Source organism: Aliarcobacter vitoriensis, from assembly GCF_003316695.1.
Taxonomy (GTDB): Bacteria; Campylobacterota; Campylobacteria; order Campylobacterales; family Arcobacteraceae; genus Aliarcobacter; species Aliarcobacter vitoriensis.
On record NZ_PDKB01000005.1, the window covers coordinates 1 to 57,671 of the forward strand.

Consider the following 57,671-nt stretch of genomic DNA (forward strand, 5'->3'; position numbering starts at 1 on the left):
TAACTTTTAAAGATTCACACGATAGATTTTTAATACTTGATAAAAAAGAGATATATCATTTGGGAGCTAGTTTGAAAGATTTGGGTAAAAAATGGTTCGCTTTTTCTAAAATGAGTTTAGATATAGAGGATATTTTGAGTAAATTAAAATAGATATTTTGTTACATATTGAAACACAAGAAAAGAATTTCAAAATTCTTTTCTTATTTGTGTCCGTTTTTTGTAATCTCAAACGTTTAATATATAGAAGAAACTTTTTAAAAAATCTCTATCTCACAAACAACTTGTGCATGGTCACTTTGTTTTAAACTTCCATTTTGATTTTTTTGTAAGTGTTCATCAAAAACTTTATAAGAAATTATTTTTTTTAGTTCTTTTGATACAAAAATATAATCTAAAACATTTCCTTTCCCAGCAAAATAGCTTGTAGAAGTTCTTTTTAAACCTTTAAATTCTGGATGAGGATTGTAGATTTTTGGTTTAAAAAGATTGTAAGCATCAAAAAGTAAATAGCTATTTTCTTTCAAATTTTTATTATAAAACTTGAAGTTTGTAAGGGCATCAATCGTTATAGAAAACTCTTTATCATTCAAATCGCAAACCAAAATAGTAGAAATTTTTGAAGATTTTATATCAAAAAATAGATTTTTAGCTTCATTTATTCTTTGTTTCAAAGAAAGAGAGTAGTTATTTTTGAGTGCTATTTCTACTTTTTTTAGTTTATCTTCTAGGGAATCATTTTGTGTAAAAATATATTCAAATTCATTTAATCTATTTGATTTTAGGTGTGTGACATAAAAATAAATCTCTTTTTTATCTTGTAGTTGTATTTTTGCTTTTATTGGTTCTCGTGCAAAATGAAAGCCATCTTTTCTTTGCACTTTTTCGATTGATATAATTGGAAACTTTGAAGCTATTGCTACAGTTGTACTTATAAAAACAGTTGGATTTTTACTATTATATTTAGGAGAATCAACAACTTTAAAATATGAAAAACCACACTCTTTAAGTAAATTTTTTAAATCTTCACTTGAGAAAACTTCTTGAAAACCTATGATATCACAGTTCATTTTAGAAATTTGTTGTTTTATCCAAAGCTTTTTTTCTTCCCAATCATTTGGGTTAAATTTGTCTTTTTTAGTATAAAAATAGAAGTTTGGATTACAAAATTGGAAAAGGTTAAATGTAGCAACTTTTAAAATCATCTTGAAATATTAACTAAAAGAGATTAAGAAATCATTAAGATTTAGATTAAAAATCATTAAAAATATATTGTAATAATTTCAAACATTAAAAATAAGGAGTATTATATGATTTCAGGTAAAAAAATAGTTTCAAGTATGATATTAGCTACACTTTTAGGTGGAGCATTATATGCAAATTGTGATGTAAATAAAGGTCATAATAAAGGTGATAAAACACATTTCTCAAAAGATAAATTTCATAAAAAATCTGAAAATGGTCATTTCTTTGGAATTTTTAAAGAGTTAAATTTAACTTCTGAACAAAATGAAAAAATCAAAAAAATTATTGAAGATAGTAGAAAAGATAATAAATCTATAAATGAAGCATTTACAAAAGATAGTTTTGATAAAGATAAATATAGTAAAATAGTAAGTGAGAAAAGAGATAATATGCTAAAATCACAAGCAGAAGTTCTTGAAAAATCTTACGCAATATTAACGCCAAAACAAAAAGAGCAGTTAAAAGTTTTACTAGATTTAAAAGCAGAAAAGAAATAAGGATAAGTTTTGATAAAAATTGCAATGATAGAAGATGATTTAGAGTTAGCAGAAGTTCTATGTCAATATTTAAAGCAATTTCATATCGAAGTTACAAATTTTGAAGAGCCATTTTTGGCTCTTTGTGATTTGAAAATACACAAATATGATTTGATAATCTTAGATTTAACTTTACCAGGTATGGATGGATTAGATGTTTGTAAAAAAATAGTTGATGATTTTGATATTCCTATTATTATTTCTAGTGCAAGAAGTGATATTACAGATAAAGTAACAGCTTTAAAATTAGGAGCTGATGATTATTTGCCAAAACCTTATGACCCTAGAGAATTAGAAGTAAGAATAAAGACTATTTTACGAAGATTTAATCACTCGAAAATAGAAGATGAAGATAAAACTAGTAAAAATTTCCTTTTAGATGAAGAAAAAAGAGAGATAACAAAAAATAAAAACTATCTAAAATTAACCGCTGCTGAATATGAGATATTGTCATTACTTATCAAAAGAGAGAGTTTTATTGTAAGTAGAGAAGATATTTTTGAAAATTCAGATATTTTAAACCAAGATTATGAAAATTCTGGCTCACTAGCAGTTATTATAAATAGAATTAGAAATAAAATAGAAGATAATCCAAAAGAGCCAAAATATCTTCAAACTATTCGTGGAATGGGATATAAATTTTTACAATGAACAGGCAATCAATATTTTTTACAATAGTTGTAAGTTTTATAATATCTATTTTTTTGGTAATTATAAGTTTTATAGTCCTTTTGACAAATAACTATCAAGAACATGAAAAACAGATATTTGATAAATATTTTTCACTTTCAAAAATGATAAATAGAGCAGAATTTAATTTCAATGAGAAATTTATAAAAAATCTTGAAGAGATGAATTATAAAGTTTATATAAAAAATAGTGAAATTGAAGATGTTAAAGATAACACAAATTTGATAGTTTTTTATGAAAGAGTTCATCCAAAGCATGGAGATATTTTTCGAATTTTAAAAGATGATGAAAACTTTTATGTTTATTCAAAAGTAAAAGATGGTGAATTTTTGATAAAAGATGAAAATAGTCCAAGCAATGATGGACAAATATATATTATTTTAGTATTTTCTATTTTGCTTGTTACTATTGTAATTTTATATTTGATGACTTTAAGAAAGCTTGTTCCTTTACGAATTTTACAAGATAAGGTAAAAAATTTAGGAGATGAAAATTTTGATTTTGAGTTTAATCAAACTTCTTCGAAAGATGAAGTTTCACAACTTTCAATGGAATTTAAAAAATCAGCTTTAAAGCTTAAAAATTTAAAAGAAGCTAGAAATGTTTTTATAAGAAACATTATGCACGAACTTAAAACTCCTATTACAAAAGGAAAATTTTTAACTCAATTAGAACAAAATGAGCAAAATAATGAAAAATTGAAATCTGTTTTTGATAGGTTAGAATCTTTGATAAATGAGTTTGCAACTATTGAAGAACTTATTTCTTCAGCTGATAATATAGAAAAGAGAAATTACTTTTTAGATGATATTATTGATAATGCAAAAGATATTTTGATGCTTGAAGATGATAGTGTAGTTTGTGAGTATGAAAATAGAAAATTAAATGTAAATTTCAAACTTTTTAGTATTGCATTGAAAAATCTAATTGATAATGGTATAAAATACTCTATTGATAGAAAAGTAATTGTGAAAAATGAAGATGAAAATATCATAGTAGAAAACTATGCAGAAGAGTTGAAAGAACCATTTTCTCAATATTTAGAGCCATTTTATGCAAATCAAGGGAAAAAGGACTCTTTTGGTTTGGGACTTTACATAGTAAATAATATTTTAAAAGCAAATGGATATATTTTAAAATATGAATATAAAAATGGCTTAAATAGATTTATTTGTGTAAAAGGATAGAAAATCTACGATATAGCGATAATTGGAGCAGGTGCAAGTGGTTTGATGTTTGCTTCGAATTTAGATAAAAATAAATATAAAAATATTTGTTTAATAGAAGCAAATACTAAAATAGGGCAAAAGATTAAAGTTTCTGGTGGAGCAAAGTGTAATATTACAAATGAGTTTGTAACAAAAGATAACTATTTGGGTGATAAAAGTTTTATAGAGAATATATTAGATATTTTTTCAAAAGATGACTTACTAAAATTTTTAAATAAAAACCAAGTTTTTCCAAAAATAAATCCAAAAATTGTCAAAGGAACATATTTTTGCAACTCTAGTCAAGATGTTATAGATATGTTTTCTTTGATTACAACAAATATAAAAAAATATTTGGATACAAAAGTTTTAGATGTAGATTTTGATAAATGTTTTAAGATAAAAACATCAAGAGGATTAATCGAAGCTAAAAAAGTTGTAGTTGCAAGTGGTGGATTATCTTTTCCTAGTTTAAATGCTAGTTCTATTGCTTTTGATATTGCACAAAAATTTTCTCATACAATCATAAAACCAGAACCAGCATTAGTTGGTTTTACAGTTCAAAAAGATCAGTTTTGGTTCAAAAACTTAAGTGGAATTTCATTGGATGTAAAAATATATATTGATAAAAAAGAGATTGAAGGAAGTATGCTTTTTGCTCATAAAGGTTGTTCTGGTCCAGCAATTTTAAGTAGTTCTTTATATTGGAAAAAAGGAAAAATGACAATAGACTTTTTACCAAATCAAAAGTTAGATAAATTTTTCAAGGGTAATAAAAATATTTCATCAGCATTTCCTTTACCTAAAAGGTTTATGCAAGAGTTTTTAATATCTCAAAATTTAGAAGATAAATCTATATCAAAATTAAGTATTGAAGAGATAGAAAAATTAAAATTACTAAAAAATTATGATTTTAGTCCAGCAGGAAATTTTGGCTTTTCAAAAGCAGAAGTTACTAAAGGTGGAATTTGTACAAATGAAATAAATAATATTACTTTTGAGAGTTTAAAACAACAAGGATTATATTTTATTGGTGAATGTTTAGATATTACAGGAGAACTTGGTGGATTTAATTTTCAAATGGTTTTTGCTCAAGGTTTTATTTGTGCAACGCAATTAAATAATATCAAGTATTAAGTTATTTTTAGGTAATCTATTGCCAATTTTAACAAATATAGGGTGGTTTTTATGTTTTTTGGAAATAAAGATAATGAGAAAAAGATATCATTGTTACAACAAGAGATAGAAAATTTAAAAAGAGATTTGGACAATAAGACTCAAGAGATTGAAAATATTAAAGATAATTCAAAAGAGTTACAAAAGGTTGCATCTTCAAAAGATGATATGATAGATTTATTTAAGCATATAGCTTCTATATCTCAAGAAGAGGGTTTAGTTGTTTTTGATGAAACTGATAAAGTATTTTTTGTCAATGAAAATACAAAACAAAATTTAAGTGATTTTTCTCCAATATTAAATGCTTTAAGAAACAGTGAAGACAGTGTTGTTTTAGAAGAGTGTGAAGTAAATATTATGGTAAAGAAATATGGTAATTATAATATTGTATCTTTACGAAAAACATCTATTCATGACAATAAAGAAGATGGACTTCTTTCAAGACACAATAAAAATATGACAAAATCTTTAAGTGATACACAAAATACTTATTTAGGACTTCTTGAAGAACTTCAAGAAATGCAAAAAGAATCAAATGAAACTGCAAGTGGTTCTACTGATGGTTTACATTTAATCAAAGAGATAGTTTTAGATACAGATAATTTACATCATGAAATTGCTAGTGAAAATGAGGTTGTAAACTCTCTTGTTTCAAAAAGTAAAGATATCGCACAAGTTATAAATATAATTCAAGAAATAGCTTTCCAAACAAATATATTGTCTTTAAATGCAGCCGTAGAAGCAGCAACAGCAGGTGAAGCTGGAAAAGGATTTGCAGTTGTTGCACAAGAGGTTAGAAATCTAGCAAGTAGAAGTGCTGATGCTGCAAAACAGATAAAAGATGTTGTTACTACTATTCAAATTGAAACAGAAAAGATAAAAGGTAGTTCAGATGTTGTTACAAGTGTTGTAAATGAGACAAAAAATAGAATAAATTCACTAAGTAAATTGATGTATACTTTCCAGAAAAACTCAAATAGAGGAGTTTATGAGGTAGAGAGTATTTCAAATAAAATATTTATCAACCTTGCAAAACTTGACCACGTAATTTATAAAAATAATTTATACCAATTAATTTTTGGAAATGAGAATAACTTTAATCCAGTAGATCACCATAATTGTAGATTAGGAAAATGGTATGATACAGGTTTAGGAAAAGAACAATTTAGTTTTGTTCCTTCATATAAAGGTTTAGAAAAATATCACCATACAGTTCACCATGAAGCAAATATTTTAGCAAAAGAGTGTTCAGGAAATAGTGTGTCGTGCTCAAAACAATTGATTGAAGATAAGATAGATTTAGTTGAAAAAGCAAGTCAGCAAGTATTTATATATTTAGAAAAAATTCTTGAAGAAAAGAATGAAGCAGTTATGAAAGAAGCTACAAAAAAACTATTTGAAGGAGAAAAATAATATGAATAAAAAATATTCAATAGCATTAGTAGATGATGAAATAGAAATTTTGGATATGTTAAATAGATATTTATCTCGAAATCCAAATTTTACTATTTCATCTTTTTCAAATCCAGTATCTTTTTTAAGTAATATGGATAGTAGTAAATATGATGTTGTTTTACTTGATATTATGATGCCACAGATGAATGGTATAGAAGCTTTAGAAAAAATAAAAGATAAAGATGAAGACCAAAAGGTGATTATGATGACAGCATATTCTACTTTAGATAAAGTTCTTAAATCACATAAAATTGGGGCAACAAATTATGTTATGAAGCCTTTTAGTTCTCTTGATGCTTTAGAAAAAAAGATAATTGAAGTTTTAAAAGACTAATTATGAACAATAAAAACCTAATTTTTAGGTGTTTTATATATTTTATTATAATATTTGTCATTATATTTTTTGTATTAGATTATTTGAAAAAAGATGATTTAAATAGAGTTACAAAAAATTATGAAGAAACTACTTTAAAAAATTATAATATATATTTAGATGAGTTAAAAAAAACTGCTGAATTTATATATTTTAATGAATTTACAAAAGATAAAAAGCTAATACGTGTTTTTCAAAATGAAAACATAGAAGAACTATCTATAAAATTATATGATGAGTTTGAACCAAATTTTGCTTATTATAAAACTCTAGGTGTTTTTGATATAAGTTTCTATTCTAATCAAAAAAAGCATATTTTAAATTTTAAAGATATAAATTTTCAAGACAATTTTCTTTCATCTTTAGTTGGAGATGTAATATCAACAAAAAAAGATATTATGGAGTTTAAAAATAGACAAAATGACACTTTTATAGTGTTTTTAAAACCAATAATAGATGATAAGCTAAATTTAGTTGGAGTTGTAAATATAGAGTTTGATTTTAATACTATTTTAGAAAAATTAAATGACAGTTTAAACTTAGAATATAAAAAAGCTATTTTGGATAAAACAGTAGTTAAAAGTGATGAGTTTTTAGAAATTTTTAAATCATCTTATTATGATAATAGTATATTTTTACAAATGAACAATATAAAAGATAGTGAAAGTATAAAAAAAATATATGATTTTTATGATTTATTACTTATATCTTTGATTGCTATTTTGGTTTTATTTATTTATATTTTTTATAAAATGAAGCTATTGCAATTTCAAAAAGATTTAATACAACATAATTATGATGAACTTTTTACTCAAATTGACAATTATGTTTTGAAGTTAGATACTAATTTAAAAGGTGAAATTACATATGCAACAAACTATTTTTGTAAATCTTCTGGTTTTTCACAGGATGAAATTATTGGAAATAATGTAAATATTTTAAGACATCCTGATATTTCTTCTAGTTTTTATAGAAATATGTGGAGTGATTTAAAAGCTACTAAAAATTGGCAGGGTGAAGTTAAAAATAGAGATAAATTTGGAAATACTTATTGGGTTAAAGCAGTTCTTTTCCCAAGATACAACTTTAAAAATGAGCATATAGGTTTTAGTTCTATTCGAACAGATATAACATCAACAAAACAGTTAGAAAAAACAAATAGATTATTAAAAGAAGATTTATCTAGCAAATTAAACGATTTAAGAATAAAAGATGAAAAAGTTTTAAATTCAACAAAAGTTGCTTTGATGTCAAAAATTTTAGATTCATTTTCTCATCAATGGCAACTTCCTATATCTAAAATATCATTTGAGCTACAAAAATTAAATAAAGATATTTTAGAAAAAAGTAGTTTAAATGATATAAAAGATAGTATAGAAGTAGAATTAAAAGAGCTTTCAGATATGTTAAATGAAACAAAGATAATATTTACTTCAAGGGATAGTACAAATTCAAACCTTTTTGAAGTGATAAAAGAGACCATAGAATCTTTAAAATATGATAATATTGAAATTAAGTACGATATAGATGAATTTATAAATATAAATGTTGCAAATAGTGAGTTGAAAAAAATTATTAGTAATATATTAGGAACTATAATAGAACAAGCTAAAACATATTCAATTTCAAAAGCTACAATAAAACTAAATATGGAAAATGATAGCAATGACACAGTTTTAAAAATAGAGGATAATATTAAAGATATTAGAAAAAAAGCCTATTTAGACAATATTTTAAAATTTGAAGATGAGAAATATTTTGATACAAAATTATATTTAGCAAAACTTTTAATAGATAAAAATCAAGCAATTTTTTGGTGTAATAATAGTTTAGAAAAAACTTCATACTATATAAAATTTAAAAAGAATAAAAAATGAAAGCATCTTTTTATATAAAACTTTTTGGAGCTTTTTTAGCTCTTATTGTGATTTTATTATTTTTAATTACTCTTAGTTTGAATAATTTTTATTTATCATATAGTGAAAAAAAAGAGTCTGTAAAAATAGATACTATCTTAGAAACCAAAATAGATAAATTTTCATCTTATATTAAATTTTATGACAATAAATTGGTTTTCATAGAATCTATATTGTCAAAACAAAATAATTTAGAAGAGATAAAACATCTTATAGAAAAAACTATATTTGAAGATACAAATATTTTGGATTTTAAAATAGTTGGTTTTGATTCAAAAGAATTTTTAAAAATTGAAAATTTGCAAAATAATGAAAATACAAATAAAAATGTAAGATTAGAGTCACTTTTTTTTGAAGAATATTTTAAAACTTTACAATCTTTGAATAGATATCAGATTTATCATTATTGTGATACTAAAACAAATCAAGTATTAAATTTTGCAATTAGAGGTACAAATAATTTTTATATTTTTAAAGTTGATATGAAAAATATTTTAGAAGATGTTACAAACTCTTTTTCTAAAAAAATATTTATAAAAGATACAAAAGGCAATTTTATAGATAATTTTGATTTAGAAATATTAAATGATAGTGAATATATATCAAAAAAAGTTTATTTGGAAGACAATATATATTTTACATTTTTTATAAAAAAATCAGTAATTGAAGATGATTTTATAAAAGAGTATTATAAATATATTCTTATTGCTACATTTATCTTGGCATCAATTTTAGCACTTATTTTTACTTCAATTATTACTAAAGAGAGCAATAAAATAGAATTAGAAAATCAAAAATTAAATTTTGATATAAATAAAACAGATATCACTTTAAGTGAAAATCAAAAGATTATGGATAGCTATATTATGTTTATCCAAATTGACAATGATGGAATAATCTTAAAAGTTAGTCAAGCATTTTGTGTTTTTCTAGGATTTTCAAAGAGTGAATTAATAGGTAATAGTTATAAAATCTTTTTCTATAAAGATATACAAAAATCTTTTAGAAAAGCTATAAACAATCAAGATATTAAAGAAAATTATAAAATTACAAATTTAAAAGGTAAAACAAAAGCAAGTGAAGATTTTTGGGTTGATTTGTTTATTGAAGAGTATATTTTAGATGATGAATCAAGAGTTTACAATATAGTTTGTCAAGATGTAACTGATAAAAAAAGAACATATCTTTTATATAAAAATCTAAATATGAAAATTGAAGAGTATGATGCAATCTTTGAAAATGTACATAGCGGAGTAGCACTTTTAACATTAGATTTAAAATTTGTTAAAGTAAATAATCAGATGAGTGAACTTTTAGGTTTTAGCAAAAAAGAGTTGCTGGATATTACACCTTTGGATATAGTAAATAAAAGTTCAAGGAATATTTTGAAAAATATTTTAGATGATATAAAAGAGTTTACAAATATATCAAAATTAGAACATATTTTTATAAGAAAAGATGGAACAGCAATACATTTAGAACTTTCTCTAATTTTGATGCTAAAAAAACAAAGAATAATATTTATTATAAATTCCTTAGAAGATAAAAGAGAATTACAAGAAGTAAATGCAAATTTAGAAAGTACAATTAAAAGTGAGATTGAAAAAAGTAAAGTAAAAGATGAAATACATCATAAAGAGCAATTAAAGAGTGCAAAACTAAGCTATATTGGTATATTGTCAGCTGGAATCACACATGAAATAAATACACCTTTGACATATATAAAAGGTAATTTAGAACTTATGCAATATGATATTGAAGATTTGCCAAATTGTCCAGAAAAACAAAGAATGTTAAATGATAGTAAAAAGATAAAAGATGGTATAAATAGAATAGCCAATATTGTTGAATCTATGAGAGAAATTTCTCATTCAAATGAAGAAACAAGAGGTGATTTTAATATATATGCTACTTTAAATACAGCTTTAACAATGGCTCACAATAGAGCAAAGCATATTAGTAAAATTTATTTAAATGGAGATTTATTTAGTATTGATAATATAAATAATGATAAATTCTCTTTTTATAGTTTTATTCAAAAACAAAGAGTTGAGCAAATTTGGATTATAATTATAAACAATGCTCTTGATGAGTTGATTAAGATTGAAGATTATGAAAAAAGAGAACTTAAAATAGATATCTTTGAAGAAGAAAATTTTATAGTTGTCAAATTTAAAGATAATGCAAAAGGTTTAAGTCAAGAGATTATGAAAAAACTTTTTGAACCATTTACTAGTTCTAAAGAATCTGGTGGAATGGGAATAGGTTTATCTATTGCTAAGAAAATTGTAGAAGAGCATAAAGGAAGTATAAATGCATATAATGAAAATGGTGCAGTTTTTGAAGTAAGATTAAAAAAATATAAAGAAGAAGAAAATATATGAGAATAGGATTTATAGGCGATATAGTAGGACGTCCAGGAAGAAAAATAATAAAAGAAAATTTACAAAGTATAAAAGATGAGTTTAAAATAGATTTTATAATTGCAAATGGTGAAAATGCAAGTCATGGTTTTGGCTTAACACTAGATAGTTCAAAAGAGTTGTTTAGAAGTGGTATTGATGTGATAACTGGTGGAAATCATAGTTTTGATAAGAAAAAAGATATGAAAGTCTTACTAGAAGAAGGAAATGTTTTACGACCTGCAAACTATCCAGATGGTGTTATTGGAACAGGTTTAAAAATTTGTGATGTAAAAGTTGGGCAAAATATAGAAAAACTAGCAGTTATAAATCTAATGGGGCAATATTCAATGCCTATAGTTGATAATCCATTTAATTTAGCAACAAAGCTAATTAAAGATTTAGAAGAACAAAATATAAAAAATATTTTTATAGATTTTCATGGTGAAGCAACAAGTGAAAAAAGAGTTATGCTTATGATGTTTAAAGGTAAAGTAAGTGCTATTTGTGGAACTCATACTCATATTGGAACAGATGATTTGCAAATCTTTGAAAATACTGCATATTTAACAGATATTGGACTTACTGGTTGTTATGATAATGTGATAGGAATGGATAGTTTTGCCCCAATTCAAAGAGCAACTTTAGGTATTGGAGGACATTTTGAAGTTCCAAACTCTTGTAAATCTATTTTACAAATTATGGTTGTTGATATACAAGATGGTCTTGCTTCAAAAAGTTTTAAAATAAAAAAATATTGCAATAGCAGCGAACTTCATATTAGCAATGCAATTATTGTTTAATCATAGTTTAGATAAAATCTAAGAATATTTGCTTAAAAAAGGTTGAATTAATGATTATAATTCCTCAAACAAAAGGTGGTGTTGGTAAATCTACTGTCGCTATGCAAGTGATTGCACCATATTTGTATAAAAAGCATGGTAAAAAAATTACCTATATTGAAATTGACGATGAAAATAACGATTCAAGATCATTTACAAGAACTGAAATTGTAGATAAAAGAATGCTTGGAACAAATAGAATAAATGAATTAGATGAATTGATTTTAATGGATGATAATCATGAAGTTATCGTTGATGTTGGTGGAAATAAAACATCTTCTTTAGTTTTAGATGAGATAAAAAAAGTTGGTTCATTTGGAAATGTTAAATGGATTATTCCATTAGGTGATGGTGAACTTGATGGAAAAAATGCTATCGCAACTATGAAAAAAATTAAAAAAATAGAGAAAAATCCTGAAGAGAATTTAATTTTTGCTCTCACTAGATCTATATCAATGGAAGAAGATTATTATAGTGAACAATTCATAAACTTTTTTGGTCATAAATATCTTGATTCAAACTCTGTAATTTGTGATTTTGTAAAAGAACCAAAATATTTTCCAGTTCAAAATGATAAAATAATTACTATGAGTAGATATTTAGGAAGTACTGTTTGGGAAATGGCTTATAATAATACAGATTTTGCTAAAAAAGCTATTGAAGCAAAAGAGTTAGGAGATGTTGAGTCTGCTAGAAAGTATCTATTTTTTAGGAGAATACAAACAGAAGCAAAAGATTATGTAATAAATACTTTAAACAAAATATTTTGTGATTTGGATAAATGGATAGAGATTAAAAAATGAGCGAAATGAGTTTCAAACAAGCAAAAGAGCTTGTTGAAAGAATGGAGTTTAGTGAAATAGCTATTAGAAAATCTATTGATAATTTAGAAAAAGCATCTAATAGTTTTGAAGAAAGTCTAAAACTTCAAGATGATATTGTAAATAAACTTCCTTATGCTGATAAAAAACTTTCAATTATGAAAATTGCAGTTTCTTTGAATCTAGGTTTAATCTTAGGTATTCTAATAGGAAAATATCTTTTATAAAAATAAAATAGGAAAAATATATTAATGGAAAAACAAGAAAAAATAGTATCGATGTTCAATAACATTGCACCAACTTATGACACTGCAAATAGAGTTTTATCAATGGGAATAGATAAATCTTGGAGAGATAAAGCTTGTAAAAAAGCTTTTGAACTTTATGGAAAAAATAGTATTGATAAAATAGTTGATGTTGCTTGTGGAACTGGAGATATGATACTTTTTTGGAAAGAAGTTGCAAAGAAAAAAAACATTGATTTAAAAAATATTGTTGGAGTTGATCCAAGTGTTGGTATGATGGAAGTTGGTAAGAAAAAACTTCCAGAAGTAGATTTTATAGAAGCTTTTGCAACTTCTATGCCAATTGATATCCAAAGTGCAGATATTATTTCTATTTCTTATGGAATTAGAAATGTTGTACAAAGGCAAGAAGCGTTTATAGAATTCGCAAGAGTTTTAAAAAAAGATGGATTAGTAGTAATTAGTGAATTTACAAAAAATAAAAAAGAGAACTTACTTGACCATATAACAGCTTTTTATATGGATAAAGTTTTACCAACAGTTGGTGGAATAATATCAAAAAACAAAGAAGCTTATAGATATTTACCAGATTCAATTGATGAGTTTTTAACAACAGAAAATCTTTGCAAAGAGCTAAAAAATGCTGGTTTAGAACCAGTTTATGTAAAAGCATTTTCTATGAATATTTCAACACTTATAATTGCAAAAAAAGTTTAATGAATCCAATTAGCGTATCAACTTTAAATACTCAAATAAAATCTCTTCTTGAAACAACATTTATGCAAATTTGTGTTGAAGGGGAGATTTCCAATCTTACAATTCATAGTTCAGGACATATTTATTTTTCTATAAAAGATGAAAACTCTACAATATCTTGTGTTATGTTCAAAGGAAATACAAAATATCTAAAGTTTGAACTTGAAAATGGACAAAAAGTTCAAGTAACAGCAAGTATAACTGTATATGTCCCAAGAGGAAATTATCAGTTACTTTGTACAAAAATAGAGCCATCTGGAGTTGGAAATTTGGCTTTTGCTTTTGAACAACTAAAAATAAAACTTCAAGCAAAAGGATATTTTGAACAAAGTATCAAAAAAACTCTTCCAAAATATCCTAAAAAAATAGCAATTGTTACAAGTGCCACAGGTGCTGCAATAGAAGATATGAAAAAAGTTGCTAGTAAGAGATGGGCTTTGTGTGAACTCATATTAGTTCCAACTTTGGTACAAGGAAATGGCAGTATTGAAGATATAGCTAGTTCAATAAAATATGCTGATAAATTAAACTGCGATATTGTGATTGTAGGTCGTGGTGGTGGAAGTATTGAAGATTTATGGGCTTTTAATAGTGAAATTGTTGCAGATGCTATTTTTCAAGCAAAAACACCAATTATTTCAGCCGTTGGACATGAGATTGACTATTTGATAAGTGATTTTGTAGCTGATATTCGAGCTGCAACTCCATCAAATGCTATGGAAATAGCACTACCTGATATTAATGAACATATTTTATATCTTGACAGTTTTGTTATCGAATTTCAAAATAGATTAAAAATGATTTTTTCAAATAAAGAACAAGAGTTAATAAATACAAGAAAACTTTTAGAGCAAAACTCTATTGAGTCAAAGTTTAGTTTTATCTCTTCTCAAATTAAACTTGTCAAATCATCTTTTAATAGTAGTTTTTCTCAAAAGATTCATATTTTTCAAAATAGTTTAGATAATCTAAAATCAAATTATGTATTGAATCATCCAGAAAAAAAAGAAAAAAATGGTTTTGTACAAATTTCAAAAGATAATAAAATTGTATCATTAGAAGATTTGAAGATTGGGGATAGTTTAGAACTGCAAACTGTAAATATAATAGCAGATTGTAAGATTACTAATTTAAGTAAACAAAAGGTAAAATAGTTCAATTTTATTAATTGTGCTTTAAAGAGGGGATAATATGGAAAATAGTTCAAATAAAAACATTAGTCCAAATGTAACAGAATTTATGACATTTGAATTAGGTAAGATGAAGTATGCAATTGAGTTGCCAAAGATAAAAGAAATTTTAACATATCCAGATAATATTACGATTTTGCCAAACACTTCTGAATGGGTAAAAGGTCTTATAAATTCAAGAGGTGAGGTTGTTCCTATTTTAGATATTAGGATTAAATTTAAAACAGGTCCTGCTATATATGATGAAAATACTTCTATTATAACAGTTATCACTGAAGATAAAAGAATGATAGGAATAGTTGTAGATCTAGTTGATGATGTTCAAAAAATAGATACAAATATGTTAGCACCTGTTGCAGAAATGGGTACAGGTATTCCAGCAAAATATCTAAAAGGTTATGTAAGATTGAACGATAGCAAAATGCTAGTTCTTATGGATATCGAAAAAGTTGTTTGTAAAGAAGAGTTAGAGGATTAATTTAATCCTCTATTTTTATAGATATAATTTTTACATCTTCTATTGGTTTATCACCACCATATTTCCCACTTGTTTTTACATTTTCAATTTCTTTTACAACATCAAATCCATCAATAACATATCCAAAAATAGTATGATAACCATTTAACCAATATGTTGCTGCAGTTGTAATAAAAAATTGGCTGTTGTTTGTATTTTTACCTTTATTTGCCATTGCTAAAATGTATGGTTTATCAAAAAGAGCATTTTTAGAAAATTCATCTTCAAAATCTTTATTCCAAATAGACTCTCCTCCAATTCCAGTTCCTGTTGGATCACCACCTTGAAGCATAAACCCTTTTATTACTCTATGAAAAATTTGACCATCATAATAACCATTTTTTGAATGTGTTATAAAATTTTCAACAGCCTTTGGAGCGATCTTTGGTCTAAGTTCAACTTTTATAATACCTTTTGATGTTTCAAAAATAGCAACAGGGTTCTTTTCTAAATTATTTGCAAATACAAATAGCGAAAAAGAGAAAATAAATAGCAATATTTTTCTCATAATCTTTTATCCTTTTAATATGATTTTATATGAAATTAGTATAGTATATTAGCTTTAAAAAAAAATAAAAAGTTAAGGATTTTTTATATGACATTTGAGATGTTATACAGCAAAATTCATAGAGCAACAGTTACAGATGCAAATTTGAACTATGTTGGTTCTATTACGATTGATGAAGATTTAATGAATGCTGCAAAGTTGAAAGTTGGGCAAAAAGTTGATATTGTAAATATTAACAATGGTGAGAGATTTCAAACTTATATCATAAAAGGAAAAGCAGGTTCAAAAGATATGTGTTTAAATGGAGCAGCTGCTAGAAAAGTTGAAATTGGCGATAAAATAATCGTTATTGCTTATGCAACATATAATGAAGCAGAACTTGAAAACTATAGTCCAACAGTTGTTTTAGTAGATGATAAAAATAATATTGATTTAATTACAAATAAACTTGAAGGTGGAAAATATGTTTGATGGAATTGATTTAAAAAACTTAAATCTTGGTGATATGATAAATAAATTTCAAGATATGGCACAAAATGCACAAAGTGAAAATGCTTCTAAAATTTTTACATCAAAAGCTGGTGGAGGAATGGTTGAAATTTCTGTAAATGGAAATTCAGAAGTTGTTGATTTAAAAATTGATGATTCATTACTAGAAGATAAAGACTCTTTACAAATATTGTTAATTTCATGTATGAATGATATTATCAAACAAAGTGAAGAGAATAAAAAAATGATGGCTATGAACTTGATGGGAAATCTCGGTTCTTTTGGACAGAAATAAAATGCAAGAACTTTTAGAAACTTTTGAAGAGTATTTATTAGCAAATCTTCCAAAATCAAAAACTATTCATCCACATTTTGAATTAGCTTTGGGTGATATGCTAAAAGCTGGAGGTAAAAGATTTAGACCTATGTTGTTACTTAGTGTTGTAAAATCTAAAAAATCACTTTTAGTAAAAAATAGTCTAAGTGTTGCTTTAGGAGTTGAATTTCTACATACATATTCTTTGATTCACGATGATTTACCAGCTATGGATAATTCTGATTTAAGAAGAGGATTTCAAACTTTACACAAAAAATATGATGAAGTAACAGCTATTTTGGTTGGCGATGCTTTGAATACGGAAGCTTTTAAATTAATTGCAAATGCTTCTCTTCACAATGATATAAAAATAGAACTTATCAAATCTTTGTCACAAAATGGTGGAATAGATGGAATGATAATTGGACAAGCAATAGATTGTTATTTTGAAAAGCAAAAACTATCTTTAGAAGATTTGGAGTTCTTGCATATTCATAAAACAGCAAGGCTTATAGCAGCTAGTCTTAAAATGGGAGCAATCATTTGTGAATATGAGAAAGAAATACAAGATAAACTTTATGATTTTGGTTTAGATTTAGGTCTTTTATTTCAAATTCAAGACGACATTATAGATGAAACTTGTAGTTCTGAAGAAGCTGGAAAAACTACTCAAAATGATAGTTTTAAAAACTCGTTTGTAAATCTTTTAGGACTTGATGAAGCTAAAAAAAGTGCTGATAAATTGGCTTTAAAATGTATAGAAACTTTGGATAGTTTTGAAGATAATTTGAAAGAATCTTTAGAAGAACTACTTTTAAAATATATAAATAGACATAAACTTTAGTTAAAATGACTCAAAGATATTGACAAAATTTAAAAAATTTTATAAAATTTGGCACTTGGAATTTACAAGTGCTAAATTCTAAGCTAAATAAAAAAATAAATATAATAAAAAAGGAAGACAGTATGAATTTTAAACCACTAGGTGAAAGAGTTCTTGTTGAAAGAACAGAAGTAGAAAATAAAACAGCAAGTGGAATTATAATTCCAGATAATGCTAAAGAAAAACCACAAACTGCAAAAGTTGTAGCTATTGGTAATAAAGTAGAAGATGTTAAAGTTGGTGATGTTATTGTTTTTGAACAATATAGAGGAACTGAACTTAAACTTGAAGAAAAAGAGTATCTTATTTTAAATATTGAAAATGTTATAGGAGTTATGTAATAACATACGTTGCATAGCAACTTATCCATTTACATAAAATTGTTTAAAATAGAAAATAAAATTGAAATAAAAAAGGAAGATTAATATGGCAAAAGAGATTTTTTTTAGTGATAATGCAAGAAATAAATTATATGCAGGTGTTGAAAAACTAGCAGATGCTGTAAAAGTTACAATGGGACCAAGAGGAAGAAATGTTTTAATACAAAAATCTTTTGGTGCACCATCAATTACAAAAGATGGTGTAAGTGTTGCTAGAGAAATAGAGTTAAAAGATACTTTAGAAAATATGGGTGCACAACTTGTAAAAGAAGTTGCTTCTAAAACAGCAGATGAAGCTGGAGATGGAACAACAACAGCAACAGTTTTAGCTCACTCTATTTTTAAAGAAGGTCTTAGAAATGTAACAGCAGGTGCTAATCCAATTTCTTTAAAAAGAGGAATGGATAAAGCTTGTGAAGCTATTTTAACTGAACTAAAAATTGCTTCAAAAGTTGTAGCAAATAAAACTGAAATTGAACAAGTTGCTACAATCTCAGCAAATTCAGATAGTGCTATTGGAAAAATGATAGCAGAAGCTATGGAAAAAGTTGGAAAAGATGGTGTTATAACTGTTGAAGAAGCAAAAGGAATTTCTGACGAACTAGATGTTGTTGAAGGAATGCAATTTGATAGAGGATATTTATCTCCATATTTTATTACAAACCCTGAAAAAATGATAACAGAGTTTAGTAATCCATTTATACTATTATATGACAAAAAAATATCTTCATTAAAAGAGATGTTACCAATACTTGAAGCTGTAAATAAAACTGGAAGACCACTTTTAATTATTGCTGAAGATGTAGATGGTGAAGCATTGGCTACACTTGTAGTTAATAGATTAAGAGGAGCATTACAAATTGCTGCTGTTAAAGCCCCAGGATTTGGTGATAGAAGAAAAGCTATGCTTGAAGATATAGCAGTATTAACTAGTGGAACAGTTGTTTCTGAAGAATTAGGAATGAAGCTTGAAACTAGCGATTTGAGTGTTTTAGGAACTGCTTCAAAAGTTGTAATAGACAAAGATAATACAACTATTGTTGATGGAAGTGGAGATAAAGATGGTGTTGTAGCTAGAGTAAATCAAATAAGAGCAGAAATTTCTAATACAACAAGTGATTATGATAGAGAAAAACTTCAAGAAAGACTTGCAAAACTTAGTGGTGGAGTTGCTGTTATCAAAGTTGGAGCTGCAACAGAAACAGAAATGAAAGAGAAAAAAGACAGAGTTGATGATGCTCTAAGTGCAACTAGAGCTGCAGTTGAAGAAGGAATTGTAATTGGTGGAGGAGCAGCACTTATAAGAGCAGCTTCGAAAGTAAAACTTGATTTATCAGATGATGAGTCAATTGGAGCAGATATTGTTTTAAGAGCTATCAAAGCACCTTTAAAACAAATTGCTATAAATGCTGGATTTGATGCTGGAGTTGTTGCAAATGAAGTTGAAAAATCTTCAAATGATAACTTAGGGTTCAATGCAGCAACTGGAGAATATGTAGATATGTTTGAAGCTGGAATTGTAGATCCTGCTAAAGTTGAAAGAGTTGCTATGCAAAATGCAGTTTCGGTTGCTTCTTTACTTCTTACAACAGAAGCAACAGTAACAGATATAAAAGAGGATAAAGCTCCTGCTATGCCAGATATGAGTGGTATGGGCGGAATGGGAATGCCTGGAATGATGTAATAAAACATCATAAAAATTTTTAAAAAGAGAGTGATTTTTTGCTCTCTTTTTTTTTGCTAAATTTTACGATTTATATTTAAAATTATTATTTTATATAAATCAATTTTATGTGATTCTAACAAGAAATATACTTAATTTTGTTACCAAAAGTAACTCCAACTAACAAATTTGAAAATTCTTTTGTAAAAATTGTCCATTTTTTTCATTTAAATCGTCTTACTATATAGAGAAACAAATTCTCAAAATTAATACAAAGGATTTAAGATGAAAAGAAGAGTTTTCATGTCAGTTGTAACATCTTTGATGTTAGGAAGTTCTTTTGCAAATGCAAAAGATATAAGTTTGCAAGAAGCAGTAGAGAATATAGTAAAGAAATATAATGTAACATATATTTCAAAATCAAAAGATTTAAAAAATAAGATAGTAGATTCAGAAAAGTTAGGTTTCGGGGGGGGGTACGGTATTAAGTAATCTAAATAGTGTATTAGAAGAACATAATCTCAAAGCTATACAAGAAAATGATGTGATATATATAATAGAAAATCCCCAATCATCATATAAAAAAGTAGGTAAAACTTATATCTTAGATGAAGTTTCTGTAAAAGATAATAAAGAAAATAGCTATACAAGAACTCAAGACAACTCTGCAACTGGTATGAATTTATCTTTAAAAGAAACTCCACAATCAGTTTCAGTTATCACTTCAAAAAGAATGGAAGATCAACAATTAAATAATCTAAATGATGTTCTAAGAAAGATACCTGGCGTTACGGTAGATTCACAAGCAAGTAATACAGGTTTTGCTCAAATTTATTCTCGTGGATATGAAATAAAAAATATTCAAATAGATGGAGCAATGAGTTCAAGTAACAATGCATATTACAAAGGCAATGAGAGTATGGATAGTACAATTTATGATTCTGTTTCAGTCGTTCGTGGAGCAACTGGACTTTTAACTGGTGCTGGAGATCCTAGTGGAAGTATAAATTTAGTACGCAAAAAACCAACAAAAGATTTTCAAGCATCAATTGAAGCACAAACAGGAAGATGGGATAAATATAGAGGTGTAGTAGATATCGCTGGAGGATTTAATGAAGATGGAAGTATAAGAGGAAGATTTATAGCAGTTCATGATCAAGGTGGATATTTCAATCCCTTACTTGATAAACAAAATAGCACTTTATATGGTGTTATAGAAGCTGATTTAGGTGATTCAACTACAATATCAGGTACTTGGGAAAGAGCAGAAGCAGAAAATAATGGTACTTATTATGGAACAGAAGCAAGTATATTTTTTATGGATAGTGGATGGGGGAAAGTTGGATTATCAAATTTTGATAGATATACTTGGACAGCAGCAGATTGGACAAAGGTTGAAACTACTAAAGATACATATACTCTATCTTTAAATCATCATATCAATGACTCTTGGAAAATAGATACAACTTATCATTACAAGGAATATGAAAATAAGAGCAAATATGGTATTTGTAGGTTATGGACTAACTATTGTAATGAGTATTATGAGGATATAAGCAAAAATCAGAAAGATAAAGATAAAGCTCATTCATTGGATGTAAAACTAAACGGTACTTTTGAGCTATTTGGTCAAACTCATGATTTAGTAGCTGGATTTAATGGGCAAAAAATCAAAAATAATGCTATAACTCTTAAAAAATCTGATGTCTCATTACAAGATATTAAAATAATTAATAATAAAATTGTAGTTCCTGAACCAACTTGGGGTGGAATATCAAGGGCAAATAATACTGAAACACAACAATATGGAGTATTTATTTCAACTAAATTAAATTTTACAGATGATTTATCGGCAATTTTAGGTGGTAGATATAGTGAATGGAAAACTGAAAAAATAAATAATATTAATAATAAAGTTACAGATGATAGAAAATTTGATAATTTTTTACCATATTTAGCTTTAACTTACGATCTTACGGAAAATATTACAACTTATGCTAGTTATACAGAGATATTTAATCCACAAAATTATAAAGATAAAGATGATAAATTTCTTGATCCAGAAACTGGATTTAACTATGAAGTAGGTTTAAAAGGTGAATGGTTTGATGGAAGATTAAACTCTAGCATTGCACTATTCCAATCAGGAAAAGATAATCTTGCAGTAACAGATTATATCAATGGTAAAGATGGTGAATGCCATAGAACTTCAACTGGTGTTTGTGCATCTAAAGCAGAAGATGATACAAAAAACAGAGGTTGGGAGTTTGAAGTTGCAGGAGAAATCACTCCAAATTGGCAACTACAAGCTAGTTTTTCTTCTTCTAGTTTAAGAAAAAGCAACAAAGAATTAATAAGTAATACTAAAACAGCAAATCTATTTACAACTTATAAAGCAACATCTTCATTAACAATAGGTGGTGGTCTTAGTTGGCATGATAAATTTTCAAGTGATAGTATAAAAAACTCTTATATTAATATCGGTCGTGAAGATTTAGTTGGAGAAGCTGAACAAGATGATTATTATGTGGTTGATTTAATGGCAAACTATGAATTCAATAAAAACCTAAGTTTACTTGTAAATATCAATAATGCTTTAAATAAAGAGTATAAAACTAATTTTGAAAAATACGCTTATGGAGAAGAGAGAAATTGGATGGCTACTTTGAAATATAAGTTTTGATTTATTTTCAGTATATTTGAAAATTTTATTGACATTATAATTATTAATAGATATAATTCTCATTATTTAAATTAAAGGAGATAAGATGAAAAAATTTATGGTATTACTGATGTTATGTAGTTCCTTTTTGTTTGCAATTAATTTACAAACTGCTTCAAAAGAAGAACTTATGGGGATAAAAGGAATAGGTGAGAAAAAAGCTGAACAAATACTAGAATATAGGAAGGTTAATAGTATTAAATCACCAGAAGATTTGAGAAATATCAAGGGGTTTGGAGATTCTATTATTAACAATGTAAAAAATGATGTAAAAGCTAAAGGCTCATCAAATAAAGGTGATGAAAAAGAAGTAAAAGATTCTAAAGAAAAAGAATCAAAACAAGATAAAAAATCTAAAAAAGATAATGAAACTAAAAAGTAATCTTTTGATTTTTTAAGATAGTTTAAGAGCAATTCTCTTGGCTATCTTTTTTTTGATATTATGAATTCAAAAAACTAAAACATAGCTCATAGATGTATCACAATTTGTTAAATAATCTATATTTGGTGGAGATGTGCGGGGAAAGTAATTCCAAAACTCCTTTAAATACGGCTAAATAAGGGCTACAAATCAAAAAAAACATTTAAAAAATCATCTTGTGATATATAGAAGGGATACACCATTGGAGAAAAATGGCAAACTTTCTATATAAAAGAAGTGGAACTTATTATTTTCACAAAAGAGTATCTTTTGATAACAACTCTTTTCTAATTAGACAATCATTAAAAACTAAATGCTACAATAGTGCGAAAATTTTGGTTAGTTTACTTAATTTTCAAATTCATAAAAATCTATTAAAAGGGCATTTAATGACAAAACAAGAGATAGAAGATATAACATATAAATATTTTACTGATGGATTAGAAGAGTATGAAAAATTAGAAGATTTAAGGCATGAAGCAAATACGACAACTATTAGGGGAACAACTTATGAAGGCAGCACAGAAAAGGCTATCATAAACAAACTGAATGAGTTTCAAGCTATTAATGAAAAAAGAGATTTTAAAGAAGTTAAAAATATTATAGATAATCAAATAATCCCAAGAAGTGGAATTAATGAAAATATAATTGAAGAGTTAAAAAAACACAAAGAGTTCTATTGGAAGATGTTTAAATATGAGATTGAATTATTAAATACTGATTTATCAAGATATTATAGCTACTCTCCAAAAATGGAACAAGAAACACAACAATCTCAAATATACATAAATGAAGAAAAAAAAGATATTCCAGATTTTTATGAACTTATGGAAGAGATTAAAAGATACTATAAAGAAAAAAGAAAATTAAAAGATGAAACAATAAATACATATATAGAAACTTTTGGAATTATTAATGAAGTTTTCCCAAATAAAAAACTAAATGAACTAACTTTAAAAGATTGTGAATATTTAGAAAATATAATTGTAAATCTCCCTAAAAATAGAAAAAAAGGCAAACTAACAAGAGATTTGAATATTGAAGAACAAACAGAACTAATTAAAGATATTTTAAATCAAAGAAATAATGATATATATTTATTAGAATATGAAAATATACAAGTGATAGAACATGACACCATAAATAACTACTTCGACAGGATTAAATTTTTTATTAAATATTGTTCTGAAAAATATGATTTTAAAAATCCAGTGAATCAATTTGTTTTAGAAAGTTTCAGAATAACAAAAGACCCAAGCATGGATAGATTTTTACTAAGTGATGATGAAATAGTTAAAATATTTAATGAATTCGATTATCTAAATAATAGAATATTATACACATTAAAAAATGACCCTTTGAAAGTTTTTGGAATATTTCTTACTATGTTCTTAGGATTAAGACCTAGTGAAATAGGGCAATTTATGATTGCTGATTTAAAAACTACTAAACATAGTAAAACTGGTGAGTTAATATATTATTTAGAAGTTTCAAAAGAAAATCAAAGTGATAATAAAAGCTTAAATGATGTAAAAAGTAATAAAACAATATATGCTAAAAGAAAACTTCCTTTAACGAAACTATTGATTGAAAAATTACGGCTTTTAGATTTTATAAATTATAGAAAGAAAAATAAACACACTTTTATTTTTGTGGATGAAGAAAAAGGAAAAGAAACTAAGAATCTCATAAAATCAACCATTAGAAGATGTGAAAGTAGATTTAATGACAAAATCAAAAAAATAGATATTGAAGATAAAGAAAAAAAATCTTATTACTCACTAAGACATAGTTTCGCAAATAAAATAAAACATATGCCCGAAACATTAAAAGATAAAAGGGGAGAAAGTTTAATGGGGCATACACGAAATGACACAGAACTTTTTAATCGATATGGAAACAAATATTTTGAGCCTGATTTTTTAGTGGAAATATTGGAAAAAGTAGAGTATAAAGGATTAAATGTAATCTTAGATAAAGTGAACTTTTCTATTGGAAAGCTTTTGGAATAGAAGATTATTTAAAAAATTCTTCTATTGGAATATTGAAAGATTTGGAAATCTTATATAAATGTTCTAAGTTAAAATGTTTTTCATATTTATTATTTTCACAGTTTGAATAAAAAGCTATTGATTTGATACCTATATCAAGTGCTACTTTTTCTTGTGAACAACCTTTTTCTATTCTATATTTTCTCACATTATTTGAAATGTTTTTATAAAAATCATGTATCTCTTCTTTTGAACTGTTACTAAAATCTATTTCCATTTAATTTATCCTATAGAGTAAAAATAATTTAAACTTTATTCAGATAAAATACATATGTCTTTATTCTATAGGATAAAAAATTAAAAAGGGGAAAAATGCCAATATGTAAAAATTGTGGTAAAAAATATTTATATCTTTCTTTAGGAAGTAGTGATTATTGTGAAAATTGCCAACCAGAGTTGAGTTTTAGCGATGAAGGTATTGAAGATATAAAAAAAGAAAATAAAAAAGTAGATAAAAATTCAAAACAAAAAATAGAAGATAGCCAAACTTGTGGGATTGTATCTTGTGTGTTAGGTATTTTATCACTTTTTACTGGAGCGATAGGGATAATTTTTGCCATTATAGGGCTTATTTGTGGTCTTAAAAACTCAAAAAATGCTTTTGGAATAATAGGAATAATTGTTTCAAGTATATATCTTATAGTATTTTTACTTGGTGCTTTAGGCCTTGTTTCAATTTTGGCTATGAGTTAAAAATAAATCAATAAAAAGGAAATTTATGAGTTATGAAAAAATAGTTATAGTTTTATTAGTTTCAATAATAGGAGTATCTGCTAAAAATTTATTTATGGATAATTCTGGTGCAATAGATTCTTTAGCAATAATTGTATGTGCAGTAGGAGTTATTTTAATTCAAATAAAAACAAGAAATCAAGAATAAATTAAAAAAGGGGAGAAATGAAAAATTTGTTATTAGTAGCATTGTTAATGCTAGGATTGTTGTTTAGTGGTTGTTCTTCAAAATCAGACCCATCTTCAAATATAAATCAAGGAAATTCAGCGAGTTTTGCTGGTGGTTTGTTATCAAGTGGAAATCCTATTTTAATGGGAGTTGGAGCATTGGTTGGAGCTGTTGGTATTGTTGGTATAGAAAGTGGAGATAATAGAGAACAATATAATTCTTTAAATCAAGAGCAAAAAGAAAAATATGTTCAACTTATGCAACCTTGTATGAGAGAACTTAATATTATAAAAATAAATACACATTGGAAATATGAAAAACTTTCTCAAAATGAAAAAGATAAACTTTATAAAAGACCTATGATAGAAACTTTATCAACAAGAGATTTTGATAGAGGATTTGTATGGAGAAATGGATTAGATAAATTTTCAGAATATAGAGATGTTTGCCACCCACAAGCCATAAAAGAAATTCTAGGTGAACAAACACAAACTGTTCCAGTTTTGGAAACTAAAGAAACAACAGAAAATGAAGCAATAGAAAACCAAACTCCTACTTTAAGCAATGATGAAAAAGTAGAAGAAAATAAGAAATAAAAAATTAGTTAAAAAAAGGGTTTAAAATGGAAAATAAAGAAGAATTATTAAAACTAGAAATAGAAAAACTAAAATTAGAAAATGAGAATCTTAAATTAAAAAATACAAATTTAACTGTTTTCCCTATATATGAGAATAAAGTTATTAAAAGTAATTCTTATTCATATAAAGAAGAAGTTGAAACTCCTTCTGAAGGATTAAATAATCATCAAATAGCTCTTATATTAATCCCAATTATTGGATTTATTGTAGTATCTTATTTAATATTTACATCATAAAATAAGAAGTTCTTTTTATTAGTTATTTTATTCCTACTTCATCGCATTTTTAAAAACAATCAACTTTTAACTAAAAAATATCTTATAACAATATAAGCCCTTAGAAAGGGTTATATTTTTATAGGATACTTTATGTATAAATATATAATCAAAAATTAAAAAACACTTTATTATTGTTAAGCTAAAAGCAATAATAAAAGTAAGTATGGGTGGCACCATATTTTTTAATTTCTGATTTTGAACTTGTGGGAGCTTCCTTATCTCTGTTTAAAAAATTAAACAGAGATAGGAAGCGATACAAAAAATCGCACTTGCGAAAAGATATATCGAGAAAATGGGCATTTAGCAATGTCCATTTTTGCTATATTTTGTATAAAAACACACTAAAAACTGACAAATGCTCCACTATTCAATAACTAGCCAAACTTATAAACTGCCCCTTTGAATTTTGAGTTTTTTTATTTCTGCTTTTACCTTGCCTTTTAACTCTTCGTTATTACACTTTGGCATTTCGTGATATTGCCTTAAAAATAAATCACAGGTCTAAACCACAGTTAAGAAATAATTTATATTTTAAACATCTTTTAGGTGTTCAGTATATAAAAATATAAAGGAGTTATAAAATATGTTCACTCAAAAAAAGAAACAATATTATTCAAATATTTTGGGATTTAAAAATTCAGATGATTTTGAAAACTTTGCTAAGAGATATTTAAAATATCTCCAAAATCAAACATTTACAAAAAATCGTGTTATGGCAGGATTTTTCATCTTGCTTGAAATTCAAAAAGAAACAATATCAAAAAATAAATCTCTGATAAATTTGGAAAATATAAAAAATCAACATATAAAAAAATACTCAACTCTAATTTTAGATTTAAGAAAAAATGGAAGTGGTAGCCAATCAATAGAAAAATATTTATATGAAAATCACAGAGTAAAAGTAAGTAGGGGAACGATAGAAAAATTTTATAAACAAAATAATCTTTAGTTTGTTTATAATATGGCAAATCTAAAAGGTGGAACATTTGAAAAGCAAATTAAAGATGCTTTCCACAGATTGGAAGCATTTGGAATTGGAAGAGTTGGAAAAAGCGATAATTTAACTCATTCTGACAAATTAGCCGAAAAAAGGGAAATGTATTTAAAAGATATAACATCTTTTTTTAAATCCCAAAATCTAAATAATAAACTAAATACACTTTTTACAAAAGAAAATCTTAATAACTTTTTTAATTCAAGATTAGAAAATCTATCTTCAAAAACTCAAGAGAATTATTTAAGGGGCTTCTCCAGTATGCTTAAAGGATTGGAACAACAAAATATTTATATTCCTTTACAACTAGAAGATAAAGATTTTTTTAACGATAGAGTATCAATTATCAAAGATGAAGCAGATATTATCATCGAAAATAGATATATTGAAAATGTTGATAATGTAATAAAAAGTTTATATGAAGATAGGGCAATATCGGGCTTAATTGCTGAAATTCAATATAACCTAAGTATAAGACAAAGTGAAGCCTTTAAACTTGTAAAAAATCCAACTCTATATTTAGATAGTGGTTATGTTGTCAATTTAGTAGGAAAAGGTAATCATAAATATAATCCTAAAGAAATATCATTTGAACTAGAACAGAAACTTTTAAATAATAAAGATTTTTTAATAGATAAATCAACCTATTATAGCGATTTAAAAAGTTATGATATATCTTCTCATGATTTTAGATTTACAGCTGCTCGTGATAAATTTGAAGATATGTTAAAAAGTGGAATTAGTGAAAAAGAAGCAAAATTACAAGTAAGCCAGGAACTAAACCATAAAAGGGAAGCTATCACTAATTATTATTTAAAACGAACAGAATAAAAGGCTTTTATTTAGGTTTTGTTTTACTTGTTTTTAGCTTTAGCTAAAAATAGCCCCGTTTGGGGATTTAAGGGTAGGGGCTATAAAACAAAATAATCCCCGAATTAAAAACTTATCAAAAAAATATTTATCTTCTTATCAATTTATAATCTTCATGTAAATATTTAATTTTTATCTTTAAAAAAGATGAAATATTAACTATCCATTCAAAAAAATACCTCTCTAAGCCCGATATAATGGCACTTTGAAGCCAAAAAAATGTTTTTATTATTAATTAATATATATTCTTATTTATTTATATATTTTATTATTTAAGATTAATATTTATTCTTTATTCTCTCTTTTTTATCCTTACTATTTGCTATCTTCAATTATCTTTTATTTCTTCACTTGGTGTTAATTTTAAATAATACAGTAAGACCATCTACAATGAACATTTTTTTTTACTTTTTTTTAAAGAATTTTTCATTTTTTTTACTAAATCTAACTTTTACAAAAAATCACTCTTATAACAATAAAAATATGTATTAAATTCTATTCCAACACCTTTCAGGGTTGCTCCAAAAAAAAGGAGTAAGCCCATGACAGTTTTAAATAAATATAAAAATGAAGATGAACAACTAAAAGAACTTTTATTAAAAAATCTTCCTAAAAGAACAAAAGCAGGAAATGAAAAACATTTATCAAATATTTACCAATACCCAACTATAAAAGCATTAAACAAATATAAATTTATTAATTTTAATACAAAAGATAGAATAAGTTTTCTAATATTTGATATAGATAAGTTTGAAGATAAAACAGCAAAAGAGCATTTTAAAAATATATATAATTTCTTAGATTTTATAACAGATAATATAGGGATAGAACCAACTTATATCCTGGAAACAAACAAAGGATTCCATTTTGCCTATCATTTAAAAAATCATATATTTACTCATCAAAGAAAACCACTTAAATATGTGATGGATATAAAAGTAGCAATAACGAGATTATTAAGATGTGATGAAATAGCTTCCCATAGATTGTATGGAGTATGGAGAAATCCATTATTACATAACTTTTATTTTTCTCAAAAAATCAATTATGAATTGAATGATTTTAAAAAATATATTCCAAAATCTGAATTTACAAATACACCTTTAAGATTAAAAGTAAAAGTTGATGAAAATGAATTAATAGAAGGACAAAGAAACAAAACCTTATTTAAATATGCTATGAAATATGCTAAAGGTAAAAAAGTATTAAATAAAGATGATATATTAAACTTTTTAATAAATATAAATAATTCCAAAAATGTTGGATTAGGAAATATAGAATTAATACAAATTTCAAACTCCACTTTCAAATATTGGCAAAATGGAAAAATACTCTATGGAACAATGAAAGATGAAAATTTAAAAGTTGTAAATAGTGGTGTCATGGAATTTGAAAAAATGAAAAATTTATCTTATGATGAATACTTAGAAGAAACAAAAATAAGACAACAAAAAGCAGCAAATAGAACTCTAAAGTTAAGAGATAAAGAGAAAAATAAAAAGCAATTATTAGAAGCAAAACAAGATTATATTTCAAAATTACAAACACAAAAAGAGAATCTAGTAATAAATGCTATCTTAGAACTACAAGAACAAAAACTAAAAGTAAATATTGCTTCAATTTCAAAAATTGCTAAGATTGACAGACGAACAGCTAAAAAATATTTCTTGAATTATTTGAATTATGAAAAAGTAAGTTAAGAGTTTTTTATAAACTTTAATATAAGAAAATATTTGATAATATGAAATAAAAAAAAGTGTGATACTTCTATGTGATACTTTTGATTTTTTAGATGTAAAATTGATAAAAACCAATTTATTAAGCCCCATTATTTGGGGTGTTTGAAAAGTGTAATTGGTGGAGATGTGCGGGATCGAACCGCAGTCTTAAAACAGCTCATAAAAGCGTCTACATGCTTAGCAAAGTTGAAAAATTTCACTCTATAGCAACTCAACTTCCAAAAGCAACTATAAAGCTAAGATTTAAAATTTCTCTTCAAAGTTCAATCAATCCTTTAAAGATAATCTATCTAGTGTGAACCAGCAATAATCTACATAGATAGAATCTGTAGTGCCAGTCTCCAAAGACTCAAGCCGTTAGGCGAGTCAGTAAGTTGTTAAACTTACGCAGCTTTTGCGTAAGCTGGAGCGTAATTTGTATTGTTTGCGTCTAAAAAAAATGAACCGCGTAACGGCATGTTCAGGCCGACATGCAACTAATACTCACTGCTCTAATCGATACCAAGTCATCCCCAATATAAAACGTAATTCTACATAAATAAATTTAAAACTATGTTAATTTTGTAATTATATGTAATTAAATGGTTACTAAATACTATTTTTTTATTATAAAATAGTTATAATCAATACATAAAAATATTTGGAGTATTTAATATGAGTAAAAAAGGTATTTTAATAATTGGTGCTGGTGGCGTAAGTAGGGTTGCCACTGTGAAATGTGCAATGAATATTGACACTTTTGAAAAAATCACTTTAGCTTCAAGAACTGTTTCAAAATGTGAAGCAATTGCTGGGGATATTTTAAAGAATCAAGGTGTTAAAATTGATGTAGCTTCAGTTGATGCAGATAGTATTGATGAATTAGTAAAATTAATAGAAAAAGTAAATCCAAAGTTAGTATTAAATGTAGCTTTACCTTATCAAGATTTGACAATTATGGATGCTTGTACGAGATGTAAAGTTGATTATGTGGATACTGCAAATTATGAACATCCAGATGAAGCAAAATTTGAATATAAACTTCAATGGGCAAGAGATAATCAATTTAAAGAAGCTGGAGTTATGGCACTTTTAGGTTCTGGATTTGATCCAGGTGTTACAGGTGTTTTTTGCGCTTATGCTCAACAAAATTTATTTGATGAAATTCATACAATAGACATTATGGATTGTAATGCAGGTGACCATGGGTATAAATTTGCTACAAATTTTAATCCAGAAATAAATCTTAGAGAAGTTTCTGCAAATGGTAGATATTGGGAAAATGGAGAATGGATAGAGACAAAACCACTAGAAATAAGAGTTGATCATGATTATCCAGAAGTAGGAATAAAACCATCATATTTACTATATCATGAAGAGTTAGAATCATTAGTAAAAAATATCAAAGGTTTAAAAAGAATTAGATTTTTTATGACTTTTGGAGATAGTTATATTCAACATATGAATTGTTTACAAAATGTTGGAATGCTAGGAATTGAACCAATTGAACATAAAGGTGTAATGATTACTCCAATTGAATTTCTAACTACATTATTACCAGATCCAGCTAGTTTAGGTCCACGTACAGTAGGACGAACAAATATTGGTTGTATTATTGAAGGCATCAAAGATGAAAAACCAAGAAAAGTTTATATTTACAATGTTTGTGACCATCAAGAGTGCTATAAAGAAACGGGAGCACAGGCAGTTAGCTATACAACAGGTGTTCCAGCAATGATTGGTTCGAAATTACTTTATAAAGGTATTTGGAAAAATACTGGAGTATTTAATATAGAAGAGTTTGATGCAAAACCATTTATGGATGAGTTGATGACACAAGGTCTTCCTTGGAAAATTTTAGAGTTAGATGCAAAATAGTATGAATAAAAATTATGAGATTTTAGATAGCTTTGAAAAACTTCCAAGCCCTGCTTATGTTTGTGAAGAACAACTTTTAGAAAAAAATTTAAGGCTTTTAAAAAAAGTTCAAGAAGAAGCGGATATTAGTATACTTTTAGCATTAAAAGGTTTTGCTATGTACTCAACTTTTGATTTATGCAAAAAATATTTAAAAGGTTGTTGTGCTTCTGGACTTCACGAAGCTATTTTGGCAAAAGAAGAGTTTGGAGGAGAAGTTCATACTTATAGTCCAGGATTTAAAGATGAAGAAATTGATGAAATTATTTCTATTTCAAATCACTTAGTTTTTAACTCTTTTAGTCAATTAAAAAGATTTAAAGATAAGGCTTTTGGAAAAGCATCTTTAGGAATTAGATTAAATCCTGAATATTCAAGTGTTGAAGTTGATTTATATAATCCTTGTGCACCATTTTCAAGAATGGGAACTACAAAAGCAAATTTTGATGAAACACAACTTGAATTTTTAGATGGTTTTCATTTTCATGCACTTTGTGAACAAAATGTTGATGCACTTGAAGGTGCACTTGCAGCTTTTGAAAGAAATTTCTCTCAATATTTTGATAAATTAAAATGGGTTAATTTTGGTGGAGGACATCATATTACAAGGGCTGATTATGATGTAGAAGGATTGATAAAACTTTTAAAAAGTTTTAAAGCTAGATATCCACATCTAAAAGTTTATATGGAACCAGGTGAGGCTATTGGTTGGCAAACTGGATATTTAGTTGCAACTGTTCTTGATATTATAGAAAATGGAATGAATTTAGCAATTTTGGATACAAGTGCAGAAGCACATATGCCAGATACTTTAGCAATGCCATATCGTGCAATGATAAGAAATAGTGGCGTTGCAAATGAGAAAAAATATACTTATAGATTGGGTGGAAACACTTGTTTATCAGGAGATATTATAGGAGATTATTCTTTTGATGAAGAGTTAAAAGTTGGAGATAAAATTATTTTAGAAGATATGATTCACTATACAATGGTAAAAACAACAACTTTTAATGGAATAAAATTACCATCAATAGTTATAAAATCTAAAGAAGGTAATTTTAAAGTTATAAGAAATTTTGGATATGAAGATTATAAAATAAGACTTTCATAAAATTTACATAAGGATAGGAAAATGGGACACGATAGAGGATTGGTTAAACAAACATTTGAAGATAAAGATGTTATTGATACTCAAGAAAATATTGAGCATGGTCAAGATAAAAAAAGAAAAAGGGTTAAATTAAAAGAAGAGATACAAGATGGAGAGCAAAAAGTTCAAGTTTGGATAAAAAAAGAGACTTTAGAATATCAAAAAAAACTTACGAAACTACAAATTGAACTTTTAAAACTTCAAAATTATGTTAAATCTAATGGACTAAAAGTTTTGATAATCTTTGAAGGAAGAGATGCTGCTGGAAAAGGTGGAACAATAAAAAGAATCACTGAACACTTAAATCCAAGAGGAGCAAGAATAGTGGCTTTAGAAAAGCCAAGTGATACAGAAAGAACACAGTGGTATTTTCAAAGATATACACAGCATCTGCCAAGTGCTGGAGAGATAGTATTGTTTGATAGAAGTTGGTACAATAGAGGTGGAGTTGAACCTGTTATGGGCTTTTGTACAAAAGAAGAACATCAACAATTTTTAAGAGATGTTCCTGAATTTGAAAAGATGCTTGTAGAATCTGGAATAATATTATTTAAGTTTTATTTTTCTGTATCAAAAAAAGAACAAGAAAAAAGATTTAAAAAAAGAGAAACTGATCCATTAAAACAACATAAATTATCACCAATAGATAAAGAATCACAAAAGATGTGGGATAAATATACATCAGCAAAATACTCTATGCTTATGGCATCTCATACACAAGTTACTCCATGGATTATAGTAAAAAGTGATAATAAGAAAAAAGCTAGAGTAAATTGTATTCGACATATGTTAAATTCTATAAATTATGATAAAAAGTCTAAAGAAGATATTTTTGAAATAGATAAAAAAATTATTATTGGTGGAGCTTTAGAGCTTGAAAATATGCAAAGAGAACAATTATCATAAAGGTTTGTAATGAATTTAAATGAATTTGAATTAACAATACAAAATGGATTGTATATATCCAAGGATGAACACCCTAAATATGGTAAAAAATATATAGCAAGATTTCAGTATGATAAAAAAAGATATGTTAAAGTTTTAGGATATACAATAAGAGATAATATTACTTTAAATAAAGCTATTGAGCTTATTGAGAATTTTAAAAATTCTGTTATGAAAGATACAAAATTACCTGCAAAAACTGCATCAAAAGTATTAAAAGAAGTTCCTAAAAAACCAGTAAATAATAGATTAGAAGAACTTCAAGATGAGAATAAATATCTTAAATCTTTATTAGGCGATTATAAAAAATTGGATAAAGAAGTTTTAAATGAAGGTGTTCAAAAAATATATGATTTACAAAGTTTAAAACCTTATCAAATTGAACTTATAAAACTTCAAGATTGGCTTGAAAAAGTAAATAAAAGAATGATTATTATCTTTGAAGGAAGAGATGCTTCTGGAAAAGGTGGAGCAATAAGAAGAATTACAAGATATATGAATAACAAGCACTATCGTGTTGTAGCTCTTGGAAAACCAACAGAGACACAGAAAAATCAATGGTTTTTACAGAGATACATAACTCATTTTCCAACTGGTGGAGAGATAGTTTTATTTGATAGAAGTTGGTATAATCGTGCTATGGTTGAACCAATTTTTGGATTTTGTACAGCTGAAGAACATGAAATCTTCATGGAAGATATTGTAAATTTTGAACAAGATTTAGTTAGACAAGGAATGATTCTAATCAAACTATATTTTTCTGTTTCAAAAGAGGAACAAAAAAGAAGATTTGATCGAAGAATAAATGATCCTTTAAGACAATGGAAATTTTCAGAAGTTGATATGCAGGCACAAGATTTATGGGATGAATTTAGTGAGAAAAAGTATGAGATGCTTAGACGAACTACCTCAAGAAGTGCTCCTTGGCATATCATAAGAAGTGATGATAAACATTTAGCTAGATTAGAAGCTATGAAAATAATTTTAAATTCTGTTGATTATGATGGAAGAAATTATTCTTTAAATTTTGAAGCAAATGAAAATATAAATATTTCAGTTCAAAAAGAGCTACTTCAAATGAGAAAAACTAAAGATTATTAATCTTTAGTTTTTCTTTTTACTACATTAAAAAACTTTTTAGTAAAGCCTTAGTAAATTTTCGGTAAAATATTTGTTAAAATTTTAATTCGGAGTAAGTTTAATGGAATTTAAAGCAAATAGAGTTGATGAAGCAAATGTTGAAATAACTGCAACACTTTCAAAAGATTTAATTGAAAAAAACTTAGATAAAGTAGCACAACAAGCTGCTAAAACTATGAATATTCAAGGATTTAGAAAAGGTAAGGTTCCTGTTGCTGTTGTAAAACAAAGATATGCGGATAAACTTTTAGAAGATGCACAAGTTGAAGCTGTTAGAAAAGTTTTAAATGAAGGGTTAAAACAATTAGATATTAAAAATTCAGATTTAATTGGTGAACCAAGTATTACTAAATTTGATAAAAAAGACAATGGAAGTGTAGAGATAGAAATATCTGTAGCTTGTAAACCACAAATTGATTTAGGTGATTATAAATCTTTAGTTCCTGCTGTTAAAGATATTGAAGTTGGAATAGAAAAAATTGATGCAAGATTGACTGAAATTGCATCTTCATCTGCACCTTTAGAAAAAATTTCTAGAAAAAGAGCAGTAAAAGATGGAGATTATGCGGTAATTGATTTTGAAGGTTTTGTTGATAATGTAGCATTTGAAGGTGGAAAAGCTGAGAAATATCCATTACACATTGGTTCAGGTTCATTTATCCCAGGATTTGAAGAACAAGTTATTGGAATGAAATATGAAGAGGAAAAAGATGTTGTTGTAACTTTTCCAAAAGAGTATCAAGCAAAAGATTTAGCTGGTAAAGAAGCTATATTTAAAGTAACTTTACATGAAATTCAAGAAAAAGCAGCTCCTGAACTAAATGATGAGTTTGCACAAAAAATGTTACCAAATGAAAAAGATGTAACAATTGATACTTTAAGAGAAAAAATAAAAGAGCAAATGGTTGCACAAGATAAAGCTACATATTATAGAGAAGAAGTTAAACCTACATTCTTAGAAGCTTTAGTTGAAAAAATTAACTTTGCTTTACCAAAAACAGTAGTTGAGCAAGAAGTAAATTTTGCATTAAATAACAAAATTAGAACAATGAGCGAAGAAGAAATTAATGAATTAAAAGAAGATGCTTCTAAAGTTGAAAAAATAAGAGAAGAATTAAAATCTGATGCAACAAATTCTGTAAAAGCTACATTTATCATTGATGCTTTAGCAAAAGCTGAAAGTGTTGATGTAACTGATCAAGAAGTTACACAGGTTTTATATTTTGAAGCATTACAAATGGGACAAAATCCACAAAATGTAATAAAACAATATCAAGAAGCTGGTTACCTACCTGCTATTAAAATGTCAATGATTGAAGAAAAAGTTACTTCAAAATTATTTGATGAAAAATTAGGAAAATAATTTTAGGAAATAAAATGAGTTATATACCTTATGTAGTTGAAAAAACTGGACGTGGTGAACGAAGTTATGATATTTATTCAAGACTTTTAAAAGATAGAATCATCATGTTAAGTGGAGAGATAAATGATGCTGTTGCTTCAACAGTTGTAGCTCAGCTTTTATTTTTAGAAGCTGAAGATCCAGATAAAGACATTTATCTATATATCAACTCTCCAGGTGGAGTAGTAACAAGTGGTATGTCAATTTTTGATACTATGAATTATATTAAACCTGATGTTTGTACTATTTGTATCGGACAAGCTGCATCTATGGGTGCATTTTTACTTTCAAGTGGTGCAAAAGGTAAAAGATACTCTTTACCAAATTCAAGAATTATGATTCATCAACCTTTAGGTGGAGCAAGAGGTCAGGCAACTGATATTCAAATTCAAGCAAAAGAGATTCAAAGATTGAAAGATACTTTAAATGGTATTTTAGCTAGTCAAACTGGACAAGATGTTCAAACTATCGAAAAAGATACAGATAGAGACAATTTTATGAGTGCAGATGAAGCTTGTAAATATGGGCTTATTGATGAAGTGATTTCAAAACACAAATAAGAAAGAGTTATGATTAGAGAAATTATTACATATCCAAATAAATTACTTCGAACAAAATCTGAAGATGTAGTAAAGTTTGATGAAGAACTTCACACTCTTTTAGATGATATGTATGAAACTATGATGAACGCTTCTGGAGTTGGACTTGCAGCTATTCAAGTTGCAATTCCACTTAATGTTTTGATTATAAATATTCCAAATGAAGAAGATATTCAAGATAAGGCTGAGTTAATAGAAGCTATAAACCCAGTTATTACTCACAAAGATGGTGTTCAAATATATAAAGAGGGTTGTCTAAGTGTTCCTGAATATTATGAAGAAGTAAAAAGAGCTCAGCATATAATTGTTGAATATTTCAATAGATTTGGAGAAAAGCAAACTATGGAATGTGAAGACTTTTTAGCAGTTGCTTGGCAACATGAAATGGAACATTTAACTGGGCATCTTTTCATAGAAAACCTATCATATACAAAAAGACAAAAATTTGAAAAAGAGTATAAAAATAGAAAAAAATCTAAAAGATAATTTCTATTTTAAATACTTTTATATGTAATATTCGCTACTAAAACTATCAAAAATGAATTAAAAACTATCCAAACTCCCCAAAAAAATATCTTTTCAAATCTTGAAGCAAAAATATCTCTAAAATGAATAGGACAAGATTTAAAAGCCATAAATATCGCAAATACAATAGAAAAAATAAAACTATAAATATTAATTTGTGAAAAAAGAACAGTGAAAAATACTAAAAATGGTGTAAAAACATTTAATGCAAAAAGCTTTGCATAAGATTTTCTTCTTTTATCTCCATTGAAATATCCCACTGTAAAACCACAATTTGGACAGATTGTTCCTAATCTTGATAATATTTTATTGTTACAATCTGGGCAATCTATAAAATCTGACATAAAATTTCCTAAAATTTTTTGCCAATTATAGCTATATTATTTTAAATATAGTACTATAATAAAAACATTTTATGAGAAAGATAATGAAAATAATAAAATCAGCAAGCCTTGATACAATAGATGCTATTTCCATAGATGTAGAATCAACATTTACAAGAGGAATGCCAAGTTTCACAATAGTAGGTATGATAAGTACAAGTATAAGTGAGTCCAAAGACAGTGTCAATTATCTTAGTTAATTGTATTTTATCAAATAAATTTGTACAAAAATTATAATATTCCAAATTTATTAGATAATATTACTCTTAATAATTTACTAAAAATACGCATTTTATTGTGCTCATTTTAATTTATTTAAATGATATTTATTTTAAGTTTAAATCTATTATTTTACAAAAAATTATCCATAATTACTTAAATAGTTTTTATCAGATTTAAGCTTATTGTGAATAATATTAATATTATATTAGGCTATATAATAAGTTTGGACATAAATGATTTAAACTCTTTTTTTATTTATTAACATCATTGAGCACTTTTTTTATATTTTATTGTTATACAATCTATCTTAATAATTTGTGACTATTTTTTAAAATAAAATTAAGTAAATTCGATTGTTAATTAAATCTTTTGTATAATCATTAGCCATAAGTATATTCCTACATTCAAAATATAAATTGTATTATCAAATATATGTGATTACATTAAGAACACATTCATATCTGTTTTTTTATAATGATTTACCCTAAACTTAAATATTCCTTGTAATGATGAAATATTAACAATTAATTATCAATAAAAAGATTTATCATACTTTAATTGGAAATTTTAGGAGTTAGTTTTAGAATAGAATAGCAAGCAAGAAAATCAATATTTGAATATATAGAAGTGTTTTATAATAGAGAAAGGTTGCATAGTTCAAATGATAATTTGTCTCCAGTAGAATTTGAAGAAAAACAAAAATTGTTACAAAAAGAAATGGTGGCTTAATAGTTTATCTTTTTTGTATGTTTCTCTGTTGACAGATCAATACAAACCATAAATAGTTATCTCTTGAAATTTGCATATAATCATGCTTTAATGTGATTTCTTTATTAGTTACTTTATTTAATATCTTGATTCCTTTTTTAAATATTTTGTACTTGCTTCAAGTTCTTTTGATTTATTTATGTATAAGACTCTTTGATTATGTAAATATTGTTTATATGATTGTTTCTTTATTTTAAAAGAATTAGAGCTAGCCCAAAAATCTTCCATTAGCAAACTTTTTGTATTTGCTAATTTATTTTAAGTTAATGAAATTGGATTTTTTGGTTTATTTTGTTTTAATGATATTATTTAGAAAATATGTGATATACACTTTTTATAAAATAAGACAAGACTTATAAAATTACTATAATAAATTTGATATAATAATTTAAATATGTATTCCTGCATAATTATATAAATATAGGGGATTATTTTGGAAAATTTTGATGAAACAAATTATTTTGAAGATAAAGATGAAATAAAAGACGATGAAGTACTAGAAATACCTAAGGAAATTAGAAGATTAAATATTGAAACACATGATTATCCAATTGAAGTCTTAGTAAAAAAAATCCAAGATAAAGATATCATATTAAGACCTCATTATCAAAGAGATTTTATATGGGATAGAACAAAATGCTCATTACTTATAGAATCAATTTTATTAAATATACCATTACCTCCTGTATATCTTGCAGAAGAAGAGGATGGTTCTTTAAGTGTAATTGATGGGTTACAGAGATTACATACTTTTTTAGATTATTTTGAAAATAAATTTTCATTAACAAAAATGGAGGGAGAAGGTTTAGTTGAATTAAATAAACTAACTTATTCTGGACTTCAAAAAGATTTTCCTAAAGCAAAAAGAATATTAAATAAAGGAAATATTAGAACTATTACAATAAGTAAAGATTCTGATCCTGATATAAAATATGATATATTTGAAAGATTAAATTCTGGTTCAGTAAAATTAAATGATCAAGAAATTAGAAATTGTATTTTTCATGGTAAATTAAATGATGCAATTATGGGAACATACAATTTAGAAGAACAAATTTACAATAATAATGGATTAAGACACAATAAAGTAATTCAACAATCAATGAATTTAACTGAAGCTCATCCTAGATACTTAGATGCAGAAGTTGTAATAAGAATATTAGCAATGATGAAATATCATAATAATTTACAAACAAAATATAAAAACTCAATGAAATTATTAATTAATGATTATATGAAAGAACATAAAAATTCTTCTGATCATGATATTGATTTAATTAAAACTGAATTTGAAAATACAATGAATAAGGTATTTTCAGTTTTTGAAGATAAAACTTTTAAAAGATATTCTGATACAGATGTTGAGAAAACATTAAATCGTTCAATTATGGATTGTATAGTTGTTACTTTTAAAGATAGAAAAATTGAAGATTTAATTACTAAAAAATTTGATATCGTTAAGTTAATGGATGAAATGCTAAATGACAAAAATAACAAATATATAGGTAGAATAACTTCTTCATCTTTTAGAGACTTAGTTACAAAATGGACTTCAAGTAAAAATGTTTTAAAAGATAGGCTAGAATTGTGGGATTTAAATTTTAATAGTTTAATGGATAGTTAAGATGAGTCATTTTTCTTCATATTTAGCGTGTAGAGAAGAATTAAAATCTATTTTAAATATAATAGAATATATAGAAAGTATTTCTCCAGATGAAAATACATTAAATACTATTAATAAGGGTAATGCAATTATTTTAGGTAGTATATTCGAAAGTTTTAATGAAAATATTATTCAAGAATATATTGATCAATTAATAATTAAATTTAATAATGGATTAATAAAATTTGATGCCTTATCTACAGAAATTCAAAAGTATATTTCTAAAAAAATTGTTATGCAACATCATAAAAAAGAGTTTTCTAGTATTCATCCTAATGAAGCATTTGAAATGATTAATAAGTTTATGATTCATATTGGTCAAAATAATCAAAATTCTTTTATTATTAATAATGAATTAGATGAAATAAATAAGTTCAACTTTGGAAAACATGGAGAAACTGAACTAAAAAAACTTTTTAAAAGAATAGGATTTGATTCTTTGAAAATTAGATTTAATATTCTAAATGATTTTTTCTTCATAAGAAATACTATTGTACATACTGAAAATATAAATGGATCAATTACAACAAATTCTATAACTAGTTCCGAATTAAAAAAATACATTAAGTACTTTAAAATGTACGCTAGATATATAAATAGTATATTATCTAATAGATAATTATTACTAGATACTTTTTCAATATAGCAATATTAAAAGGCTAAGGCACACTTCGCCCTAAAGTGCTTTTGACTACGTCAAAGTGTGATTAAGGTAAACATTAATAATCCTTTCGCCTCTCGTTGCATTTAATTAAATAGTAAAGCAATCAATAAAGCTATCTTTCTATCTCATAGTTTTTTTGTTGCTTTTGGCTTTTAAAATACTTTTGAAAAATGAAATTAAAATCAATGTTTGATTCTGAAGCTTATTTATCTTTTTAGTTTGTTTCTCTATTATTTGCTTATCTTTTATTTGTTTAAGCTCCAAATTTTGAATTAATTTTTGATTTTGCAAATCTTTTTGTATTATTTTATAGTTTTCATTTTTCAAATGTTGATTTTCTCTTTTTAAATGTGTAATTTCATTTAGTTGAATATTAAGAGGTTCTTTAATCTTATCTACTAATTTGTTAAACATTATATTTCTATCTTCAACTTTATAAAAAGTATTACCTAATAATGGAGTTTCTTTTTTAGTATGTTCTTTTACAATTTTTGCAATATCATTCTTTAAAGATTTTTCATAGTTTTCTACATTTTCAACTTCAATTTTTTTATCTTTTATACTATTTTCTAAAGCTTTATATTCTTGTCTTTTTTGTTTTTCGAGTTGTTGTAATTGTAAATATTGTTCATTAAATTCTTTATATTCCAAATCAAACTTTTGGTATAAATCTCTTTGCTTTTTCATTTAATTTTTTTGTTTATTAATTTCAGTATAAATATTTTTAAGTTCTTTTCTGAGTATCGATATCGACAAATAAAGACTTTAATTGTTTTTGTTTTTGCTGCTTGATATAATCTTCTCTACTTAAATGTTCTTTTTTTGTAGCAAACTTTGAAACACCTCTTTTAAAATCAAGATTAACTTTTTGAAAACTATCTTGGGGTCATTACATAATACCATACAATGTGTAACAAGTATTAATTTACTAAATTCATAAAAAAGTAATTATAAACACTATAAAACAAAGTTTTTTAAAAAAAGTAAAGTACCAAATAAAGATTATATTTATTCTTAAATAGATAGTAAACAATGTCAAAGATTTTATTTATATAAGTTTAAAAATTTATCTTTTAATAAGGATTTTTTTCATATTATTAGACCAATAAGCTCTAGGTTCACCCTGAATAGGGATTGCCTCTCTCGTTTTATCGATGATGATGCCTTGAGTATGGCTTTTTCTGACATATCTCAGAGTGTTTTTTACTTTTCTTTTTTTATATTATTTTATATGCCTTATTTAGAGTATCCTGTTTGTTTATATCGTTAGATATTTCAATTTTTCTATTAAGTGATTATTATATTTACTATTTTTGATTTTTAGTTTAAGTTTTTTTAGAAAATAACTTCGTATATATAATTCAATAATTTTAATATCACTAGAATTTTTCATTGTATTTAGATTTCTGACATATTCAATGAATATTTGATCTATTTCTGCATCAAATAATATTTCATCAGATAATTCTTTGTGTAATTCTCCAGGATGAATAGTTTTGGTTAATTCTTTTTTAAAATTCAATTCTGAGGGGTTAATCTCTTCAGCAGTTTGTGGATTAATTGCATATACCAAATTAATATCACTTCCATCATATGTATTCGATAAACATATAATATAACGGGCAATACCAAATAATTCAACATATGCATTGATTATATTTTTATTACTAAAAACATATACACAATGTAAAGGTGTAGCAAAAGGTCTATTTTCAATAAAGATATAATTATTATACTCTATACAGTTGTTAACATCATTTTCTAAAAAATCTTTTGCGACTTTACAATATTCTAATGTACTCCCATTATTATGAGTAGAAAGGAGTGCTAATGCTGATTTTACTATTGATTTTGAAAAGTTTGATTCAAGTTCGGGAATATTTAAATTAAATGATGTATTTATTTTTATTTCTTCATTGGTTACAAAATCTTTTTCTTTTATTGTTTCCTTTGGTATTATACCTAATTTTTTTAATTGTTCTAAATATTGATTTCCTCTTTTTTTATTAGGTGCAGTAATAAAAATTTTTCCATTCTCTTCATCATAAGTATATTCAGGTTCTATTTGTTCAATTTTATTTGAATTTATAAGAAAATTATTATTTGAAAGTGTGTCCTTAACTTTAATATCCTGAACTTTACCTCTATCTCTTTTAATATTGAACATTACAGATAAAATTTCCCCAAAATTTTTATCTATAGCATGATCCCATTCTTTACCTGTTGTTGTATTACAAGTTTTACAAATAAAACCTTTGACTTTTTTTTGGCCACCTATACTATTTTTAATAATATGTTCACCCGAACAGTGTCCTTATTTAATTTCTTATCACATAAAAAACATCTTGTAGCCATTTATTTATATTCCTTAATCTTAATATAACTATCGAATATCGATTATATTTGAAATAGCATAAAATTAACAAATAGCATACATAAAAAGTGTGTCATATAGCAAAATGCTTACAAACACATTGAGGTGTTTGTATAGAGGTTACTATAAAAAACATTTGAAATTGAGTTTTTTTATCTATGTTTAATGTGAATATCTAGACGATAATAGTACATAACTTATTTATATCGAGTTGATATTGAAATAACCCTGTAAAATGTGATAAGATAGAAATCTTATAAAAAATATGTAATTCATATATGGTATTTAGAAAAAAGATGATAGAGAATTCTTAGGTTGTTCAAGTTATTATAAAACAAGTTGTAAATATACTCAAAATTTCCAGATAAATAATTTAAGCATATTTCATAACTCATTAAGAATAAATTAATATTTTAGTGTTGGAAATTTACTATTTAATTATTCTATTATTTAGAAAATAATAAATATTCAAATTAATAGTTTATACCTATAAAAATAATTATGAGATATACAAAATAAAAAATCTATACTTAGAAAAACATAAAGTCAAGAATTTAGGGAGTGTTAGATAATATTTTTCTTAATAATTGATTAAAATACACATTTTATTGATATCTACTTTAAGTTTAAATGTATTATTTTACCAAAAAATTATCCCTAAGTACTTAAAAATGGTTTTTAACAGATTTAAGCTTATTGCGAACACTATTAAGATTATATTAAGCTATATAAGAAGTTTGGAAATAAATGATTTAAACTCTTTTTTTATATTTTATTATTATATAATGCATATTATAATTTGTGATTATTTCTTAAAATAAAATTAAGTAAATTAGATTTTTAATTAATGTACCATTTTAAATTGCATTACCAATATATGTTCTTATATAAAGATCACCTTTATATCTATTTTTTTATAATAATTTAGCTTCAATAAATATACCTTGTAATTGATAAAATATCAACAATTAGTTTATAATATGCTACAACCAGTATAAAAATATTCAAATTAATAATCTATACTTAGAAAAACAAGAATAAAATATTTATTTTTAGGAGAAGATTGTAATATAATAGATATATATTAAATATAAAATTTTAAATAACAATAAAAGGATTTATTGATAGTATGAAAGTTAATATAGATAAGGTTAGATATAGTAGAGCAGGACATGATTTCCATTTATTATGGACTTCAAGACGTTCTCTACAATTATTAAATCCGAAATCTGATTTGGTTGCAGTTTCAATTGAAGGGATCTCCCCTGAAGAAGAATTTATAGATGAAAAAGGTCTATTATCTATTGATACTGCTGAATATGATACTTCCGAAAATATAGCTGAAGCTTCAAAGATTAGATATTTTCAATTGAAATATTCGACTACAGATTCAACTAAAGAGTGGACTGCTAGTACATTATCTCCTAGACAAAAGAATCATCCTAAAGGTACAATAAATTCATTTGCTAAAAAATTTAAAGAAAATATTGATAAATATGGAGTAGATTTTGTTCTATCTAAATATGAGTATTATTTCGTAACAAACAGACCTATTGATGATAATATTAAAAAGCTTTTAAAGTTAAATAGAAAGAATAAATTAGAAGATGGAAATGAAGAATTTACACAAGAAATTCAAAAAATATATAAACGTTTTTTAGAAGATTCTGAACTGATAAAAGAAGAATTTCATAATTTTTTATTAATATTTGATTTTTTGGATACAGAAGATACAAGGTATTATCAAGAACAAAAGCTTAATCAAGAAATTAATGATTTTATTCCAAGTTTTGATATGGATGTTTCAATAAAGCTAAAAGAGTTAATAAATTCAAGAGCAATGCCAGAATATGAAAATGATCCTGTAATTAGAAAAGAGACTGTTTTTTACGCTTTTGGGATAACTAAACTTGAGGATATTTTACCAGCTCAATCATCTTTTAATATCTTAGAGAATTATATTCATAGAGTACAAGAAAGAGAAATTGCAAAGTGTATATTAGAATCTAAATATCCTGTTGTAATTCATGCATCAGGTGGTGTAGGTAAATCAAGTTTTGCACAAAATTTATCATATTTAATGCCAAAGAATAGTAAATGTGTTATTTTTGATGGATTTGCAAATGGTGCATATAGATCACCAAAAGATCAACGACATTTACATAAGAATGGATTGATTCAAATAATTAATGAGTTTGCGATCCAAGGATTATGTTTACCTTTACTACCAAGAAATACAACAACTGACGAACTTTTAAAAGCTTTTTATAATAGATTAGAACAGATTGTATTTGAAGTTAAGAGTCATGATGAAAATAGTATTGTTATAATTATTTTAGATGCTGCAGATAATACACAAACTGCTGCTTTAGAGTTTGGGCTACAATCATCTTTCTCAAATGATCTTTTAGGAATTCCCTTACCTAATGGTTGTAAAATAGTAGCTTTATCGAGAACTGAACGATTAAATATATTGAATTTAAAAGAAAATGTATTAAAGATTAAATTAAATTCTATGACATTTGAAGAAACTAAAGAATATCTTCAAAGTAAATTTAAAAATATTTTAGATAAAGATATTGAATCATTTAATAAATTTACTTTTGGTAATCCTCGTGTTCAATCTTATTTATTAGATTCAGGACGTTCATTAAATGAGATAATAAAACTATTAGGTCATAAAGGATTAAGTTGTGAAGACCTTATAGAATTACAAATAGAACAACATTTAAATAATTTACAAGAACAACAGGTATATAAAAAAGAGGAAATAAATTTACTCTGTGAATCTTTAGCTATATTACCACCAATGGTACCAATGGACATATTAGCTAAAGCTAGTAATATTGACAAAAGTTTAATTGTAAGTTTTTCAGCTGATTTAGGATTAGCACTATTTATTAAAGGAGAGAATGATAGTATACAGTTTAGAGATGAACCTGTAGAGACATGGTTTAAAAAAAGATTTAAAGCTACGAAAAATACATATGAATTACTTTCTTCTAGGCTTTATGATTTAAAGGATTCAAATCCATATGTTGCTATAACCATTCCTAGATTATTATATGGAGCCAAGCGATATGATGATTTGTATAATAATATATATTCAAATAATTTAGATATTACTGATCCTATTCAACGACAATCAATTATTATAGAAAATGTCACTTATTCTATTAAAATTGCTAGTCAACAAAAAGATTTTTTAAATTTAAATAGATTACTTTTAGAGCTTTCAAAAGTTTTATCTATAAAAGATAGAGGCTTAGAATTTATTTTTAATAATGCTGATTTAATAGCTACATTGGTAGGACCTGAATTTATTAACGATTTTTTATATAGAGAAAAACAAATTGATAAAGCAGGAATCATATATGCTAGTAGTGCATTGATGTTGTCTATGAACCCACTTTATCATTCTGAATCAAGAATATTTTTAAGACTTACTCAAGAATTTTTAAAAGAATGGGTTAATTATTCCAATAATGAAAGATATGAACATCGTATTGAAAATAGAGATAGAGCAAATATTACTCTGGCATATCTATACACAGAAGGTATAGAAAAAGCAGTTTATGAGTTAAATAGATGGCTTGATGATTCTGTAAAATTTGAATCTATCAAAATAGTAATACAACATTTGATAGAACATCAAAAAATTAGTTTGATAGAAGAATTATTAAATTATACAAGTTTGAAAAATATTAATATGATGTTCGCAATTATGGTTCAATTACATCATTATAATTTACCAGTATCTAAAAAAATTATTTTTATAGCTTTGAGAACTTTACAAAAAATTAAAAGTAAAATAGATAATACTCTTTTAGAAACAGTTATTCAATTAGCACTTAAAAATAGGCTAAATAAAAAGTCTATATTAAAACTTATAACCAAATATTTACCAAAAGGTGAAATACATAAAATTTCATACAATTATGAAGATAGAGGTAGACTTTTTCTATTCTATCATGTTATTTATAAGCTATTAAAAGATGAAACTTTAGATCTAAAAGATTTTATAAATAAAGATTCTGAAGACAGTAAACAATATTTTTTAAAAGCTCTTTTCCATATTTATAAATTATATGGAGAAATTATTTCGCAACGTAAGAATCTTTTAAAAGAAGAATATATAGAGGAAATTAAACAATGTTTGAGTAAATCTTCTGTTGATGAATGGAGATTTGAGAATAACTATAATTTAAGAGATATACCTTATATAATTACATATATTACTACTGATATTTTGTTATTGATTGATAGTATTGAACATTATAGTATTGTTTTAGAATATCTTAAAAAAAGAAAAAATTATGTTCCCCACCATGTTTTTATAAATATTGCTCAAAAAATATTATATAAAGACAAAAATATAGCATTAAAGTTTATTCAAGAAGCATATAATTCTACTGTTTCTATTAAGATTAGATCACAAGACTCAAACAACCTTGTAGAGTTAGCAAGAGCTATACTTCCTATATCAAAAGTCGAAGCTCAAGCGTATTTTGAATTAGCATTAGAATCTAATTTAAACCTAGGCGATGATGCTAGAGCTAGATTAAACTTATTATGCAACATTACAAATAAACTTGATAGAACTGATAATTGTCCTAAATTAGCTTATGAATTCCTGAGAGTGTCAGAGTTAGTGTATCATTTTGATGGTCATAAATTTCAATGGGATATTATAATCAATGCAATCTATAATATAGATACTCATTCAAGCTTAGCTATTGCAAGTAGATTAAAAGATAGAAATATAGTAGATTTCTATGAAACCTTAGCTGAAATCCTTAATAAATTACTTCAAGATAACTATATTTCTGCACAAACATTTACTTCAATGATTATTCTTATACAAAACTATGGGTATGGATTTCATAAATCTATAAAGATATTATCTAAGAAAGATATTGATAATGATTTATTTACAAGTCTTATTTCTAAGCTTATTAAAAATATGTTACTTGAAAACAATGGAATAGATTCATATTATATTAAAAAAATCCAGAATATCTTAAAAGAAAAAAATATTAAAAATAAAGATATTGATTTTTATTTAGAATATAATGAAGAAGATGCTTATAAAAGTAATTTTGAAAAAGATGATGATGTTATTGATTGGGATAATATTTTTAAACAATTTGATTGTCTTACTTCTGAAAATATACAAGAAGCTTATCATTATTTTAGAGAAAACACTAAATATGTGGATCACATTTATTTTTTTAAAGAGATGAGAAAAAGAATTAATTTTGATAATAGAAAACATAATTTAGATAGCTTTGTTAATTGTGATTATGGTATTAAAATTATAATTGAACAAATTGCAGAGTATTATGAAGATTGGAAGGATAGTGTTGCAATAAGAAAATATATACCAAAACTTATTGAAAATATTTTTCTTAATCAGTCTGGTCTAATTTTAAATTCTTATTGGTTAGGTGAGAGTTTAAATATTGCTGTAAAGTTAACGGGGAAATCTAGAACAAATTTGATTTTAATATTATTAGAAAAAGGTTTAGAGAATATTCAATCATATTCATATGAAACTATTTTAAGACTAGTAAATGAATTTAAAAATCTAATAACTTCTGAAGAGACAAAAGAACTATTGACTTTTGGAATTGAACAATTTAAAGAAGATTTAGAAGATGACAGTAGTGATGGAATTTGGCAAGACAATTTAATTCCTCCATCTAATATTAATGATACTTTGGGTGCATTTATTTATATTGCTTTAGGTTCTACAAAAGCTGAAGATAGATGGCGAACTATGTATACTATTAGGATGTTGTGTGAATTTGAAGAAAAAGAAATTATAAACTCTATTTTAAGACAGTTAGAAAACTATAATATTTCTTTTATAGACAAGCATTTTAAATTTTATGATTTACATGCAAAACAATATCTTTTTATTGCATTGGCTAGAGTAGCACTTGATGATTCTAAAATTTTAAGACCATATTCTAATATATTTAAATACTACTCAATAGATTGGCTTTCTCATGCACTAATAAGAAAATATTGTGTTGACATAGCACTATTAATTGAAAAGCAGTTTCCAAAGACTTATACATTAAAAGATTTGGAAGAAATAAAACAAAAAACAATTTCAAAATTTCCAAAACAAATTATTACTAGAAAAGGAAGATATTCTAAAAAAAGAGTAGAAGTAAAAAGATATAAACGTTTACGTTTTGGAATAGATTGGGAACCATATTGGTTTGAATATTTAGCAAATGCTTTTAGTATAAGTATTTCAGATATTTCACAAATGATTGAAAACTTGATCATTGATGATTGGGGTTATGATGAAAAATTTGAACATTGGGATTATGATTTAAGATCTAAATATAAAATATTTGAAGATGATATGAAAACTAATATATGGAAAAGTTACTACCCTAAACAAGATAGATTAAGTTTTTATATAACTTATCATGCAATGTTTTGTGTTGCAGGTAAATTATTTGATAATAATCCAATTTTTTATGATGAGGAATATGAAGATAATCTATGGGAAGATTTTTTATCAAGACATACTCTTACAAGAAGAGATAATAAATGGGTGTCAGATAGAAAAGATTTTTTTCCTACTAATTTATATCGAGATTATAAAGAATTGTTAAAAGATAATAACTGGCAATTCTCTGTTACACATAATGATTTTGACAAAGTTTTAAGATTTAAAGAAAATGATTTTCAATATTTACCGATTTATGGAAGTTGGGAATATAGTAATGAAGAGATTTCAATTGAAAGTGTATTTGTTAACGAAACAAGCTCTCATGCATTATTAAGGGCACTTCAAACGGTTGAAAATCCTAGAGATTTTTATTTAGCACCTGATCAAGACAGAAGAATTGTACAAAAAGATCAATTTGAAATGTTTGGTGTTATTGAAAATTGTGTTTCTTTAGATTTAAAACTAGATCAATTTGATTCATTGGCAAAAATTCGTTATCCTGGAATAAAACCAGCAGAATATATTATTAAAAAGTTTGAACTTCAATCAGATGTAGAAAATAGGATTTGGAAAAATGCTCAAACAGATGTATTTATTTCTGAGTTATGGAGTGATAGGGGGAAAAGATTGCAAGTAAATTATGATTCTTTATTATATATGCTATCTGTTATGAAAAAAGATTTGTTGGTTAATGTTGAAATAAAACGAGAGAAAAGATCTTACCATATAACTTATGATTCTGATAAAATTTATTATCCTCCTTATTTTAAACTATATTTATTTAAAAAGGATGGTACTATTCATGAACTCTACAAAAATTATAAAATTAGGTGAAAAAATTGTTGATGAGCTATTATTGAGTGATGGAGTTGATACATTATCAAAATGGATGGCTCACTATATTGCAGAACTTATTGAAAAAGCTAAATATGCTGAAGGTGAAGAAAAAGAGAAATATGAAAAAGAATGTTTTGAAACTATTTTAAAACTATGGGGAGAAATGTATAAAGTTCCTAATGCAAAAGCCCCTTTATCTCGTTTTGAAAAAATTTATGAACTTTGTGATGAAATGATGTCTAAAGATAAATATAGATATTTCCATGCAAAACATGAAGATGACTCAAATGAATTTTTAGTATTAGCAAAAGTAGTAGATAAATTATCTAAAAAAATTGTTCAAAATGCATTTTTTCTTGCATATCAAGATGCTGTGAAAGAAGAAAAAGAATGGCTAGAATTTGATATAGTAGCTGATATACAAGAACTAAGACAAATAGATAATTTATTTAAAGATAATTGTGATATTGATCAAAAAGAAAAAGAAGAGTGGATATCTACAATTAATAAATTATTAGAAATAATAGATTAAATTTATTATTTAATATAATATCAAATTAATTTGTATAAAGTTATTTTTTATGTATAATAACTTATGAGATTTGAAAATAAAGAATTTATACCTTACAAATTCCCATATGAACATAATTACAGAAATTATGCCCAATTTGTTATTTCTAATGATGTAGATTTTAGCAAAAATGATTATTATGTATATTTAATATCTAATCCTCTTAAATTTAATTACCAAAAAACTAATAATAATTATTATGTATTTGTTGCAATATTAGTTCAAAATAAGGAAACAAAAGAATTTTCTATAAAACTGGAAAAATTTGATTTTAAATCTATACTTCAATTAAATATTTTTGGAAAGATTAATCCATTGGGAGATGTTTCTTTATTTGAAGATATTGATGATAAGTTCAACAAACTAATATATGAAACGAAAATAAATATCTCAGATACTACTCAGTTTGAGAAATTTAGTTTAGAACAAGTGGTTGCAAGATTTAATATCCTAAAAAGAGCAGATATTCATAAATTAAATCATTTTAAAGATTTAGAGTTTTATTTGTATCATGTAGATGGTAAAAAAATATTAATTCCCGCAATGGAGATACTTAAATATTTTTATTTATTTAATTATACTTACCAAGATGAACCTAAAAGCCATTTTTGCCAAGATATATTAACACCAATTGGCATTTTAAATAGTTTAAATATTAATAAATATGATTCATCGAAAAAACACTATGAGTTAGAAATTAATGGAAATTATAGTGAAAATGATATTTATAAGATTTTATTTTTTATTACTAATAAAAAAAGGTTACAGCAATATTCAAGTGTAGAAAATATTTATAGAAAAACAAATATTATTAGTGCAATGTTACCTAGAGAAGATTTAAGATTAATGGCTAGAGTTTTTGATTACAAAAAAATAGATTTACTTCTAATTTTAAATATTGTAACGCATAATTTTGATTATACAAAAGATTTTCCAGATAATTTTACATGTGAGTATAGACATCCAAAATCGCAATTTAAAGAAAAAGATGAGAATAAAAGGGATTCATCTAAAGATGTAAAAAAGAAAGCTCGTAAAAATACTAATTTAGAAACAAATGATGATTTATATGGAAATAATGAGCTTGAATATGAGGAAGAAACTCTTTCAACCTTCAAATTAAATATAAATTGTGAAAAAGCTTCTGAACCTATAAACTTGAATCTTACAAAGATTGTTGATAAACAAAAAAAACAACAAGGTGGAAAGAAAAAGAAAGATTATTCGGATTTAAAAGATACCCCTTTAACATCAAAAGAAAATAAAGGTAGTAGTGATGAAGCAATATCTAAAAAAGAAGATAATAATGAAGAAGAAAGTGATTCAAATAAAAATGATTTAAATTTAATAGAAATTTTAAATCATTTAAAAAATAATATAGATTTTAAATTGGTTGATGAAAAAACTTTTAAATTTCCTGAAGTTCTTAATAAAAAAGGTGAAAAAGTTAAAAAGAGTTTTATGTTTATAGATGAAAAAAATCAAATAAGACGTAAATATTATATTGCTAAATTAAAATATAAAAATAGTAATGATATATATATTATTGAATTACAGCGCAGATTGAATAAAGAACAAAAATCATTTTTAATCATAAATAAGAATTCTGAAACAATAGATAGTTTGGATAGACAATTTATTTCTAAAGAATTAGTTGATCTAGCAAAAAATGGAAATAGAATTTGGTTTTCTTCAAATATAGAATTATTAGAAAAGGAATATTTTATATTAATGCATAGAGGTAATGTTAGTTCTTTTGAAGAAAAATTAATTATGAAATTAAGTTAGAGATATTGAGTGAAAATTTATTTTTATATGTGGATTTACCCCCCCCCTATATGACAAAATAGATTGGTTTGATATAATTTTTAAATAACATTTATAATAGAGGTAGATATGATTGATATTGAAAAATATTTTAATAAAATTATTAGATATTTTGATTTATATACAAAGAAAGATATAGATAAATTGGATTTAGAACATCAAAATGAAAGACAAGATTTGAAATTGGTGTGTAACAATAAAATACAAGAAATTAAAACATCTTATAATAATCAATTAAAAGAAATTGGAATAGATTATAACAATAAACTAGCAAAAGTAGAATCAGTATATAAAAATAAATTAGATGAGACTATAATATTTTATGAAAATGAATTGTGTATAAATAATTTAGAACGTATAAAATTTCAAGAAATAATAAAAGAGAATGAAAAGGCTATAAATAAATTTAGTTTAAATATGCCTATATTACAATTTATTGAATCATCACCAGAAATAGCTAAAAATCTTTATACAATTGAGTTCTTTGTAGATGATGAAGAAATTAAAGAATTCATTCTGTCAAAAAAACTTGGAAATCCAACTCCAGAGCAATGGGAAGTGATTTTATGTAAAAATAGTACACAGCTTGTTGCCGCAGCTGCTGGTTCTGGAAAGTCTACTACAATGCTTTTGAGAATTTTAGTTCTTATTAAATATGCCAATGTAAATTCAAATGAAATAGTAGTGTTTTCTTTTACAAAAAAATCTTGTGAAGAACTTCGAGGTAAACTTAAAGAACATGTTAAAAAAGCAGAATTAAAAATTGATGAATTATCTATTGAGAGAATGATTAGAACATTTCATTCTAAAGTTTATGAAGTAGCAAAAAAATCAGGCATTTTAGGTTCATATAAATTATTTGAATTTATTAAAGATAGTGATGAAGAAGATACTGAGGATGAATCAGATATTGAAGTTGACAATATATTTAATAATAGTAAGTTGAGTTTAGTACAAAAAAATATTTTAAAAGAGGTTTACACAAAAGCTTATCATGAAGATAGTAATTTTAAAAAATTGATCCATGAAATATTTTTGAAGAGTAATTTAAATAAAACTTCATTAAAAATAGAAAATCCAAGCATGGACTATATTCAATTTTGTTTATCTTTTTCAAAAGCATTATCTCAAACCTTTGAAAAAATTTATCAAACAACTTATGATACAAGTATTAAGAAAAAGGCTTTTTCTAAATATATAGATAATGCATTTTTTTATTATCATATCTATTTAAAAAATTTAGATATATATCTAATCTTTAGTCCTGATAAAGATATTTTAAATACATCAGAGTTTGAAGATGTCAAAGTAGAGAATAGTAAAAATGGGAAATTATATGAATTAAAATATGCTATAAATTCACATAAAAAAGTTTTTGGTTATTGTGATTTGAGAGCTATTTTTGTAGAAAGTCAACAACAGCTAAATGATATACTTTTAGTAGATAAAATATATGATAAGAAAGAAGATGATGATATTCCTATTCTTTTTGATATTAAGGTGAGTTCTTTATTCCGAACAAGTTTAATTTATGAATTTTTCTATACACTTATAAGTTTTATTGAAAGTACAGGTATTTATTTTGAACAATTAGAACAACTTAAGGATAAAATATTAGAAGATAATACTTTAGATAAAGAGCATCAAAATATATTCGTAGCTTTAATGATTTATTGGAAGTTTATGAAACAATATTTTATCGAAAATAAAATATATCAGTTTTCAAATTTGCTAAAATATCTTTCTGAAAATAATATTCAATATTTTGAATTCGCATCTGCTTCTCTTCGAAGTATGAAAAATATATTAATAGATGAGTTCCAAGATATATCACCAGAGATTGTATCATTTATTCGTGGTGCTCAAAATTATTTATATACACAAGAACAAAAAATATCTTTGATGTGTATTGGAGATGATTGGCAAAGTATTTATGGATGGAGAGGTAGTACTCCATCATATTTGATTGATTTTAATAAACACTTTAATTGTGAACATGATGAGCTTGTTATGTCGTATAATTTTAGGTCTTCTCAGGATATCCTTTCAAAAGCAGAACTGATTCTTAATAAAACAAAAATGAAGTTAGATAAAACTGTAATTGCACATAATGATTATCGTGATAGTGAGTTTATAAAAGTATCACTTAACAATAATCCCAATAATTTAGATTATAAAAAAATAATTGAAGATATTAATAAAAGAATTAATGAAATTAGAACAGAATGGTCTGATGCAATTATTTATATTTTATGTAGACAAAATCAAAAAAAATTAAATGGAATAAAAGGTGCAGATAAAATTATGACATATCACTCTTCAAAAGGTTTAGAAGCTGATATATGTTTTTTAGTAGGTGATTGTGACTATAAAGAAAAAGATATTATTCGTAATTTAATATATCGTCTTGCTAAATATGAACAAACATATGATGAAAGCCAACGAGATGAATCATTAAGACTAGCCTATGTAGCTGCAACAAGAGCAAAAAGGAAAGCATATTGGTACGGACTAGAACAATCAGAGTTTAGTCATATATTTCAATAGATTTTTTTTGTTAATAATTCATTTATTTCTACTTTGAATTTTTTTAATACAGAATACATAATTGAAATCTCTATAATTGATTCTTGTGAAGTTAAGAAACCTGGATATAGTTCAGATTCATAAGAATTTATTTTTTTATCAAGTTGAACTAAACAGTTTTGTAAAGTATTTTTTTGTTTTAGTATTTTGATACATTCAAATAAACAATCCTCATAAGCATTTAATTCACAACAATATTCATGTATGAATTCATTTTTTACTTCTTTAGGATAAGGTGTTATATCATCATTTAAAATATTATTTATTGATGATTTTCTTTTAATAACTAAATCTAAATAAAATATTACCAATTTATGTATTTCAGAATAGTCTATATTTTTTTGTGAAAGTTCCATTCTTATACATTCATAATTTTCATCATTTAGCATTTGATCGAGCATAATATATATCCAGCTATTGATTTGTTTTCATATTAAAAATACCATCTTGTAGAGATAGTGTTATATTGAATATTTGATAAATACCATGCAGGAATATTTTGTTTTTCATACCTATATTTATCTAATATTCGATTTATGTTTGAAAATTTATTTTTTTTATAAAATCGATTTATTCTTGATGGAAAATTTTGTAGTAATACAATTGAGTAAGAAAGTAAAAAAGATAAAGTTCTTGGTTCTAATGTTTCAATATATTTAATTTTAATATTTCTACTTTTCATTACATTTTTAACAATAATTCTAAGTAAATAAAATAATCCAATTGAATAGTAGTATCTTTGATTAATTTTGTAGTATCCAGATTCTAAAATTTTTAATAGTTTTTCTTGTATTTTAATATGGAATGAATTTGATTTGATTTTAACTATTTCTGATTTTATTAAATCAAATCCACAATTATGACATTCTGAAAGTTTTTGTTCATAATACAAATTTGGATATTTCAACCCTTTTTTACAGTTTGGACAATGATTTTGTAAGAAACATAAATGTTTTTCACAAATATTTACAATCATTAATCTCCATTCTTGTTTCAAATAATTGTTTTCTTCTAAGCACTTAGGGCAAAACCTTGTACTATAAAAAATATTTTTATAAGAAGTACTTGAAATAGGTGATATCCATCGTTTTCTACCTTTTATATCAATATTTTCTTCTAAAAAACCATTATACTTTCTAAGTTGTAATTCTTCAATATTAGATAATTTTGTTATTTCATAAAATGTATTTAACTCAATTTTTGAGAAATTATATAAATCAAAATCTCTTTCATAAAATCTTTTAAGTTTAAATAATTTATCTACAATAACAGAAATTCTTGTATAGTTAGCTCTTGAAATTCTAAATAACCAAGATGTTAATAATTCATCATAATAAGGAGTTGGAATATTCATAGCTTACCTTTTTCTCATAGATGGTTTAGTAAAATTTATTGAATTAAGTACATCAATATCTATTTTTTC

At 25.1% G+C, this 57,671-nt stretch carries 53 protein-coding genes, 1 other RNA gene and 4 pseudogenes (1 of these 58 running past the window's edge); 47 read left to right on the forward strand and 11 right to left on the reverse strand.

Annotated features, from left to right (window positions below; all coding sequences use genetic code 11):
• Positions 1–152 (forward strand): annotated as a pseudogene (locus tag CRU91_RS12360) (DNA-binding protein); the annotation flags it as partial.
• 104 nt (positions 153–256) lie between these two features.
• Here CRU91_RS12360 and CRU91_RS03610 read toward each other — a convergent pair.
• On the reverse strand, positions 257–1,204 hold the full coding sequence (locus CRU91_RS03610; RefSeq protein ID WP_113893487.1) for an endonuclease/exonuclease/phosphatase family protein: 948 nt from the start codon (positions 1,202–1,204) through the stop codon (positions 257–259).
• Between the two features lie 105 nt (positions 1,205–1,309).
• Here CRU91_RS03610 and CRU91_RS03615 point away from each other — a divergent pair, with 105 nt between their 5' ends.
• The 15 genes and pseudogenes from CRU91_RS03615 to CRU91_RS03680 all read left to right on the forward strand — a co-directional run bounded on the left by CRU91_RS03615 (position 1,310) and on the right by CRU91_RS03680 (position 15,332).
• Entirely contained in the window at positions 1,310–1,741 is a 432-nt protein-coding gene (locus tag CRU91_RS03615) for a Spy/CpxP family protein refolding chaperone (protein ID WP_113893489.1), read from the forward strand.
• 9 nt (positions 1,742–1,750) lie between these two features.
• On the forward strand, positions 1,751–2,431 hold the full coding sequence (locus CRU91_RS03620) for a response regulator transcription factor (protein ID WP_113893491.1): 681 nt from the start codon (positions 1,751–1,753) through the stop codon (positions 2,429–2,431).
• Positions 2,428–3,657 carry an ArsS family sensor histidine kinase gene (locus tag CRU91_RS03625; protein ID WP_113893493.1) on the forward strand — a complete coding sequence of 410 codons (1,230 nt, stop codon included), beginning with the start codon at positions 2,428–2,430 and terminating at the stop codon, positions 3,655–3,657. Before CRU91_RS03620 ends, CRU91_RS03625 begins: the two co-directional genes overlap by 4 nt.
• Positions 3,658–3,678: 21 nt before the next feature.
• The gene (locus tag CRU91_RS03630) at positions 3,679–4,815 is read left to right on the forward strand and encodes a BaiN/RdsA family NAD(P)/FAD-dependent oxidoreductase (protein ID WP_371317902.1); all 1,137 of its coding nucleotides are present in this window, start codon (positions 3,679–3,681) and stop codon (positions 4,813–4,815) included.
• 558 nt (positions 4,816–5,373) lie between these two features.
• Positions 5,374–5,853: pseudogene (locus tag CRU91_RS12555) on the forward strand (methyl-accepting chemotaxis protein); the annotation flags it as partial.
• A 48-nt stretch (positions 5,854–5,901) separates the two neighbouring features.
• A complete protein-coding gene (locus CRU91_RS12560) occupies positions 5,902–6,267 on the forward strand; it encodes a CZB domain-containing protein (RefSeq protein ID WP_442548606.1) in 366 nt (121 codons plus the stop codon).
• A gap of 1 nt (position 6,268) precedes the next feature.
• Positions 6,269–6,643: a response regulator gene (locus CRU91_RS03640; protein ID WP_113893499.1), complete on the forward strand. Its 375-nt coding sequence runs from the start codon at positions 6,269–6,271 to the stop codon at positions 6,641–6,643.
• A gap of 83 nt (positions 6,644–6,726) precedes the next feature.
• On the forward strand, positions 6,727–8,559 hold the full coding sequence (locus tag CRU91_RS03645; protein ID WP_222718384.1) for a PAS domain-containing protein: 1,833 nt from the start codon (positions 6,727–6,729) through the stop codon (positions 8,557–8,559).
• Positions 8,556–10,982: a PAS domain-containing sensor histidine kinase gene (locus CRU91_RS03650; protein ID WP_113893503.1), complete on the forward strand. Its 2,427-nt coding sequence runs from the start codon at positions 8,556–8,558 to the stop codon at positions 10,980–10,982. The genes CRU91_RS03645 and CRU91_RS03650 overlap by 4 nt, the downstream gene beginning before the upstream one ends.
• Entirely contained in the window at positions 10,979–11,803 is an 825-nt protein-coding gene (locus CRU91_RS03655; protein ID WP_113893505.1) for a TIGR00282 family metallophosphoesterase, read from the forward strand. The genes CRU91_RS03650 and CRU91_RS03655 overlap by 4 nt, the downstream gene beginning before the upstream one ends.
• Positions 11,804–11,853: 50 nt before the next feature.
• Entirely contained in the window at positions 11,854–12,645 is a 792-nt protein-coding gene (locus CRU91_RS03660; RefSeq protein WP_113893507.1) for a P-loop NTPase family protein, read from the forward strand.
• A gap of 5 nt (positions 12,646–12,650) precedes the next feature.
• A complete protein-coding gene (locus CRU91_RS03665) occupies positions 12,651–12,890 on the forward strand; it encodes a hypothetical protein (RefSeq protein ID WP_235826940.1) in 240 nt (79 codons plus the stop codon).
• 24 nt (positions 12,891–12,914) lie between these two features.
• Positions 12,915–13,625, forward strand: a complete 711-nt coding sequence (gene ubiE, locus CRU91_RS03670) for a bifunctional demethylmenaquinone methyltransferase/2-methoxy-6-polyprenyl-1,4-benzoquinol methylase UbiE (protein WP_113893511.1) — start codon at positions 12,915–12,917, stop codon at positions 13,623–13,625.
• Positions 13,625–14,818: an exodeoxyribonuclease VII large subunit gene (gene xseA, locus CRU91_RS03675; RefSeq protein WP_113893513.1), complete on the forward strand. Its 1,194-nt coding sequence runs from the start codon at positions 13,625–13,627 to the stop codon at positions 14,816–14,818. Before ubiE ends, xseA begins: the two co-directional genes overlap by 1 nt.
• A gap of 37 nt (positions 14,819–14,855) precedes the next feature.
• Positions 14,856–15,332 carry a chemotaxis protein CheW gene (locus CRU91_RS03680; protein WP_113893515.1) on the forward strand — a complete coding sequence of 159 codons (477 nt, stop codon included), beginning with the start codon at positions 14,856–14,858 and terminating at the stop codon, positions 15,330–15,332.
• A 1-nt stretch (position 15,333) separates the two neighbouring features.
• Here CRU91_RS03680 and CRU91_RS03685 read toward each other — a convergent pair whose 3' ends face one another.
• Positions 15,334–15,879 (reverse strand): peptidylprolyl isomerase, encoded by a 546-nt coding sequence (locus CRU91_RS03685; RefSeq protein WP_113893517.1) that lies wholly within the window; start codon positions 15,877–15,879, stop codon positions 15,334–15,336.
• Between the two features lie 87 nt (positions 15,880–15,966).
• Here CRU91_RS03685 and panD point away from each other — a divergent pair, with 87 nt between their 5' ends.
• The 9 genes from panD to CRU91_RS03730 all read left to right on the forward strand — a co-directional run bounded on the left by panD (position 15,967) and on the right by CRU91_RS03730 (position 24,765).
• Complete coding sequence (gene panD / locus CRU91_RS03690) at positions 15,967–16,350, forward strand: aspartate 1-decarboxylase (RefSeq protein ID WP_113893519.1); 384 nt, start codon at positions 15,967–15,969, stop codon at positions 16,348–16,350.
• On the forward strand, positions 16,343–16,663 hold the full coding sequence (locus tag CRU91_RS03695) for a YbaB/EbfC family nucleoid-associated protein (protein WP_113893521.1): 321 nt from the start codon (positions 16,343–16,345) through the stop codon (positions 16,661–16,663). The genes panD and CRU91_RS03695 overlap by 8 nt, the downstream gene beginning before the upstream one ends.
• 1 nt (position 16,664) lies before the next feature.
• Complete coding sequence (locus tag CRU91_RS03700) at positions 16,665–17,528, forward strand: polyprenyl synthetase family protein (RefSeq protein ID WP_113893523.1); 864 nt, start codon at positions 16,665–16,667, stop codon at positions 17,526–17,528.
• A 122-nt stretch (positions 17,529–17,650) separates the two neighbouring features.
• The gene (groES, locus tag CRU91_RS03705; protein WP_113893525.1) at positions 17,651–17,908 is read left to right on the forward strand and encodes a co-chaperone GroES; all 258 of its coding nucleotides are present in this window, start codon (positions 17,651–17,653) and stop codon (positions 17,906–17,908) included.
• Between the two features lie 85 nt (positions 17,909–17,993).
• On the forward strand, positions 17,994–19,631 hold the full coding sequence (gene groL, locus CRU91_RS03710; protein ID WP_113893527.1) for a chaperonin GroEL: 1,638 nt from the start codon (positions 17,994–17,996) through the stop codon (positions 19,629–19,631).
• A 264-nt stretch (positions 19,632–19,895) separates the two neighbouring features.
• A complete protein-coding gene (locus CRU91_RS03715; RefSeq protein WP_113893529.1) occupies positions 19,896–20,102 on the forward strand; it encodes a hypothetical protein in 207 nt (68 codons plus the stop codon).
• A gap of 52 nt (positions 20,103–20,154) precedes the next feature.
• Complete coding sequence (locus tag CRU91_RS03720; RefSeq protein WP_113893531.1) at positions 20,155–22,293, forward strand: TonB-dependent siderophore receptor; 2,139 nt, start codon at positions 20,155–20,157, stop codon at positions 22,291–22,293.
• Between the two features lie 85 nt (positions 22,294–22,378).
• A complete protein-coding gene (locus tag CRU91_RS03725) occupies positions 22,379–22,714 on the forward strand; it encodes a ComEA family DNA-binding protein (RefSeq protein WP_113893533.1) in 336 nt (111 codons plus the stop codon).
• Positions 22,715–22,965: 251 nt separating this feature from the next.
• Entirely contained in the window at positions 22,966–24,765 is a 1,800-nt protein-coding gene (locus CRU91_RS03730) for a site-specific integrase (RefSeq protein WP_113893535.1), read from the forward strand.
• Between the two features lie 4 nt (positions 24,766–24,769).
• Here the strand turns inward: CRU91_RS03730 and CRU91_RS03735 are convergent, their stop codons facing one another.
• Positions 24,770–25,021 carry a helix-turn-helix transcriptional regulator gene (locus tag CRU91_RS03735; protein WP_113893537.1) on the reverse strand — a complete coding sequence of 84 codons (252 nt, stop codon included), beginning with the start codon at positions 25,019–25,021 and terminating at the stop codon, positions 24,770–24,772.
• A 95-nt stretch (positions 25,022–25,116) separates the two neighbouring features.
• On the opposite strand from CRU91_RS03735, the gene CRU91_RS03740 reads away from it, so the two are divergent.
• The 7 genes from CRU91_RS03740 to CRU91_RS03765 all read left to right on the forward strand — a co-directional run bounded on the left by CRU91_RS03740 (position 25,117) and on the right by CRU91_RS03765 (position 30,185).
• Complete coding sequence (locus CRU91_RS03740) at positions 25,117–25,497, forward strand: hypothetical protein (RefSeq protein WP_113893539.1); 381 nt, start codon at positions 25,117–25,119, stop codon at positions 25,495–25,497.
• Between the two features lie 25 nt (positions 25,498–25,522).
• On the forward strand, positions 25,523–25,684 hold the full coding sequence (locus tag CRU91_RS12205) for a hypothetical protein (protein ID WP_222718385.1): 162 nt from the start codon (positions 25,523–25,525) through the stop codon (positions 25,682–25,684).
• Between the two features lie 17 nt (positions 25,685–25,701).
• Complete coding sequence (locus tag CRU91_RS03745; RefSeq protein WP_113893541.1) at positions 25,702–26,301, forward strand: hypothetical protein; 600 nt, start codon at positions 25,702–25,704, stop codon at positions 26,299–26,301.
• Positions 26,302–26,327: 26 nt separating this feature from the next.
• On the forward strand, positions 26,328–26,579 hold the full coding sequence (locus CRU91_RS03750; RefSeq protein ID WP_113893543.1) for a hypothetical protein: 252 nt from the start codon (positions 26,328–26,330) through the stop codon (positions 26,577–26,579).
• Between the two features lie 625 nt (positions 26,580–27,204).
• Positions 27,205–27,570 carry a hypothetical protein gene (locus CRU91_RS03755; protein WP_113893545.1) on the forward strand — a complete coding sequence of 122 codons (366 nt, stop codon included), beginning with the start codon at positions 27,205–27,207 and terminating at the stop codon, positions 27,568–27,570.
• 12 nt (positions 27,571–27,582) lie between these two features.
• Entirely contained in the window at positions 27,583–28,446 is an 864-nt protein-coding gene (locus CRU91_RS03760) for a hypothetical protein (RefSeq protein ID WP_113893547.1), read from the forward strand.
• Between the two features lie 581 nt (positions 28,447–29,027).
• Positions 29,028–30,185 carry a replication initiation protein gene (locus tag CRU91_RS03765; protein WP_113893549.1) on the forward strand — a complete coding sequence of 386 codons (1,158 nt, stop codon included), beginning with the start codon at positions 29,028–29,030 and terminating at the stop codon, positions 30,183–30,185.
• A gap of 155 nt (positions 30,186–30,340) precedes the next feature.
• Here the strand turns inward: CRU91_RS03765 and ssrA are convergent.
• Positions 30,341–30,738: a transfer-messenger RNA gene (ssrA, locus tag CRU91_RS03770) on the reverse strand.
• 140 nt (positions 30,739–30,878) lie between these two features.
• Here ssrA and CRU91_RS03775 point away from each other — a divergent pair.
• The 7 genes from CRU91_RS03775 (at position 30,879) to def (ending at position 37,842) form a co-directional block, all read left to right on the forward strand.
• Complete coding sequence (locus CRU91_RS03775) at positions 30,879–32,081, forward strand: saccharopine dehydrogenase family protein (RefSeq protein WP_113893551.1); 1,203 nt, start codon at positions 30,879–30,881, stop codon at positions 32,079–32,081.
• Between the two features lies 1 nt (position 32,082).
• Positions 32,083–33,231: a carboxynorspermidine decarboxylase gene (gene nspC / locus CRU91_RS03780; protein WP_113893720.1), complete on the forward strand. Its 1,149-nt coding sequence runs from the start codon at positions 32,083–32,085 to the stop codon at positions 33,229–33,231.
• 21 nt (positions 33,232–33,252) lie between these two features.
• Positions 33,253–34,176 (forward strand): polyphosphate kinase 2, encoded by a 924-nt coding sequence (gene ppk2, locus CRU91_RS03785; protein WP_113893553.1) that lies wholly within the window; start codon positions 33,253–33,255, stop codon positions 34,174–34,176.
• Between the two features lie 9 nt (positions 34,177–34,185).
• Positions 34,186–35,316 (forward strand): polyphosphate kinase 2, encoded by a 1,131-nt coding sequence (gene ppk2, locus CRU91_RS03790; protein ID WP_113893555.1) that lies wholly within the window; start codon positions 34,186–34,188, stop codon positions 35,314–35,316.
• A gap of 100 nt (positions 35,317–35,416) precedes the next feature.
• Complete coding sequence (tig, locus tag CRU91_RS03795) at positions 35,417–36,718, forward strand: trigger factor (RefSeq protein ID WP_113893557.1); 1,302 nt, start codon at positions 35,417–35,419, stop codon at positions 36,716–36,718.
• A gap of 14 nt (positions 36,719–36,732) precedes the next feature.
• Positions 36,733–37,317: an ATP-dependent Clp endopeptidase proteolytic subunit ClpP gene (clpP, locus tag CRU91_RS03800; RefSeq protein ID WP_113893559.1), complete on the forward strand. Its 585-nt coding sequence runs from the start codon at positions 36,733–36,735 to the stop codon at positions 37,315–37,317.
• Positions 37,318–37,326: 9 nt separating this feature from the next.
• Positions 37,327–37,842, forward strand: a complete 516-nt coding sequence (gene def / locus CRU91_RS03805; protein ID WP_113893561.1) for a peptide deformylase — start codon at positions 37,327–37,329, stop codon at positions 37,840–37,842.
• An 8-nt stretch (positions 37,843–37,850) separates the two neighbouring features.
• Here def and CRU91_RS03810 read toward each other — a convergent pair whose 3' ends face one another.
• Entirely contained in the window at positions 37,851–38,225 is a 375-nt protein-coding gene (locus tag CRU91_RS03810; RefSeq protein WP_113893563.1) for a hypothetical protein, read from the reverse strand.
• A 71-nt stretch (positions 38,226–38,296) separates the two neighbouring features.
• Between CRU91_RS03810 and CRU91_RS12210 the strand changes: the two genes are divergently transcribed.
• From CRU91_RS12210 to CRU91_RS03825, 4 genes and pseudogenes are all read left to right on the forward strand, one after another.
• Positions 38,297–38,464 (forward strand): hypothetical protein, encoded by a 168-nt coding sequence (locus CRU91_RS12210; protein WP_222718386.1) that lies wholly within the window; start codon positions 38,297–38,299, stop codon positions 38,462–38,464.
• Between the two features lie 616 nt (positions 38,465–39,080).
• Positions 39,081–39,215, forward strand: a pseudogene (locus CRU91_RS03815) (IS3 family transposase); the annotation flags it as partial.
• Between the two features lie 472 nt (positions 39,216–39,687).
• Positions 39,688–40,878 (forward strand): DUF262 domain-containing protein, encoded by a 1,191-nt coding sequence (locus tag CRU91_RS03820; RefSeq protein WP_222718388.1) that lies wholly within the window; start codon positions 39,688–39,690, stop codon positions 40,876–40,878.
• Position 40,879: 1 nt separating this feature from the next.
• The gene (locus tag CRU91_RS03825; protein WP_113893569.1) at positions 40,880–41,536 is read left to right on the forward strand and encodes a HEPN domain-containing protein; all 657 of its coding nucleotides are present in this window, start codon (positions 40,880–40,882) and stop codon (positions 41,534–41,536) included.
• Between the two features lie 165 nt (positions 41,537–41,701).
• On the opposite strand, the gene CRU91_RS03830 is transcribed toward CRU91_RS03825, so the two are convergent.
• The 3 genes and pseudogenes from CRU91_RS03830 to CRU91_RS12530 form a co-directional block, all read right to left on the reverse strand.
• Complete coding sequence (locus CRU91_RS03830) at positions 41,702–42,268, reverse strand: hypothetical protein (protein ID WP_113893571.1); 567 nt, start codon at positions 42,266–42,268, stop codon at positions 41,702–41,704.
• Between the two features lie 571 nt (positions 42,269–42,839).
• On the reverse strand, positions 42,840–43,748 hold the full coding sequence (locus CRU91_RS03835) for a hypothetical protein (RefSeq protein WP_235826941.1): 909 nt from the start codon (positions 43,746–43,748) through the stop codon (positions 42,840–42,842).
• A 30-nt stretch (positions 43,749–43,778) separates the two neighbouring features.
• Positions 43,779–43,874, reverse strand: a pseudogene (locus CRU91_RS12530) (hypothetical protein); the annotation flags it as partial.
• Positions 43,875–45,084: 1,210 nt separating this feature from the next.
• Here CRU91_RS12530 and CRU91_RS03840 point away from each other — a divergent pair.
• The 4 genes from CRU91_RS03840 (at position 45,085) to CRU91_RS03855 (ending at position 56,209) form a co-directional block, all read left to right on the forward strand.
• Positions 45,085–51,261: a F0F1 ATP synthase subunit delta gene (locus CRU91_RS03840; protein WP_113893573.1), complete on the forward strand. Its 6,177-nt coding sequence runs from the start codon at positions 45,085–45,087 to the stop codon at positions 51,259–51,261.
• Positions 51,230–51,796 (forward strand): hypothetical protein, encoded by a 567-nt coding sequence (locus tag CRU91_RS03845; protein WP_113893575.1) that lies wholly within the window; start codon positions 51,230–51,232, stop codon positions 51,794–51,796. Before CRU91_RS03840 ends, CRU91_RS03845 begins: the two co-directional genes overlap by 32 nt.
• A 63-nt stretch (positions 51,797–51,859) precedes the next feature.
• Positions 51,860–53,623 carry a hypothetical protein gene (locus CRU91_RS03850; protein WP_113893577.1) on the forward strand — a complete coding sequence of 588 codons (1,764 nt, stop codon included), beginning with the start codon at positions 51,860–51,862 and terminating at the stop codon, positions 53,621–53,623.
• 108 nt (positions 53,624–53,731) lie between these two features.
• On the forward strand, positions 53,732–56,209 hold the full coding sequence (locus tag CRU91_RS03855) for a UvrD-helicase domain-containing protein (RefSeq protein ID WP_113893579.1): 2,478 nt from the start codon (positions 53,732–53,734) through the stop codon (positions 56,207–56,209).
• On the opposite strand, the gene CRU91_RS03860 is transcribed toward CRU91_RS03855, so the two are convergent.
• The 3 genes in view from CRU91_RS03860 to CRU91_RS03870 are tightly spaced (at most 32 nt apart) and all read right to left on the reverse strand, a layout consistent with a single transcriptional unit that may run on beyond the window.
• Positions 56,203–56,649, reverse strand: coding sequence for a hypothetical protein (locus tag CRU91_RS03860; protein WP_113893581.1), 447 nt, complete (start codon positions 56,647–56,649; stop codon positions 56,203–56,205). The two genes, CRU91_RS03855 and CRU91_RS03860, sit on opposite strands and share 7 nt — an antisense overlap.
• A 32-nt stretch (positions 56,650–56,681) precedes the next feature.
• The gene (locus CRU91_RS03865) at positions 56,682–57,602 is read right to left on the reverse strand and encodes a TniQ family protein (protein ID WP_113893583.1); all 921 of its coding nucleotides are present in this window, start codon (positions 57,600–57,602) and stop codon (positions 56,682–56,684) included.
• A 3-nt stretch (positions 57,603–57,605) separates the two neighbouring features.
• Positions 57,606–57,671, reverse strand: partial view of a TniB family NTP-binding protein gene (locus CRU91_RS03870; protein WP_113893585.1) — the final stretch only. 813 nt of this gene lie beyond the right edge of the window; 66 of the gene's 879 nt are visible here — the last part of the coding sequence; the start codon falls outside the window, past its right edge — the gene reads right to left on this strand; it ends in the stop codon at positions 57,606–57,608.

Bases quoted from the DNA above. Each gene is read 5' to 3' on its own strand.
- xseA (WP_113893513.1), top strand. From the start codon at position 13,625: ATGAATCCAATTAGCGTATCAACTTTAAATACTCAAATAAAATCTCTT.
- CRU91_RS03845 (WP_113893575.1), top strand. From the start codon at position 51,230: ATGAACTCTACAAAAATTATAAAATTAGGTGAAAAAATTGTTGATGAG.
- CRU91_RS03660 (WP_113893507.1), top strand. From the start codon at position 11,854: ATGATTATAATTCCTCAAACAAAAGGTGGTGTTGGTAAATCTACTGTC.
- CRU91_RS12210 (WP_222718386.1), top strand. From the start codon at position 38,297: ATGAGAAAGATAATGAAAATAATAAAATCAGCAAGCCTTGATACAATA.
- CRU91_RS03640 (WP_113893499.1), top strand. From the start codon at position 6,269: ATGAATAAAAAATATTCAATAGCATTAGTAGATGATGAAATAGAAATT.
- CRU91_RS03695 (WP_113893521.1), top strand. From the start codon at position 16,343: ATGTTTGATGGAATTGATTTAAAAAACTTAAATCTTGGTGATATGATA.
- ubiE (WP_113893511.1), top strand. From the start codon at position 12,915: ATGGAAAAACAAGAAAAAATAGTATCGATGTTCAATAACATTGCACCA.
- CRU91_RS03715 (WP_113893529.1), top strand. From the start codon at position 19,896: ATGAAAAGAAGAGTTTTCATGTCAGTTGTAACATCTTTGATGTTAGGA.
- groES (WP_113893525.1), top strand. From the start codon at position 17,651: ATGAATTTTAAACCACTAGGTGAAAGAGTTCTTGTTGAAAGAACAGAA.
- panD (WP_113893519.1), top strand. From the start codon at position 15,967: ATGACATTTGAGATGTTATACAGCAAAATTCATAGAGCAACAGTTACA.
- CRU91_RS03825 (WP_113893569.1), top strand. From the start codon at position 40,880: ATGAGTCATTTTTCTTCATATTTAGCGTGTAGAGAAGAATTAAAATCT.
- CRU91_RS03850 (WP_113893577.1), top strand. From the start codon at position 51,860: ATGAGATTTGAAAATAAAGAATTTATACCTTACAAATTCCCATATGAA.
- CRU91_RS03680 (WP_113893515.1), top strand. From the start codon at position 14,856: ATGGAAAATAGTTCAAATAAAAACATTAGTCCAAATGTAACAGAATTT.
- CRU91_RS03830 (WP_113893571.1), bottom strand. From the start codon at position 42,268: ATGAAAAAGCAAAGAGATTTATACCAAAAGTTTGATTTGGAATATAAA.
- def (WP_113893561.1), top strand. From the start codon at position 37,327: ATGATTAGAGAAATTATTACATATCCAAATAAATTACTTCGAACAAAA.
- CRU91_RS12205 (WP_222718385.1), top strand. From the start codon at position 25,523: ATGAGTTATGAAAAAATAGTTATAGTTTTATTAGTTTCAATAATAGGA.
- CRU91_RS03625 (WP_113893493.1), top strand. From the start codon at position 2,428: ATGAACAGGCAATCAATATTTTTTACAATAGTTGTAAGTTTTATAATA.
- CRU91_RS03860 (WP_113893581.1), bottom strand. From the start codon at position 56,649: ATGCTCGATCAAATGCTAAATGATGAAAATTATGAATGTATAAGAATG.
- CRU91_RS03610 (WP_113893487.1), bottom strand. From the start codon at position 1,204: ATGATTTTAAAAGTTGCTACATTTAACCTTTTCCAATTTTGTAATCCA.
- CRU91_RS03725 (WP_113893533.1), top strand. From the start codon at position 22,379: ATGAAAAAATTTATGGTATTACTGATGTTATGTAGTTCCTTTTTGTTT.
- ppk2 (WP_113893555.1), top strand. From the start codon at position 34,186: ATGAATTTAAATGAATTTGAATTAACAATACAAAATGGATTGTATATA.
- CRU91_RS03745 (WP_113893541.1), top strand. From the start codon at position 25,702: ATGAAAAATTTGTTATTAGTAGCATTGTTAATGCTAGGATTGTTGTTT.
- CRU91_RS03730 (WP_113893535.1), top strand. From the start codon at position 22,966: ATGGCAAACTTTCTATATAAAAGAAGTGGAACTTATTATTTTCACAAA.
- CRU91_RS03665 (WP_235826940.1), top strand. From the start codon at position 12,651: ATGAGTTTCAAACAAGCAAAAGAGCTTGTTGAAAGAATGGAGTTTAGT.
- CRU91_RS03835 (WP_235826941.1), bottom strand. From the start codon at position 43,748: ATGTTCAATATTAAAAGAGATAGAGGTAAAGTTCAGGATATTAAAGTT.
- CRU91_RS03810 (WP_113893563.1), bottom strand. From the start codon at position 38,225: ATGTCAGATTTTATAGATTGCCCAGATTGTAACAATAAAATATTATCA.
- CRU91_RS03700 (WP_113893523.1), top strand. From the start codon at position 16,665: ATGCAAGAACTTTTAGAAACTTTTGAAGAGTATTTATTAGCAAATCTT.
- CRU91_RS03755 (WP_113893545.1), top strand. From the start codon at position 27,205: ATGTTCACTCAAAAAAAGAAACAATATTATTCAAATATTTTGGGATTT.
- tig (WP_113893557.1), top strand. From the start codon at position 35,417: ATGGAATTTAAAGCAAATAGAGTTGATGAAGCAAATGTTGAAATAACT.
- clpP (WP_113893559.1), top strand. From the start codon at position 36,733: ATGAGTTATATACCTTATGTAGTTGAAAAAACTGGACGTGGTGAACGA.
- CRU91_RS03865 (WP_113893583.1), bottom strand. From the start codon at position 57,602: ATGAATATTCCAACTCCTTATTATGATGAATTATTAACATCTTGGTTA.
- CRU91_RS03840 (WP_113893573.1), top strand. From the start codon at position 45,085: ATGAAAGTTAATATAGATAAGGTTAGATATAGTAGAGCAGGACATGAT.
- CRU91_RS03750 (WP_113893543.1), top strand. From the start codon at position 26,328: ATGGAAAATAAAGAAGAATTATTAAAACTAGAAATAGAAAAACTAAAA.
- CRU91_RS03685 (WP_113893517.1), bottom strand. From the start codon at position 15,879: ATGAGAAAAATATTGCTATTTATTTTCTCTTTTTCGCTATTTGTATTT.
- CRU91_RS03775 (WP_113893551.1), top strand. From the start codon at position 30,879: ATGAGTAAAAAAGGTATTTTAATAATTGGTGCTGGTGGCGTAAGTAGG.
- CRU91_RS03765 (WP_113893549.1), top strand. From the start codon at position 29,028: ATGACAGTTTTAAATAAATATAAAAATGAAGATGAACAACTAAAAGAA.
- groL (WP_113893527.1), top strand. From the start codon at position 17,994: ATGGCAAAAGAGATTTTTTTTAGTGATAATGCAAGAAATAAATTATAT.
- CRU91_RS03855 (WP_113893579.1), top strand. From the start codon at position 53,732: ATGATTGATATTGAAAAATATTTTAATAAAATTATTAGATATTTTGAT.
- CRU91_RS03740 (WP_113893539.1), top strand. From the start codon at position 25,117: ATGCCAATATGTAAAAATTGTGGTAAAAAATATTTATATCTTTCTTTA.
- nspC (WP_113893720.1), top strand. From the start codon at position 32,083: ATGAATAAAAATTATGAGATTTTAGATAGCTTTGAAAAACTTCCAAGC.
- CRU91_RS03650 (WP_113893503.1), top strand. From the start codon at position 8,556: ATGAAAGCATCTTTTTATATAAAACTTTTTGGAGCTTTTTTAGCTCTT.
- CRU91_RS03760 (WP_113893547.1), top strand. From the start codon at position 27,583: ATGGCAAATCTAAAAGGTGGAACATTTGAAAAGCAAATTAAAGATGCT.
- CRU91_RS03655 (WP_113893505.1), top strand. From the start codon at position 10,979: ATGAGAATAGGATTTATAGGCGATATAGTAGGACGTCCAGGAAGAAAA.
- ppk2 (WP_113893553.1), top strand. From the start codon at position 33,253: ATGGGACACGATAGAGGATTGGTTAAACAAACATTTGAAGATAAAGAT.
- CRU91_RS03735 (WP_113893537.1), bottom strand. From the start codon at position 25,021: ATGGAAATAGATTTTAGTAACAGTTCAAAAGAAGAGATACATGATTTT.
- CRU91_RS03615 (WP_113893489.1), top strand. From the start codon at position 1,310: ATGATTTCAGGTAAAAAAATAGTTTCAAGTATGATATTAGCTACACTT.